General features: G+C 32.8%; 50 protein-coding genes and 1 pseudogene (1 of these 51 running past the window's edge). 21 read left to right on the top strand and 30 right to left on the bottom strand.

Going from position 1 to position 57,671, the window contains the following annotated elements; genetic code table 11:
• The 6 genes from K8B81_RS00255 to K8B81_RS00230 all read left to right on the top strand — a co-directional run.
• Positions 1-1,808 carry the end of a hybrid sensor histidine kinase/response regulator transcription factor gene (locus tag K8B81_RS00255; protein ID WP_223678099.1) on the top strand. Its footprint begins 2,350 nt before the window's first position, so only the last 1,808 of its 4,158 coding nucleotides appear in the window; its start codon lies beyond the left edge, outside the window; its stop codon occupies positions 1,806-1,808.
• Between the two features lie 433 nt (positions 1,809-2,241).
• Positions 2,242-5,346 carry a SusC/RagA family TonB-linked outer membrane protein gene (locus K8B81_RS00250; RefSeq protein WP_223678098.1) on the top strand — a complete coding sequence of 1,035 codons (3,105 nt, stop codon included), beginning with the start codon at positions 2,242-2,244 and terminating at the stop codon, positions 5,344-5,346.
• A gap of 61 nt (positions 5,347-5,407) precedes the next feature.
• Entirely contained in the window at positions 5,408-6,931 is a 1,524-nt protein-coding gene (locus K8B81_RS00245) for a RagB/SusD family nutrient uptake outer membrane protein (protein ID WP_223678097.1), read from the top strand.
• A gap of 8 nt (positions 6,932-6,939) precedes the next feature.
• Positions 6,940-8,043, top strand: coding sequence for a CIA30 family protein (locus K8B81_RS00240; protein ID WP_223678096.1), 1,104 nt, complete (start codon positions 6,940-6,942; stop codon positions 8,041-8,043).
• An 86-nt stretch (positions 8,044-8,129) separates the two neighbouring features.
• A complete protein-coding gene (locus tag K8B81_RS00235) occupies positions 8,130-9,521 on the top strand; it encodes an endo-1,4-beta-xylanase (RefSeq protein ID WP_223678095.1) in 1,392 nt (463 codons plus the stop codon).
• A gap of 45 nt (positions 9,522-9,566) precedes the next feature.
• Positions 9,567-10,487, top strand: a complete 921-nt coding sequence (locus K8B81_RS00230) for a glycoside hydrolase family 16 protein (RefSeq protein ID WP_223678094.1) — start codon at positions 9,567-9,569, stop codon at positions 10,485-10,487.
• Positions 10,488-10,601: 114 nt separating this feature from the next.
• Here the strand turns inward: K8B81_RS00230 and K8B81_RS00225 are convergent, their stop codons facing one another.
• The 3 genes from K8B81_RS00225 to K8B81_RS00215 all read right to left on the bottom strand — a co-directional run bounded on the left by K8B81_RS00225 (position 10,602) and on the right by K8B81_RS00215 (position 13,133).
• Complete coding sequence (locus tag K8B81_RS00225; protein ID WP_223678093.1) at positions 10,602-11,579, bottom strand: YheT family hydrolase; 978 nt, start codon at positions 11,577-11,579, stop codon at positions 10,602-10,604.
• Between the two features lie 173 nt (positions 11,580-11,752).
• Positions 11,753-12,442, bottom strand: a complete 690-nt coding sequence (locus tag K8B81_RS00220; protein WP_223678092.1) for an SIMPL domain-containing protein — start codon at positions 12,440-12,442, stop codon at positions 11,753-11,755.
• Positions 12,443-12,494: 52 nt separating this feature from the next.
• Complete coding sequence (locus K8B81_RS00215; RefSeq protein WP_223678091.1) at positions 12,495-13,133, bottom strand: rhomboid family intramembrane serine protease; 639 nt, start codon at positions 13,131-13,133, stop codon at positions 12,495-12,497.
• 111 nt (positions 13,134-13,244) lie between these two features.
• Between K8B81_RS00215 and K8B81_RS00210 the strand changes: the two genes are divergently transcribed.
• Positions 13,245-14,117: a lysophospholipid acyltransferase family protein gene (locus K8B81_RS00210; protein WP_223678090.1), complete on the top strand. Its 873-nt coding sequence runs from the start codon at positions 13,245-13,247 to the stop codon at positions 14,115-14,117.
• A gap of 54 nt (positions 14,118-14,171) precedes the next feature.
• Here the strand turns inward: K8B81_RS00210 and K8B81_RS00205 are convergent, their stop codons facing one another.
• Entirely contained in the window at positions 14,172-15,026 is an 855-nt protein-coding gene (locus K8B81_RS00205) for a CvfB family protein (RefSeq protein ID WP_223678089.1), read from the bottom strand.
• 150 nt (positions 15,027-15,176) lie between these two features.
• Here K8B81_RS00205 and K8B81_RS00200 point away from each other — a divergent pair, with 150 nt between their 5' ends.
• Positions 15,177-16,526 carry a M28 family metallopeptidase gene (locus K8B81_RS00200; protein ID WP_223678088.1) on the top strand — a complete coding sequence of 450 codons (1,350 nt, stop codon included), beginning with the start codon at positions 15,177-15,179 and terminating at the stop codon, positions 16,524-16,526.
• Positions 16,527-16,570: 44 nt separating this feature from the next.
• Here K8B81_RS00200 and menD read toward each other — a convergent pair whose 3' ends face one another.
• Positions 16,571-18,232, bottom strand: a complete 1,662-nt coding sequence (gene menD / locus K8B81_RS00195; RefSeq protein WP_223678087.1) for a 2-succinyl-5-enolpyruvyl-6-hydroxy-3-cyclohexene-1-carboxylic-acid synthase — start codon at positions 18,230-18,232, stop codon at positions 16,571-16,573.
• A 188-nt stretch (positions 18,233-18,420) separates the two neighbouring features.
• Between menD and K8B81_RS00190 the strand changes: the two genes are divergently transcribed.
• Together K8B81_RS00190 and K8B81_RS00185 are read left to right on the top strand one after the other, a co-directional pair.
• Entirely contained in the window at positions 18,421-18,918 is a 498-nt protein-coding gene (locus K8B81_RS00190; protein ID WP_223678086.1) for a GNAT family N-acetyltransferase, read from the top strand.
• Positions 18,919-19,021: 103 nt separating this feature from the next.
• A complete protein-coding gene (locus K8B81_RS00185; protein WP_223678085.1) occupies positions 19,022-19,969 on the top strand; it encodes a tRNA dihydrouridine synthase in 948 nt (315 codons plus the stop codon).
• Between the two features lie 50 nt (positions 19,970-20,019).
• Here the strand turns inward: K8B81_RS00185 and K8B81_RS00180 are convergent, their stop codons facing one another.
• Positions 20,020-20,604: a glutathione peroxidase gene (locus K8B81_RS00180; protein WP_223678084.1), complete on the bottom strand. Its 585-nt coding sequence runs from the start codon at positions 20,602-20,604 to the stop codon at positions 20,020-20,022.
• 753 nt (positions 20,605-21,357) lie between these two features.
• Here K8B81_RS00180 and K8B81_RS00175 point away from each other — a divergent pair.
• The 3 genes from K8B81_RS00175 to K8B81_RS00165 all read left to right on the top strand — a co-directional run bounded on the left by K8B81_RS00175 (position 21,358) and on the right by K8B81_RS00165 (position 24,397).
• A complete protein-coding gene (locus K8B81_RS00175) occupies positions 21,358-21,888 on the top strand; it encodes an RNA polymerase sigma factor (protein WP_223678083.1) in 531 nt (176 codons plus the stop codon).
• A complete protein-coding gene (locus K8B81_RS00170; RefSeq protein WP_223678082.1) occupies positions 21,888-22,676 on the top strand; it encodes an anti-sigma factor in 789 nt (262 codons plus the stop codon). Before K8B81_RS00175 ends, K8B81_RS00170 begins: the two co-directional genes overlap by 1 nt.
• Positions 22,677-23,008: 332 nt before the next feature.
• Positions 23,009-24,397, top strand: coding sequence for a pectate lyase family protein (locus K8B81_RS00165; RefSeq protein ID WP_223678081.1), 1,389 nt, complete (start codon positions 23,009-23,011; stop codon positions 24,395-24,397).
• 78 nt (positions 24,398-24,475) lie between these two features.
• On the opposite strand, the gene K8B81_RS00160 is transcribed toward K8B81_RS00165, so the two are convergent.
• From K8B81_RS00160 to K8B81_RS00095, 14 genes are all read right to left on the bottom strand, one after another.
• Positions 24,476-25,645, bottom strand: coding sequence for a hypothetical protein (locus K8B81_RS00160; RefSeq protein ID WP_223678080.1), 1,170 nt, complete (start codon positions 25,643-25,645; stop codon positions 24,476-24,478).
• Entirely contained in the window at positions 25,642-26,637 is a 996-nt protein-coding gene (locus K8B81_RS00155) for a DUF2157 domain-containing protein (RefSeq protein ID WP_223678079.1), read from the bottom strand. The genes K8B81_RS00160 and K8B81_RS00155 overlap by 4 nt, the downstream gene beginning before the upstream one ends.
• Positions 26,638-26,772: 135 nt before the next feature.
• A complete protein-coding gene (argH, locus tag K8B81_RS00150) occupies positions 26,773-28,053 on the bottom strand; it encodes an argininosuccinate lyase (protein ID WP_223678078.1) in 1,281 nt (426 codons plus the stop codon).
• Between the two features lie 180 nt (positions 28,054-28,233).
• Complete coding sequence (locus tag K8B81_RS00145; RefSeq protein ID WP_223678077.1) at positions 28,234-29,304, bottom strand: M20 family metallo-hydrolase; 1,071 nt, start codon at positions 29,302-29,304, stop codon at positions 28,234-28,236.
• Between the two features lie 78 nt (positions 29,305-29,382).
• Positions 29,383-30,159, bottom strand: coding sequence for an acetylglutamate kinase (gene argB, locus K8B81_RS00140; protein ID WP_223678076.1), 777 nt, complete (start codon positions 30,157-30,159; stop codon positions 29,383-29,385).
• Positions 30,160-30,252: 93 nt separating this feature from the next.
• A complete protein-coding gene (locus tag K8B81_RS00135; RefSeq protein WP_223678075.1) occupies positions 30,253-31,200 on the bottom strand; it encodes an N-acetylornithine carbamoyltransferase in 948 nt (315 codons plus the stop codon).
• A gap of 72 nt (positions 31,201-31,272) precedes the next feature.
• Positions 31,273-32,034, bottom strand: a complete 762-nt coding sequence (proB, locus tag K8B81_RS00130) for a glutamate 5-kinase (RefSeq protein ID WP_223678074.1) — start codon at positions 32,032-32,034, stop codon at positions 31,273-31,275.
• A 95-nt stretch (positions 32,035-32,129) separates the two neighbouring features.
• Positions 32,130-33,323 carry a glutamate-5-semialdehyde dehydrogenase gene (locus K8B81_RS00125; RefSeq protein ID WP_223678073.1) on the bottom strand — a complete coding sequence of 398 codons (1,194 nt, stop codon included), beginning with the start codon at positions 33,321-33,323 and terminating at the stop codon, positions 32,130-32,132.
• A gap of 160 nt (positions 33,324-33,483) precedes the next feature.
• Entirely contained in the window at positions 33,484-34,623 is a 1,140-nt protein-coding gene (locus K8B81_RS00120; RefSeq protein ID WP_223678072.1) for an aspartate aminotransferase family protein, read from the bottom strand.
• A gap of 151 nt (positions 34,624-34,774) precedes the next feature.
• Complete coding sequence (gene argC / locus K8B81_RS00115) at positions 34,775-35,752, bottom strand: N-acetyl-gamma-glutamyl-phosphate reductase (RefSeq protein ID WP_223678071.1); 978 nt, start codon at positions 35,750-35,752, stop codon at positions 34,775-34,777.
• A gap of 42 nt (positions 35,753-35,794) precedes the next feature.
• Positions 35,795-36,217, bottom strand: a complete 423-nt coding sequence (locus K8B81_RS00110; protein WP_223678070.1) for a hypothetical protein — start codon at positions 36,215-36,217, stop codon at positions 35,795-35,797.
• 38 nt (positions 36,218-36,255) lie between these two features.
• Entirely contained in the window at positions 36,256-37,449 is a 1,194-nt protein-coding gene (locus tag K8B81_RS00105) for an argininosuccinate synthase (protein ID WP_223678069.1), read from the bottom strand.
• Positions 37,450-37,511: 62 nt separating this feature from the next.
• Positions 37,512-38,150 carry a GNAT family N-acetyltransferase gene (locus K8B81_RS00100; protein WP_223678068.1) on the bottom strand — a complete coding sequence of 213 codons (639 nt, stop codon included), beginning with the start codon at positions 38,148-38,150 and terminating at the stop codon, positions 37,512-37,514.
• Between the two features lie 468 nt (positions 38,151-38,618).
• Positions 38,619-40,889 carry a M1 family metallopeptidase gene (locus tag K8B81_RS00095; protein ID WP_223678067.1) on the bottom strand — a complete coding sequence of 757 codons (2,271 nt, stop codon included), beginning with the start codon at positions 40,887-40,889 and terminating at the stop codon, positions 38,619-38,621.
• 185 nt (positions 40,890-41,074) lie between these two features.
• On the opposite strand from K8B81_RS00095, the gene K8B81_RS00090 reads away from it, so the two are divergent.
• The gene (locus K8B81_RS00090; RefSeq protein WP_223678066.1) at positions 41,075-41,926 is read left to right on the top strand and encodes an aldose 1-epimerase family protein; all 852 of its coding nucleotides are present in this window, start codon (positions 41,075-41,077) and stop codon (positions 41,924-41,926) included.
• A gap of 70 nt (positions 41,927-41,996) precedes the next feature.
• Here K8B81_RS00090 and K8B81_RS00085 read toward each other — a convergent pair whose 3' ends face one another.
• The 5 genes from K8B81_RS00085 to K8B81_RS00065 form a co-directional block, all read right to left on the bottom strand.
• Positions 41,997-42,839, bottom strand: a complete 843-nt coding sequence (locus K8B81_RS00085; RefSeq protein WP_223678065.1) for a DUF2911 domain-containing protein — start codon at positions 42,837-42,839, stop codon at positions 41,997-41,999.
• Between the two features lie 71 nt (positions 42,840-42,910).
• Entirely contained in the window at positions 42,911-43,573 is a 663-nt protein-coding gene (locus K8B81_RS00080; RefSeq protein ID WP_223678064.1) for an HAD family hydrolase, read from the bottom strand.
• Between the two features lie 75 nt (positions 43,574-43,648).
• Positions 43,649-44,365 (bottom strand): tRNA threonylcarbamoyladenosine dehydratase, encoded by a 717-nt coding sequence (locus K8B81_RS00075; RefSeq protein ID WP_223678063.1) that lies wholly within the window; start codon positions 44,363-44,365, stop codon positions 43,649-43,651.
• 26 nt (positions 44,366-44,391) lie between these two features.
• Positions 44,392-45,060 (bottom strand): TatD family hydrolase, encoded by a 669-nt coding sequence (locus K8B81_RS00070; protein WP_223678062.1) that lies wholly within the window; start codon positions 45,058-45,060, stop codon positions 44,392-44,394.
• Positions 45,060-45,656 carry a DUF1684 domain-containing protein gene (locus tag K8B81_RS00065; RefSeq protein ID WP_223678061.1) on the bottom strand — a complete coding sequence of 199 codons (597 nt, stop codon included), beginning with the start codon at positions 45,654-45,656 and terminating at the stop codon, positions 45,060-45,062. Before K8B81_RS00065 ends, K8B81_RS00070 begins: the two co-directional genes overlap by 1 nt.
• A gap of 98 nt (positions 45,657-45,754) precedes the next feature.
• Between K8B81_RS00065 and K8B81_RS00060 the strand changes: the two genes are divergently transcribed.
• The 6 genes from K8B81_RS00060 to K8B81_RS00035 all read left to right on the top strand — a co-directional run bounded on the left by K8B81_RS00060 (position 45,755) and on the right by K8B81_RS00035 (position 51,657).
• The gene (locus tag K8B81_RS00060; protein ID WP_223678060.1) at positions 45,755-46,972 is read left to right on the top strand and encodes an MDR family MFS transporter; all 1,218 of its coding nucleotides are present in this window, start codon (positions 45,755-45,757) and stop codon (positions 46,970-46,972) included.
• A gap of 159 nt (positions 46,973-47,131) precedes the next feature.
• Positions 47,132-47,500, top strand: a complete 369-nt coding sequence (locus K8B81_RS00055; protein ID WP_223678059.1) for a BlaI/MecI/CopY family transcriptional regulator — start codon at positions 47,132-47,134, stop codon at positions 47,498-47,500.
• Between the two features lie 6 nt (positions 47,501-47,506).
• A complete protein-coding gene (locus K8B81_RS00050; RefSeq protein WP_223678058.1) occupies positions 47,507-49,303 on the top strand; it encodes a M56 family metallopeptidase in 1,797 nt (598 codons plus the stop codon).
• Positions 49,304-49,334: 31 nt separating this feature from the next.
• Positions 49,335-49,706, top strand: a complete 372-nt coding sequence (locus K8B81_RS00045) for a BlaI/MecI/CopY family transcriptional regulator (protein WP_223678057.1) — start codon at positions 49,335-49,337, stop codon at positions 49,704-49,706.
• Between the two features lie 6 nt (positions 49,707-49,712).
• Positions 49,713-51,437 (top strand): M56 family metallopeptidase, encoded by a 1,725-nt coding sequence (locus K8B81_RS00040; protein ID WP_223678056.1) that lies wholly within the window; start codon positions 49,713-49,715, stop codon positions 51,435-51,437.
• Positions 51,438-51,516: 79 nt separating this feature from the next.
• Positions 51,517-51,657: an SsrA-binding protein gene (locus tag K8B81_RS00035; protein WP_223678055.1), complete on the top strand. Its 141-nt coding sequence runs from the start codon at positions 51,517-51,519 to the stop codon at positions 51,655-51,657.
• Here the strand turns inward: K8B81_RS00035 and K8B81_RS00030 are convergent, their stop codons facing one another.
• The 4 genes from K8B81_RS00030 to K8B81_RS00015 form a co-directional block, all read right to left on the bottom strand.
• A complete protein-coding gene (locus K8B81_RS00030; RefSeq protein WP_223678054.1) occupies positions 51,658-52,173 on the bottom strand; it encodes a DinB family protein in 516 nt (171 codons plus the stop codon).
• A 12-nt stretch (positions 52,174-52,185) separates the two neighbouring features.
• Positions 52,186-54,771 (bottom strand): phosphoenolpyruvate carboxylase, encoded by a 2,586-nt coding sequence (locus K8B81_RS00025; RefSeq protein WP_223678053.1) that lies wholly within the window; start codon positions 54,769-54,771, stop codon positions 52,186-52,188.
• Positions 54,772-54,864: 93 nt separating this feature from the next.
• Positions 54,865-55,344, bottom strand: a complete 480-nt coding sequence (locus K8B81_RS00020) for an Lrp/AsnC family transcriptional regulator (protein WP_007805990.1) — start codon at positions 55,342-55,344, stop codon at positions 54,865-54,867.
• Between the two features lie 77 nt (positions 55,345-55,421).
• The gene (locus tag K8B81_RS00015) at positions 55,422-56,576 is read right to left on the bottom strand and encodes a M14 family metallopeptidase (protein ID WP_223678052.1); all 1,155 of its coding nucleotides are present in this window, start codon (positions 56,574-56,576) and stop codon (positions 55,422-55,424) included.
• A 291-nt stretch (positions 56,577-56,867) separates the two neighbouring features.
• Between K8B81_RS00015 and K8B81_RS00010 the strand changes: the two genes are divergently transcribed.
• On the top strand, positions 56,868-57,311 hold the full coding sequence (locus K8B81_RS00010; protein WP_223678051.1) for a helix-turn-helix domain-containing protein: 444 nt from the start codon (positions 56,868-56,870) through the stop codon (positions 57,309-57,311).
• 239 nt (positions 57,312-57,550) lie between these two features.
• On the opposite strand, the pseudogene K8B81_RS00005 reads toward K8B81_RS00010, so the two are convergent.
• Positions 57,551-57,671: pseudogene (locus tag K8B81_RS00005) on the bottom strand (IS1595 family transposase); the annotation flags it as partial.

The raw sequence follows: 57,671 nt of genomic DNA, 5'->3' as shown, positions 1-57,671 counted from the left end.
ATGATCAATTAGAACTGAAAATAAAAATTTTACCACCCTGGTGGAAAACAATTTGGGCTTATTTTATATACATATCAATTTTAGTTTCCTTAATTATATATTTCAATAAAATTTATCAAAATCGTTTTAAAGCAAAACAAGCTATAATTTTAGAAAGAGAAAAAACGATTCAGTTAGAGAAATTAAACAATAAGAAACTTCAGTTTTTTACCAATATTTCACATGAGTTCAGGACCCCGCTTACACTGATCATTAATCCTTTGGAGGATATTTTGAGAAGCAGGAGTTTGTCCCGTGAAATACATAATAAATTAAAAATCGTACACAAAAGTTCAGACAGGCTTTCACGGCTAATCAATGAACTGATGGATTTTAACAAATTAGAGTTCAACAAAGTTTTCCTTCAGGTGAAGAAAGTCGAAGTAGTCGCCTTTACCGAAGGCATTATCAGCTATTTTGATGAAGAAGCCGCTGTTCGAAATATTAAAATTGATTTTGAATCCTCAGCTGATGAACTCGAAGACTGGCTGGATCCTAAAATGCTGGAAAAAATACTGTTTAATATTATTTCAAATGCCTTTAAATTCACACCGGATAATGGCTCGATAAAGATTTTCATCACAGAATCAAATCATGATACCATGCTGTTGATAGATGGAAATAAAGTTCCCTCTTTTTCGATAACAATCACAGATACAGGTTCCGGAATTCGAAGCGAAGATTTGAAAAGAATTTTTGACAGATTTTATCAGGTTAATAACCTAAATAAGGATTATTACGGCAGCACAGGCATCGGACTGGAAGTTGTAAAAGAATTTGTTGAACTGCATAAAGGAAAAATTGACGTTGAAAGCAAACTGGGAGAAGGCACAAAATTTACGGTTACATTTCCTTTAGGAAAATCTTTTTATAAAGAAAATGAAATAATTGACGAAGTTTTTGAAATAGAAAAAATTAAAAATAAATTTTTATTTGAATATAAAAATCAAACCGAAGAAGACGAAATTGATGATCAGTTTACCAAAAAAAATGCAGTAGATACTGCAAAAGCATACACTGTTTTAATTGTAGAAGATAATCTCGAATTAAGAAATTATCTCAAACAGGAACTGAGCAAATTATACAAAGTTATTACAGCCGAAAACGGTAAAAAAGGCTACGAACTTGCCGTTCAGAAATTACCGGATATCATAATTACAGATGTCATTATGCCAGTAATGGACGGTTTGGAAATGTGTAAAAATATCAAAGGAGACTTAAAAACCAGTCACATTCCTTTATTGATGCTTTCTGCCAAAGCAATGGTCAATGACAGACTGGAGGGTATCGACTCTGGTGCTGATATGTATCTGAGCAAGCCATTTGAATTGGATATTTTAAAATCCAGTCTCGCTCAGCTTATTACCAGCCGCCAAATAATGTTTAAGAAATTTTACACCGGAATCACAAAACAAGGGAAAGAAAAAACCACATCATTGGATAACGATTTCATTCAGAAAATCCTTCATTATATTAATGAAAACATTAGCGAATCTGAATTGAGTGTCGAATTACTCTCTTCAAAGGTGTTCCTGAGCCGAAGTCAATTGTACCGAAAAATTAAAACATTAACAGGTGTTTCAGTAAATGAGTTTATTAGAAATGTCAGGTTAGAAAAAGCAAAACAGTTACTCGAACAGGGAAATAAAGAAGTCAATATTAATGAAATCAGTTATAAAGTAGGATTTCCGTCTCCCTCCTATTTTGCCAAATGTTATAAAATTAAATATGGCTACCTGCCTACTCAGGAAAAAGGTACAAATGAATAAAAAATAATCTTCATCTCTGTTAAAAAGCTTCGATATTCAATCGGAGCTTTTTTTATAATGATACTTACTAAGATATTTTGACTTTACTTCTTTCATATTTATGCTTTTAATAAAATACTCCCGTTTTTTTATTAATGGATTTTTTTTAGCATATTTTTTTTAGCAATACTTCAGGAATACTTTTTTTGATGATTCGGTCATTTTTAAGCAATTACAGTACCTCATCACTTTATTTTACATCATTTGATGCACGATTTGCTTCATACGTTTTACACTTTCATTGCCTTAGATTTTACTTTCGTTAAGAAATATTTAAGAAATGATTTTCATTTTCACACTTTAAGTGATGTTAATGTAAAAAGATCAAAAACGTAAATATTCACTAATAAAAAATAAACTAATTATTTAATCCAAACTCAAACAACCAAATTGTATGCAGAAGAGAACATTAAAAAAACTATTGTATTTAATAGTATGTCTGTGGGGAAATTTTTTCTTTGCCCAAACTGTTAAAGGTAAAGTAACATCAGGGGGAGTTAGTCTGCCCGGAGTTAGTGTAGTAGTACAAGGTACAAAAAACGGAACCGTAACCGATTTTGACGGCAGTTTTACATTAAACAATGTAGAGCCAAAAGCGATGCTTGTTTTTAGTTATATAGGTTATAAAAATGTAACTATACCCGCAGATATAAAATCAGAGATGAAGGTAGTCATGGTAGATGAACTGGAAAAACTAAATGAAGTAGTCGTTATCGGATATGGAACCTCAAAAAGAAAAGATATAAACGGTGCTGTTTCTTCTATTAAAGCTTCTGAAATTCAGGACAAGCCCTTTACTTCTATCGATCAGGCCCTTGTAGGTAAAGCGGCAGGTGTAAATGTTACACAGAATTCAGGAACTCCAGGAGGAGGAATCTCTGTTCAAATTAGAGGAATCACTTCTATCAATGGTAACGAACCATTATATGTTATTGACGGAACGCCTGTTTTTGCAGATAAAAACAACGATACATTTTCTTTCAGTGCATTGGGTGGCGGAAACGGACAAACAAAAAGTTCTGCTTTATCTGGCCTGAATATTTCAGATATTGAAAGTATTGATATTTTAAAAGATGCTTCAGCAACTGCAATCTATGGTGCAAATGGTGCAAACGGTGTTGTTTTGATTACAACCAAAAAAGGAAAAAAAGGAAAATCTAAATTTACCTACGAAACCTATTTAGCGAATCAGGAAGTAACAAATAAAGTAGATGTTTTAAACTTACCTGAATATGCGAGATACCAGTCAAAAATTTTCACTTTAAGCGGTGAACCGGTCCCTTTTCAATACCAAAAACCTGATTTATTAGGAAATGGAACAAACTGGCAGAACGAACTTTTCAGATCGGCTGCGATGTACAGCCATCAGCTTTCATTTTCTGGCGAAAAAGAAGGAACACGTTATTACACCTCCCTAAATTATTTTGACCAGGAAGGAATTGTTTTAAACTCAGATTTTAACAGATTATCGATGCGACTAAACGTAGATTCTAATGTTAAATCCTGGCTAAAAATAGGTAACAACTTATCTGTAAGTAAGTCGTCGCAGAAAGTAGTAAGAAACGATGACAGAGGTGGTCTGGTAATGAATACATTAAGACAATCACCGGAATTACCGGTTAGGGATGCCAGTGGAGCATTTGCAGGACCAACAAGCGGTTTAGGATCTTCTGCAAACGAAGCAACCAATCCGATTGCTTTGGCAGAATACAACAATTCGACTACAGAAAGATTCAAAATTAATGGTAATTTATTCGCTGATTTCACCCTTATCAAAGGATTGGTTTTCAGAACCGAATTAGGATACGATCTTAACTTTGCTAAAAGTGGCACTTTTGTACCTAAATATACTTTAGGAAATGTATCTGAACTTTTAAACAAGTCATTTAAACAGCAGGATCAGAGTTATTATTGGAATATCAAAAATTATCTGACATATAACAAGACGATAAACGACAAACATAACTTTACTTTCCTACTAGGCCAGGAAGCACAGGAGAGCAAATATGAATATTTAAGTGGTTATAGAACGGGGGCATTTTTAAATAAAGATTTTACAAACTTAAATATAGGTGATATCGATACTGCACTTAACGGAAATGGTTCAGGAAGATGGTCTATGACATCTTATATTTCAAGATTAAATTATAGTTTTTCTGACAGATACTCCTTCTCTGCTTCATTAAGAGCGGATGCTTCATCCAACTTCGGTCCTAATAACAAATGGGGGTATTTCCCTTCGTTTTCGGGAGGATGGACAGTTAGTAACGAAAAATTCTTTGAACCTTTATCAAATAGCATCGATTATTTGAAATTTAGAGCGGGTTACGGTGCCGTAGGAAATCAAAATATACCGGCAAACAGGTACCAGACTATCCTGTCGCTACTTGCATCTCCTTTTGGAGGCGTATCGCCTACTATTGATAATTTAGGTAATCCTAATATCAAATGGGAGTCACTTAAATCTCTTAACGCTGGTTTTGAATTGGCGACGCTTAATAACAGAGTAAAATTAGATTTTGATTACTATGTTAAAAACTCATCTGATTTCCTTACAAAACAAATCAATGATGAGTCAAATCAAAGTGCACTTAATTATTATCTGAATACAGGTGAAATTGTAACTAAAGGAATTGATCTTACGTTGAATACCAGAAATATAGTTACAGATGATTTTTCATGGGACAGCACTGTTATTTTCTCAAAATACACTAACAAACTAACCAGTTTTCAAGGTCAGGGCAAATCTTTATTAGGAAAGGTACAATTTGATTTATACAACGTTACCAGAACTACAGAAGGACAACCTGTAGGGCAATTTTACGGATACGTAACAGATGGCTTATTTAAAAATGCTGCCGAATTAGCTGCGGGACCAACTCAGGAAACTGGAACCGGAATTGGAGATATTCGTTTTAAAGATCTTAATAATGACGGAAAAATTGACAGTAAAGACCAAACCGCTATTGGAGATGCAATTCCTGATTTTACCTATTCATTTACAAACAACTTTAAATACAAAAACCTTAGTTTATCAGTTGTATTAACAGGAAGTCAGGGTAATCAGATCTACAACTTTACACGTCATTATATTGACGGAATCTATCCGGGATTTGGAGACCGATTTGGAAATGTAAGCACTCAGGCTTTAAATGCCTTTGAACCAGGTACAAACGAAAATACAGATGTACCAAGAATTACACTGAATGATCCAAATGGTAATGGCAGAATTTCTAACAGATTTGTTGAAGATGGTTCTTATTTAAGAATTCAGAATGTTTCTTTGAGTTATGATTTACCAGACAGAATGTTCGAAAATACTATTTTGACTAAAGTAAGATTGTATGTGAACGTTCAAAACTTATACACTTTTACAAAATATTCCGGTTTTGATCCAGCTCTTGGAAACTTAGACCAAAATATAACACTAAGTGGTATTGATTTAGGCCGTTACCCTGTACCAAGAGTTACATCTGCAGGAGTGAACATTGAATTCTAGAACTTATAAAAAAACACATTTAACTTAATGATATACAATAGTTAAAATAAAAAAAATAGTTATGAAAAAACTTTTTAAACTTTTTATGATGGGAATGCTGATACCATTACTGTCTTTATTCTCCTGTTCAGATGAATTTCTGGATGCACCATCTGAAAATCAGCTAACACCTGCCGACTTACCTGAAGGTGTTACAGCATTTGACGGAATTGCTGAGAGTTTGTACTTTAAGCCGTGGTTTACTTTTAATGATAAATTTCTGATTGCTGTTGGCGATATGTATGCCGGAAATGCATTTACATTTGATGGTGCATATTCGCAATTTAAAGATGCCCAGGTAACCTCACAAAATCCAATTTTAACTGAGGGATATGTTTCTCTATTTTCGGTAGTTGATCAGTCTAATAATTTAATGAGCCTTGTCGAAGAAAGAAAAAGTGAACTGCCGGAAGCATCTTATAAAAATGCTATTGCAATATCAAGATTCATGAGAGCAAATGCTTACTTCTATCTGGTAAGAGCTTTTGGGGCTGTACCGATCATCAGTAAAGCAGGATCTGCTCCACAGCCAAAAAGAAATATTGTTTCGGATGTATATAAATTCATAAAAATGGATTTAGAATATGCTGTCGAAAATTTACCTGAAAGAGGAGCCAAAAAAGGTTATGTTACCAAATATGCTGCTATGGGTATATTGGCAAAAGTACACCTAACGCTAAATGAATATGCTGAATGCGCTGCTTTAACCCAAAAAATTATCGGTAACCAGTATACTTTAATTCAGGAATACGGCAACTTGTTTAGCAGTCCGGAGAACAATAACAGTGCAGAAAGTATGTTTGCCCTACAATGGAAAGCTATTGCTACAGAATGGGGGACACAAAATACAAATCAGGCGTATATTGTTCCGGCAGAAACAGGAATAACGGGCGGCGGTGATGGCTGGGGAGTTTACCTTCCTTCTATTTCACTTCAAAATGGATTTGAACCAAAGGATATCAGAAAGAAAAGTACTATTATGACAGATGGTGACTTTTATCCTGAATTATTAAAAGATAAGGGAGGTTTTACATATAAAAAAATCCTTTCTGCGACTGGCGCTAATTTCAGAAAGTACATTGTAGGTTCTGCTGCCGAACGAAATGATGTGTTTTTTATGAGAACTTCTCAAAATACAATCATTTTAAGATATTCTGATATATTGTTAATGAATTCTGAAGCGATTTTAGCCGGAGGAACTTCCACTACTTCTGAATCTGCACTAAGTTCTTTTAATGAAGTAAGAAAAAGAGCGGGATTACCGGCTAAAACCATACTTACAAGAGATGAATTGTTTAATGAAAGAAGAGTTGAATTTGCCCTTGAAGGACAATATTTCTTCGATTTGAAACGCCGTGGACTCGCCGAAGCGACAGCAATTATTTCACAGCAGGAAGTAGGTTTTTACTCTGACAATGCCAGAACCGATTTGGTTTCCAGAAAAATAACGCCTGGAAGCAACTATTTTGAACTCCCATTACCTCAGTCTGCTATTGATACCAACCCATCCCTATTAGAGCCACCGGTTCCTTTTAACTTTAACTAACATTCACTATGATCAAGAAAATAAAATATAGAATTTTAATTTTTTTCGCTTTGGCTTCTTTTACCGCCTGCCAAAATGATGATGCACCTGCCACAAATATAGATGCAATGATTGCAGAACCCGGAGATTTGTTAAATCAGGCCTTTCCAACAAATAAAGTCAGAGTTGAAGGCGAAGGTCTAACAGGATTAAAAAAAATTACCCTGGATGATAAAATTAATATCAGTTTTAATCCTAATTACAATTCAGATAAAGCGTTTATTTTCACTATTCCCTTTGATGAAAAACTAGGAAGCAGGTTTGGAGTACAGCCTATTACATTTATTACTGCAAATGGCTCAGTTACGAAAAACATTGAGATTTTACAGCCTGTTCCAACCATTACAAAAACAATTCCGGCGGTTGCCACACCAGGATTTCCATTAGAAATTGAAGGGACCTGGTTTTATAATGTTTCCTCTGTAACCTTAGGAGGAGTAGCAATTAGTTATACTGCAAAATCATCCTCATCGATTATTATAGGCTTACCTGCCAATGCCGCTTCAGGATCTGAGCTGGCAATTACCACTCCAGGAGGTACAGTAAAAAAAATAATAGATTTTGTTACTGTCGTTCTTGTATCAGATTTTGACGGTAATGGCGCAAGAAAAGATTGGTTTTCTTATGGCGATGTTGCTTCTTTTAATGCCAATACTGCCGGTGGTCCATCAGGCAATTATGCAACCTTTACCTGGTCTGGTTCGACTTCAAATGGCTACAACGGAAGCAGTGCCGGAGGAGGAACAAGTTTCTTAAGCGCAACAAATACAGATGCTAAAAAAGCATATATCGATATTGATATAAGCGCCAATGTTACAGGAGCACAATTTGCCATTCAGTTAAACACTATTGATAATGCCAACTTCGCTTATAATTTTAAAGTTACGGATGTAAACTGGACGACTAAAACAATTTCGATAGCTGATTTTAAAGACAATTATGGTTTTGGCTCAAATACAGCAGCTACTTTAGATGTTTCTAAAATAAATGAAATCAAAATTGGCGTTATTCAGGATGACACCCCTAATCCAAGTATAATAAAATATGATAATATTAAAATTCGCTACCAATAATTGACTGCCTATTTTAAAATTCAGGAGGCTGTGATTAAAAACAGCCTCTTCATAAATTACAAAACAAAAAAATATAAATAAAAAGTATGAAAATTAAATTTTTAGTAATGCTGACGAGCTTTGTCGTTTTTTTAAATGCCTGCTCTAAAGATGACAGCGAAAGCCCTGATGTTTTAGAAACGCCAATTGCTATTGCACCAAAAGATGTAAACGACAATGGTTTTAAAGCAAAATGGTATTACGTTTCACACTCAAAAAGCTATTTGCTAGATGTTTCGACCAGCGAAAATTTTGACTCTTTTCTGCCAAATTATAATTCAAAAGAAGTTACAGATTTGAACGACGTTGTGTCAGGCTTAACCGGAGGAACACAATATTATTACCGTGTAAGAGCCAAAAATGAAACACAGATTTCAGATTATTCTAATGTCATTAGCGTCGTAACTACTGGTTCTAGCGGTATTCCGGAAGACCCAACTTTTTTAAAGGTAAAAGCAAATAAATTAGCCAATCCGTTTTTTGTTGGTATGGCCGTAAAAGCATTTCAACTGACTAATGGAAGTCAGTATGATATCATTTTAAAAAATGAATTCAGCAGTATTTCTGCCGAATATGAAATGAAAATGGATCAGATTTCTACGGCAAGCGGTGTTTACAACTGGGCTGTAGCTGATAAAATTGTAGCTTACGGAAATGCTAATAACATCAATGTACATGGTCATGCTTTAGTGTGGCATAATTCGGTACCGGAATGGTTAAAAAATTATGCAGGTACTGATGCAGAATTTGTATTAGAAGTAAAAAAATACATTACAGATGTTGTTACTCATTATGCTGGTAAAGTAAAATCCTGGGACGTTGTAAATGAAGCAGCCGATGATAATAACGGTGCTATGAGAAATACTATTTTTCTTCAGCGAATGGGGCCAAATTATATTAAAGATTGTTTTCAGTGGGCCAGAAATGCAGCAAATGCAGCGGGTGATACAAATTTATTATTGTTTTATAATGATTATGCCACATCTACTAATATTCCAAAGCAAAATAGAGTTTTCAGCATCGTAGATGATTTAAAAGCCAGTAATCTAATTAATGGACTGGGTTATCAGATGCATAATACTTATCTAAGCCCAACAAAGGCTCAAATTGAAACTGATCTTAATAAAGCTGTCGCTAAAGGTTTAAAAATCCATGTATCTGAATTAGATATTCAGGTAAACCAATTTAATGATATTTCGACTTTTACCAACGAAAGAAGACTGGCACAAAAAGCAAAATATAAAGAAATGGTCCAAATTTACAATGCACTTCCTGCGGCCAATAAATATGCTTTAACAATTTGGGGCATGAAAGATAATGAATCCTGGATTCCATACAGCACGGAACTGAACCATGTAGGTAATGACTGGCCTCTGTTATATGATGCAAATTTTACTATTAAAAGTGCTCATACGGGATTCCTGGAAGGCTTAGATTAAGTTTTAAAGCATACACTTTACTATAATTAACCAAAAAAAGAAATCATGAAAAAGTTAAGTTTATTATCCCTGGCAATGACATACCTAATAGGATTTGCATCCTGTTCAGACAATTCCGCTCCTTTATCAGAAAGCCAGTTAGCAAATGTAAATGCAAATAAAAGCACAGGTAAAGTCGCTTCGGCGCCGTGGGTGAAACAATTTGAAGATACTTTTAATGTAGGCTCAAATCTGTCACAATGGACGAAAGAACAACGTACTGATTATAATTCGCCTTATTGTGATTATCATAGTTCGGTACCTACAACTCAATGGAGAGACGGAAAACAGTGTTTAGAAATCAAAACTACTAAATTGAGTGCCAACAAGTATCGATCTGGCTTTATTAGCTCTAATTATCAGTATAAGCCTGAAAACAATACAGAGTATATGCTTTCTGCTAATATTAAATTGGTGGCAATGGATGGCGGAACTTACAAATCTTTCACAGAAACTTATGGTGCCTGGCCTGCTTTCTGGACTGTACAAGGGAACGGATGGCCAACCAAAGGTGAAATCGATATTATGGAAGGCTATTCTTTTGCACCAAATACCAGTCGTTTTGCTTCAAATCTTTTTTATGGAACAGCTGTCGGAACAAATTTATTAGGAAATTCAGCTGAAAGAAATTATCCCGGTAGTTTTAATATTAATGCAAACAATGGATGGCACTTATATGAATCCTTTTGGAAAATGAAAGACAATGTTGTAACAGTAACTATAAAGGTTGACAACATTACAGTTGCCACATATACCAACAGTGGTACAGCTAAACTCAATTTGAATAATTTTGGGACACATTCGATTGTTTTTAATATGAATGTAGGATCAAAAGATTCCAGCTTCATTGATCCGAATAAAATTAACTTATTTTCGACTGTAATGATGTGGGTAGATGATGTAACCGTTTACAAAAGACCAATCTAAAAATGTTAGTTTATCAATAACAAATAATTCTTTATTATGGCCGAAAGCAATTTCGGCCATTTTGCCTTTATATTAAACTAATTGAAAGCTTCCGTTCAAACCCAAACTTTAATATCAGGCTTGAAAAATTTGAAGGCTTAAAGATTCGAAAAACTCATACGCTCTTTTCTCCGCATAAGAATAGGTTGAATTTCGCATAGGAAAAGCGCAGTGACCACCATATTTTGGGGTTTCAAGATAAACATATTTACTATTTTGGGCTATAGCCCTTGGATAACATCTTTCGCCTAAAAAAGGATCATCAAGCGAATTAATGATTAAAACCGGAGTGGTAATGTCTTTTAGGGAAAATTCAGGCGAAACGCGCTCATAATACTCATCACGGCTTGCAAATCCGTGTAGTGGCGCTGTAAAATACTGGTCAACTTCATCAAAAGAAGAAATTTTATCAATCTGATCGCTGTTTATAAAATCAGGAAACTGGGCAGCTTTATATTTAAGCTTTCTTTTAATATCTATTGTAAAATTCTTTAAATAAACCCGGTTAAAACCCTGTTTAAGAACAGCTGCACTTGTCGATATATGAGTGGGTACCGAAATCGAAACAGCCGCTTTTATGCGTTCATCAATTTTTGTCCAGCCCAAATAATTCAAAAGCTGAACTCCTCCCATAGAATAGCCAATCAGATAAACCTCTTCGAATCCTTTTTTTAAAACAAACTGAACCACTGCATCAAGGTCATCAACTGCTCCATGATGATAAAGTCTGGGAAGACGGTTCATTTCTCCTCCGCAAGTACGGTTATTCCAGGCGAAAACTGAAAATCCTTTTTGCTGAAAATAAGCTGAACAGCTGTTATTGTATGTCCTGCGAGAATCACCTTCTAAACCATGACATAAAATAACTGCTTTTTTAGCATTATTGATAACAAAATCGATATTGATAAAATCGCCGTCATTCAGTTCATGTTTTTCCCTTGTATATGCGGGAACTTCAAACTTTTTGAACAAAGCGGCATAGATAGTAGAAATGTGTCTGTTGCGATGGACAACAGGAGGAAAATTGTATTCTGATTGTTCAATTATTGGCATGATACAACTTTTTATAATGCTTCATACAAATCTAAGGAATCAATCAATATTGTAGTTAAAAACTGCCTTTTATTTCACTTCTTAAAATCAGTATTAAAATGAATTGTCAAAAAAAATCCAAACACCAGTATGATTTGGTATTTGGATTTTATAATAAGCCTGGATGTAAAAATTTAATCCAGAATAAAACTAACACTTACATTGGCTGTGATTTCAATTTCTCCAATTGCCAAGGTCTCATTTGATGGAACTGAATCTGCAGATTCCTTCATTCTCATGGAAGCGTACATAGGCTGTGGCTGATATATTTGTGAATTATCAGATATAACAAAAGCCTTCCCTACTTTTTGTCCTAAAACTGAAACATAATCTTCTGCTTTTGCTTTAGCATCTTTCATAGCTATTTTTCTTGCTTCTGATTGATGTTGTGCTAATTTAGACGACTCAAAAGAAACTTTATCAATACGATTAATGCCCTGCTGAACTAAACCTTCCATTAATTCATCGTATTTAGACAAATCTTTCAACAGAATTTCTACTGTCTGAACCGCGTTGTAACTTGTTTTCTTTTTTTCGTAATCGTACTGTGGATTGAGTGCAACCTGTTTTGTTCTGAAATCAGCCGTTGGAATATTCATTTTTTTGATGAATTTTAAAACAGCATCCATTTTTTCGTCATTTTGTTTTTTGACATCTTTAGCATTATTTCCTTTGGTTTCAACTGTTGCAGAGATCGAAACCTGATCCGGAGCAATTTTTACTTTTCCTTCTCCGTTAACATTGATTTGGGGAATTTGTTTTGTTTCCTGGCCGTAAGACATTGTCATAAACGTTATTGTTAAAAATAAGACTAGTTTTTTCATTTTTGTTATATTTAAAATTATTGATAAGGGCATTTCAAAAGTTGTGCCAGCATTACAATTTCCCAAATTTCGCCATAACAAAAAGTATCAAAATAGGAATTGCGAGCAAGATTGTCATCAAACTATGATCTGCCATTAATGACGGCTCTTTTATCAGCGTAATCAAATAACCTCCTACAGCACCTCCAAAATGTGCTGTGTGCCCAATATTATCATTCTTAGCCCTCATTCCGTAAATCGAATACAATAAGTATAAAATTCCAAAAAGGTAGGCTGGAATCGGAATTACAAAAAAGATTCCCAGCATCATATCAGGCTGCAACAAAATAGCCGAATACAAAACTCCCGTTACAGCCCCGGATGCTCCTACTGCTCTGTAGCTATAATCATTTTTATGAAAGATCATCGTAAGGAGACTCCCAAAAATTAAACTTCCAAAATAAACTAAAACAAAAGAAAAGGTACCAAGCCAGTTTAAAACTACTGGTGCAAAAAACCAAAGTGTCAGCATATTAAAAGCCAAATGCATCATATCGGCATGCAAAAAACCTGATGAAATCATCCTGATTTGTTCGCCCGATCTGATGCTTCCTACATGAAATTCGTACTTTCTAAAAAAATAAAGATCATTGAAACCTTTGTAACTAATTAAAACATTGGCAATGATAATTCCTATCAAAATGGTATTCATAAATAATAATTATTGTGAATTGTAAATATAAACATTCTCAGGAAAGGTTAGAGATTTACTAAATTTTAAGTCCGATTTTTTTTTTTATTTTATCTTTGCAAAAAAAATTAGATGCAGTTTCTCATTTATATCTTAGCCTATCCATTACTGTGGCTTATTTCCATACTTCCATTTAGAATATTTTACTGGTTTTCTGATTGTGTTTATTTTCTGGTGTATTATATTATTGGTTATCGTAAAAAAGTTGTCCGCGAGAACCTGTCACTTGCATTGCCTCATTTGAATGATGCTGAAAGAAAAAAAATCGAAAAGAAATTTTATCAGCATATGTGCGACATGTTTTTAGAAATGATCAAAACTATGAGTATTTCGCCTGAAGAAATGGAAAAGAGATTTCATGTCACTAACATAGATCTTATATTAGATTATGCAAAAAAAGGAAAAAGTATCATATTAGTAGCCTCACATTATGCAAGTTACGAATGGCTTTTGACCATTAATCCTAAACTTGGATTTCAGGGAGTTGCTGTATATAAAAAACTCGCTAATCCATATTTTGATAAATTGATTCGAAAAATTCGTACAAAATATAATTGCGAAATGATTCCAACCAAAAATGCAATTCCACTTATGGCACAAAACCAGCGTGAAGGAAAACTAAGCTTATATGGTTTAGCCAGTGATCAGTCACCTAAATTAGACCGTATTTTTCATTCGAACGATTTTATGGGAATTGAAGTTCCAGTACATACCGGTGCTGAAATGCTTGCAAAAAAATACGACTTAAGCGTTATAATGGTAAAAGTTAAAAAGGTAAAAAGAGGCTATTATGAAGCTACTTTCCTTACTCTTGCAGATAATCCAAAAGATTATGAAGATTTCAAAATTACAGAAATGTATATAAAGGAATTGGAAAAACAAATTTACGAAGCGCCTGAATATTATTTGTGGACACACAAAAGATGGAAACACCGAAAAAATTAAAAAAAGCTCAAAAGTTAATAACTTTTGAGCTTTTTTTTCCGAATAGAATCGAATTTATTCTTTTACAAGATAAATACCGTCCTCTTTTATTTCGATGAGTTTTTCTTTATACAAAGCTCCTATTGCCTTTTTGAACGTTTTTTTACTCATTTTTAAAACGGTCTTAATATCTTCAGGATGTGAATTGTCATTTAAACGGAGAAAGCCGCGATTAGCTCTTAATTCATCTAAAATTTTTTCTGCGTTAGGTTCAATACTTTGATAACCCTGAATTTGCAATGCTACATCTATTTTGTTATCCGGACGAATATTTTTGATGTAGCCCCGCATTCTGTCACCTGTTCTTATTGAATCGTCGTATACTTCGTCTTTATAAAGCAATCCTTTATGCTGTTCGTTAATAATAACGTTAATACCGATTTCTGTAATATGCGAAACGATTAAATCAACCTCTTCCCCTTTTTCAACCGTTAAATTGTCATTACTCAGGAACTGATTGGTTTTACTTGATGCTACTAAACGTTTTGTCTTCTCATCCATATAAAGGTAAACAAGATAACGTTTCCCTTTTTCCATCGGACGCGCCTGCTCCTTAAACGGAACGAGAATATCTTTCTCCATTCCCCAATCCATAAATGCACCAACCTGATTGATATAATTCACTCGTAGGAGTGCGAATTCATTCAGCAAAATATAAGGTTCAAGTGTCGTAGCAACCGGGCGCTGTTCATGATCCAAATAAACAAAAACAACAAGCTCTTCGCCTATTTCAAATTCATTAGGGACATATTTATTTGGTAGTAATATATCATGAACTCCTTCCGGGTCTTTTTCAGGATTTCCTAAAAACAAACCCACCTTTGTATCACGTAATATGGTAAGTGTATTGTATTTTCCTATTTCAATCATATTCTGAAGTTCTAAGCTGACTCAGCTAAGTTTTAAAATGCAAATGTACGAAGTTTGAAAGTGAGTACAGCGAAAAATATTTTTATAAAAAATGAGCGAGCCTCTTTTATTATAATTAAATTTGAGAACCTTAAATAATTCTCCCGTCAAATGAAAAAAAACATCTTTTATTTCGTTTTTATCTTTTTGTCTTTTTATCAAATAGCTATTTCTCAGGTTGCTGAAGATCCGGAGATAAAACAAATGATTTCTGAAGTTAAGACTCAAAATTTGGAAGCAACTGTTCGAAAATTAATCACTTTTGGAACCCGACATACTTTAAGCGATACTAAAAGCAAAGCAAAAGGAATTGGCGCTGCACAACAATGGGTAAAATCTGAGTTTAATAAATATGCCTTAGAATCTGGTGGAAGACTTACTTCGACAATAGACTATTTTACGGTTAAAGCAGATGGAAAACGAATTAAAGCTGACTGTCAGCTAGGGAATGTAATGGCAACTTTAAAAGGTTCAGATCCTAATGATAATCGAGTACTTATTATTAGCGGACATCTTGATTCGCGTGTTTCTGATGTAATGAATGTAACATCTGATGCGCCAGGTGCAAACGATGACGGTTCAGGAGTTGCTGCTGTAATGGAACTCGCAAAAATAATGAGTAAAAGATCTTTTTCTTCTACCATTATTTTTGTAGCTGTAACAGGTGAAGAACAAGGATTGTATGGATCCAGACATTTAGCGGAGTTAGCAAAAGCATCTAATTGGAATATTATTGCTATGCTAAATAACGATATGATCGGCAACAGTTTATCTAGTGGAACTAATTTAAGAGACAATACACAAGTCAGGGTTTTTAGTGAAGCCATTCCGTTTTTAGAAACTGAAGAAGAAGCTAAAATGCGTAAAGCAACTAATCGCGATAATGACAGTCCTTCAAGATTGTTAGCCCGTTATATTAAGACAGTAACAGAACAATATGTCGATCAGCTTTCTGTAAAATTAGTGTATAGAAATGATCGTTTTTTGCGTGGTGGTGATCATACTCCATTTAGTCAAAATGGTTTTACTGCAGTTCGTTTTTGCGAAATGAACGAAAATTTTGATCATCAGCATCAGGATTTAAGGACAGAAAACAATACTAAATTTGGTGATCTCCCTGAATTTATGGATTTCGATTATTTGAGAAAAAACACATGTGCAAACCTAGCTGTTTTGGCTAATCTGGCCTGGTCTCCAAAAGCTCCTGTAAATGTTGGAATTGAAGTTAAAAATCTTTCTAATTCATCTACTTTACTTTGGAATGCTCCAGAAAATAAACCACAATTCGGATACCAGATTTTGATGCGTGAAACTTCATCACCTCATTGGGAAAAGACTTTTTTTGTAAAAGATACTAAAGCTGAAATTCCATACTCTAAAGACAACTATTTCTTTGCTGTACAAACAGTTGATGCCTTAGGTCATTCAAGCCTCCCTGTTTTCCCTATTCCGATTAGATAAAAATACTGTCAATAAAAAAGCGCCAAATTTTGGCGCTTTTCTTTTTAAATTAACTCTTTAAAATATTGTTTCAAAACAACATCATTTTCAGCAGTAGGCGTAAATATTTCTAAAATAGCAGGAGCGTCATTGGTGTCATAAAAAGATTTGATGTTTTTTTCTAATGAATCTGTATCAGTTACTGTATAATAATTCAGTTGATACATTTTTGCCAGATGCTCTGCTGTTAAATGGTGTGAAGTTTCAAAATAAGTATTAAAAACAGGTTTTTCTTGATGACCCGGCAAAATCCTGAAAATTCCTCCTCCTCCATTATTAATCAAAATGATTTTGAAATTTTTAGGAATATAAGCATTCCACAAAGCGTTGCTGTCGTATAAAAAGCTAATATCGCCGGTAATAAAAACGGTTTGTTTTTGACTCGCGACAGCAGCGCCAATTGCTGTGGAGGTACTTCCATCGATGCCACTCGTGCCTCTGTTGCAAAAAACCTCGATAGAAGAATCAATATCAATTAATTGTGCATATCGAATAGCCGAACTGTTACTAATCTGTAACTGACTGTTTTTTGGCAAAGATTCGATTATTTCTTTGAATACTTTAAAATCTGAAAATGGTATTTTTTCTAAATACTTTTCCCTTTTAATTTTTCGCAGCTGATAGACCTGATTAATTTGCTCAAAATATTCACTTTCTGTAAAAATAGTTTTAGCCAATAAATCATTAAAAAAATCATTTGGCTGCATTACAAAATGTTTAGTCAGTGCATTGAATGTGTCATAGGCACGCAGCGTATCAATGTGCCAGTGATGCTGTGGTTTGTATTTTCTTAGAAAGCCTTTAATACGCTTGGAAACCACCATTCCTCCAAAGGTTATTAAAATTTCAGGTTCAAATTCCTTAAAGTCTGCATCATCAAAAGGTGTGATTAAGGTGTCTATACTATTAATAAAATTGGGATGATGCAAATTAGAAGTAGTTTCAGTCAGCACAACAACTGATGGGTTGTTAGCCAGGTTTTCAATTGTTTTTGGGGCAATTGAATCTCCTTCATTTACACCAACTAAAACCAGTTTTCGCTTAGCTGAATTCCAAATTGAAACAAAATCTGCTACATTTTCAATTGCTTTTTTTCCAATGATTTCATCAGCAGGTGTGATTTTTGGTTCAACTGAAAGTGTGTCTGTGGTTTCATAAAGAGGCTCTTCAAAAGGTGCATTAATGTGAACAGGTCCTTTTTGAATAATGGCAGTTTCTATAGCTTTATTTATTTTCAGGTCATTTTCTTCCGAAGCTTCTTCAGTTAAATTAGCATTGAAAACCGAATGATTCCGGAAAACATTTTGCTGACGAATCGTTTGACCATCACCAATATCAATTTTATTCTGAGGACGATCTGCCGAAATTACAATCAACGGAATCTGGCTGTAAAATGCTTCGGCTACAGCGGGATAATAATTTAATAATGCCGACCCAGATGTACAGACAACAGCCGTTGGATTTTTTGTTTGCTGGGCAATTCCCAAAGCAAAAAATGCAGCACAACGCTCATCTGCAATACTGTAACACTTAAAATTAGGGTTTTGGGCGAAACCAATCGTTAAAGGGGCATTTCTTGATCCCGGAGAAATTATAATGTTGTGAATTCCTTTTGCCGAGCAAATTTCGATAATGCTTTGAGCAAGTGGTATTTTGGGGTAAATCATTCTAATAGTGTATTATTTTAAAGAAATTTAAAAATGAAAATTTCTTTTTGACAACACAAAGTTACAAACTTCACTCCTGATTTAACTTAAAAACAGAAAGATATTAAATGTGTTTTTTAGAAAAAGGAAATACATTTGTAAAACTGATTTTCATAAGAATGAAGATCTCTATTTTTATCTTAATTATTATGAACTTAACACTTAGGCCCGCGACATCAAACGATTTAGACAAAATCCTGAACATCGTTAATCATTCTATCTTGCATACTACAGCAAATTATAGTTATGAAATTCAAAATTTAGAAGTTCAGACGAAATGGTTTGAAGATAAGACAGCTAAAAATCTTCCGGTAGTGGTGGCTGATTTAGATGGTGAAGTTGTTGGTTTTGGAAGTTATGGACAATTCCGTGAAAAAATTGGCTATCAATATACCGTTGAACATTCAGTGTATGTTGTAGATAATGTAATCGGAAAAGGTGTTGGTTCAAAATTATTAACTGAGTTGATTCGGTTAGCAAAAGCTCAGGGATATCACGTTATGATTGGAGCGATTGATGCTGATAATACTGGAAGTATTGCTTTTCATGAAAAATTTGGATTTGTTTCTATTGGAACAATTCGTGAAGTTGGTTACAAATTTGATCATTGGCTTGATCTTGTATTCATGCAGTTGATTTTGGAATAATATAGTTGAAGCAAATACATTAAAAATTGAAAAAAATTAGAAGATAAAAATCATATCCAAAAATCCGGTTTACATATAGTATCTTTGCCACTTTGCAAATATTATGGATTTTACCCTGCTCTCATCACCTTTACAAGGATTTACCGATTTTCGTTTTAGAAATGCCCAAAACAAAATTTTTGGCGGAATTGATACATTTTATTCTCCTTACATTCGTCTTAATGGAAAATTGGTTATAAAATCATCTTATGAACGAGATTTACTTCCTGAAAACAATACAGGTTTAGAGGTAATTCCGCAGGTAATAACAAATGATGCAGATGAATTTTTATTTGTGGCTAAGTATGTCAGGGAATTGGGTTATAAAGAATTAAACTGGAATCTAGGCTGTCCGTATCCAATGGTTACCAAATCCGGAATGGGCTCGGGTTTGATTAAAAACACGGACCAAATCAATCATATCCTGGACAGGGCACATACTGAAACCGATATTATCGTCTCAATGAAAATGCGCCTGGGATATGACACTACCGATGAAATTCTGGATGTTTTGCCAATTTTAGATACCTACCCTATTAAAAATATTGCGATTCATGCCCGTATTGGTAAACAATTATACAAAGGCGGTGTTCACCTGGATGCGTTTCAGCAATGTATTGACAATACAAAACATAAATTGTATTATAACGGTGATATTACTTCGGTAGCAAAATTTCACGAAATGCAGGATCGTTTTCCAACCATAGACCATTGGATGATCGGACGAGGATTAATCGCTGATCCTTTTTTGCCTTCGATGATAAAAAATAACAGCCCGGAATACCCTGCAAACCGAATGGAATTATTCAGTGAGTTTCACGATACTTTATATGCTATTTACAGTGAATCGTTATCCGGACAAACACATATTTTACTGAAAATGTATCATTTATGGGAATATTTTGCAGAAACATTTTCAAATCCGCATAAAGTATTAAAACTGATAAAAAAAGCAAAAAGCTTTCGAAATTATGAAGCAGCGGTTGCCTCTATTTTCAAAAACGAAAAATGAGATTTTCAGTTTCCTAAAAATCTCATTTTCAATTGTTTTACCTTTAAATATTATCCTTTTATCCAATTCACAATTTCTGGATCTGTAGGCAATGTCCTTGGTTTTATAACTTTTACCAGTTCGCCTTTTTCGTTAATTAAATATTTCTGAAAATTCCACTCTACTTCAGAATCCTGGAGACCATTTTTGGATTTTTGAGTAAGAAATTTATAAACCTCACACATATCATCCCCTTTTACAGAAACTTTGTCCATCATTGGAAAAGTTACACCATAATTTTGCTGGCAAAAAGCAGCAATTTCTTTATTTGTTCCGGGTTCCTGAGAAGCAAAATTATTTGCCGGAAATCCGACAATTACAAATCCTTTAGATCCATATTCTTTATACAAAGCTTCTAATTCTTTATACTGAGGCGTTAATCCACATTTTGAAGCTGTGTTTACAATCATGATTTTTTTCCCTTTCAGAGAAGAAAAATCAAAAGTATCACCCGATAAATCCTGTACTTTAAATTGATAAATGGTTTGTTTTCCCATAATTTTTTCTGTGTTCGATTTTTTGATACTTGTCTGAGCCTGAACTTGTGCTGCTATTAAAAAGACTGCACTAAAAACTAAAAATGCTATTTTATTCATCGCTTTATTTTTTTATAAAATTACTTAATTCTGTATAAAATTAAGGATATCAAAAGTTTATTTTTTTAAGTAAAAGTTAAATAAAAAAGTGAAGCCTAACGTTAATCAGGCGTTAGGCTTCTACTCACAAACAAATCAAACCATGAAATTTAATTTATAAATACTCAATATTCTTAATTACGGAAGACTAAACAGCTCAGATCTGCTCGTAAAACTGAACTGTTCTGCTTCCGTCCCCCAAAATTTATTGTTCAAAATTTTCTTTTATATAGTTGATGTTTCGGATGTTAAAAGTCATCATAATAAGGCATTATAATCAGGCGATTTACATAAGTGGTATTTGGTAAATATCTAATTATTGACTCATGCCTTATTGTCATTATCATAATCTTTTCATTGGAAGCCCGAAAACATCAACTAAGTATAATTAATTTTTAATTTATTTGAATCTTAAATGTTCAAATCGAATCATTTTCTATTAACTAATTCATTTTCCACACTTAATTTCTATGCATCAATTAGCCAAACTGCTATTAAACTGATTAATTTTTATGTTATAATAGCATTTACGTAAAAAGTTAGTTTCTGGTTTTAAAAAAGAGGAAAAAAAATGCACATTTTTTTTAAGCTCTATATTTTACAAGGGTTTTAAGCGATAAAAAAAATAAAAAATAACAGGAAAAATAAATTATCTTTATAATGAACCAGTGAAAAAGTAAATTAAACTTTGTTAAAACTTTAAATCTAAAATTTATGAGTCAGGAAGAATTATTAGCTTTAATCTACAAGAAAGATGAAAGAGCTTTCACCCACTTGTATGACATGTATTCAAAAAGCTTGTTTTCAGTCATCAACGTTTTAATAAAAAACAGGGAGGAAGCCGAAGATGTTTTACAGGAAGTTTTCGTAAAAATCTGGAAAAACATAGATTCTTATAATGAAGGAAAAGGACGTTTTTATACCTGGGTCCTTAACATTGCAAGAAATACATCTATTGATAAACTCAGGTCTAAAAATTTTAATAATAGCCAAAAAAACCTTTCCTCTGATAATTTCGTACATCTGTTAGACGACAATAACAAACTCGTAAACAAAATTGATACAATTGGAATTCAGGAATTTGTGAAAAAATTAAAACCTAAATGTATTGAGATTATCGATTTGTTATTCTTTAAAGGATATACCCAGCAAGAAGCTTCAGAAGAATTGGCAATACCGCTGGGAACTGTCAAAACACAAAACAGAAACTGTATTAATGATTTACGTAATTATCTAAAAATATAATGGAAGCACAAGAATATATAGAATCAGGAATTCTGGAACTTTATGTTTATGGTTTATTGACTGAAACTGAAAATCTGGAAATAGCCGAAATGGCAAAAAATAATCCTGAAGTTGAGAACGAAATTATTTCAATAGAAAAAGCTATAGTTGCCTTATCATCGAGTTTTTCTCCTTTTCATTCGGTAGAAAATTTTGAAAAAATAAAGGCCAGATTAGAACTGAAACATGGCAAAGTAGTCGAAATGAAACCTGCATCAAACCGAACTCAATATATTGGCTGGGCTGCAGCAGTATTATTATTGTTAGGTTTGGGTTATCAGACTTTAGAACTGACAAAAACAAAAGATGTTATTACCACTGTGGGTAACGAAAAAAACAAAATTGAAAGAGATTTTACTTATTTAGACAAACAAAATAAAGAAATAGAAAAAAGTTTAACCATTGTAAGGGATATTAAAAACACTGGCGTAACATTAGGAGGTCAGGCTGTTTCTCCAACCTCTTTTGCAAAAGTATACTGGAATAAAGATACCAAAACAACTTATATTGATGCTGCTGGTCTTCCAAAACCACCAAAAGGAAAAGTATATCAGGTTTGGGCACTTAAGCTAAGTCCGGTTCTAACGCCAACAAGTATTGGTTTATTAAGTGATTTTGACACTAATAATCAAAAAATATTTGCTGTAGATCAGACTGTTTACGCAGAAGCTTTCGGTATTACGCTGGAACCTGAAGGAGGTAGTCCGTCTCCAACAATGGAACAGTTATATACTTTAGGAAAAGTCTAATTCAACAAAATAAATTTAAATCTTTCCATCCCTAAATTTTATTGATTTAGGGATTTTTTATCTATCAGCTAAAGAAAATAAATAACAGTTCTTTACAGTAATTCTTCTAAAGAAATCCACTACACTATTATAGTTTTAAGAAAAAAAGTCATTTAAAAATAGCCTATTCTTATAAATAGCGATATTAAGCCTATATTCACTTAAAAATCTATTCAGATATTATAATTATTTTATAAAAATATTTGTTTTAAATTTTAATCAATTAAATTTGTGCAATCGATTACATTGACCACTTGTAATAAATTTTAAAACAACTAAAATTAATTTTTAAAATGAAAAAAACATTACCCCTTCTCTTTTTCCTGCTAGGTTTATCCACTATGTTTGGACAAAACTATTATATGTCTGCTCCTGAAGGTTTTGGTGCTGCAGCTACAGGAGGTGGAACCCCAACTGTTTCTAATACTGTGACGGTTACAACTTATGAACAATTAGAAACTGCTCTTAATTCTAAGACAGTCGCAAATTCAGTGATATTAGTATCAGGAACTATAAATTGTCAGTATACTAGTGTGTCACTAACAAACAAAACAATTATCGGTTTGCCTGGAGCCAGACTTATCAATACCCAATTAGCAGAAAATGTTGATCCTGACGTTAAACCGACAAGATGGGATCTTTCCGGAATTCTTTATATAAAATCAGGATCCAATAACGTTATCATCAGAAACTTAGTTTTTGAAGGTCCCGGTGCTTATGATGTAGATGGCAGAGATCTCTTAACCAGTGAAGGAAATAATATTTGGGTAGATCATTGTGAGTTTCAGGATGGAATGGATGGAAATTTTGACATTAAAGGTAAGGCAGATAATACAACCGTTTCCTGGTGTAAATTTACCTATACTAAACCTGCAATTCAAGGTGGTTTTGGAGGATCTCAAAATCATAGTTTCACAAACTTAGTTGGTTCAGGTGTTGCTGATGCTCCAACAACTGACGGAAGGTTTAGTGTTACTTTTAAAAACTGCTATTGGGCTGATGGCTGTAAAGAAAGAATGCCCAGAGCCAGAAATGCCGAATTGCATATATTGAATTGTTATTATAAAACTAGTACGGCAAGTGCAAAGGCTATTGGTCTTGGTGCTGGTAATAACGGTTCTACTTGTTATGTAGAAAATTCTAACTTTGAACAAATAGCAAATATTTCTAGTCCAGTTACGGAAGGAACTGGAACAGCAGCATTATTTTTTGATAATTGCATTAAAGGATCAACTTCTACAGCAGTAACAGGTTTAAATTACGGAACTACCCCTTCAAAGCCATCATACGTATATACTACGCTTTCTACAGCTGATGTAGCGAAATATGTAGCAAACACTAGTTGCGGCGCAGGAGCCACATTACAAGTCACTGCTGATGGTGTGATTTCTACAGGTTGCCCTAATACATTAGGTCTAAATGATAATGTGGCTAACTTAGAAATTAAATATTATCCAACCGTAATTGACAATGTTTTAAACATTGAATTTTCAAGTATTGAAAGTGGTAAAGCAATTATAGAGATTTATTCTCCTAATGGCTCAAAAGTTTATACTACTTCTAAAAATATTTCAGGCAATGAAAAATTAGAATTGAACATTGCAAATATTACCAGAGGTGTTTATATCTGTAAAGTACAAATTGAAAACAGGGTTAAAACTTTTAAGATTTTAAAAGGATAATTATACATATTACATAATTTAAAAACAGCGGTAAACTTATGCTACCGCTGTTTTTTTTATTCGTAATAAGAAACATTACTAAAAAGTTCCTTCTGATCCTCCTCCACTAAAACCACCACCGCCAAATTCCATTGGAGATTCAGATGGTTTAGCCTCTGGCTTCATTCCAAAAGATGAGGCGATTATTAAAGCTTCTGCATGTAAAAATGCATTTGAATTTGAGATTCTGTCTGGTTTGAACGTTAGTCCGCTTTCTTTTGTTTTAAGTTTTCTTATAAAATAGAAAGCAACTGAAAACATCATTATTCCGCCAAGCGTCAATGCAACTTCAATAGGCAAAACCGAATGATAAAACCGAAAACTGTAAAATGAAAAAGCTATCGCAAGAAAGCTTATCCAAAGCATAATTCTGTCTTTGCTTGTTAATGAATAAAAAAGATATAAAACCGGAACAATAAAAGTGAAAACCCAAAAGAAAAACGCAAACGGAATTTCGGGACTTATCTCATAATAACCTCCCGTTAAACTTGCTGACAATTCCCTAACTATTAAATAATTACCTGATAAATAAAACAGTATCAAACTGATGCTTTTTATTAAAAGAATTCCATTGTAATAATAAGGTTTTGTTAGACCTGTAATCAATTTTCTGCATGAAAAATAAGTAGCAGCACCAAAGAACATCATGAAAAAAGGTAAAATTGCCTGGCCTGCTTCCAAATATTCAAATATTGAATATCCTAATGATAAGGTCAATGCCAAATAAAAAACCAGTGCTGATAATAAATGAATGTAACGCAAAAATAGTATTAATGAAATAATAGCCACAATAAACGAAACCATAAAAACATTTTCCAACTTTGTAATAAATGTGACTGCACAGCCGAAAGACAATATTGTCCCTAAAATAAAGGCATCATCTAATCCATGATTGTAATAATCTTTTTTAGCCAAAAATTCTGACCCAACAATACCGATTATACCAAATAAAAAGGGAAAAATTTCCCAATAATGATCTAATCCTGAAATTCCCAGAAGTGACACAGCACTGCATATTGAAGAATACAAGAATGATCCTAACAAAAAGAAACCTATTCTAACCAGAATATTTTTATGACTATTAAGTGTCGGAAGTTCTTTTTTTATAAAATCCAGTTGTTCTTTGCCGATAAAACCACCATTTTTTAACGAATCTGCTTCTTCAATCAAAACAGAATTTTCTAACTTATTTTTATCGAATACTATCATGCTGCTGTTTCTTTGTTAAATTTTTTAATCAATTTTATAAACAAGACTATTGAACCAATAAAATAGGCTGGAATAGCTAAAACAAACAGCATCCAAATATCCTGAAAATCTATATTCTCAAAAATTCTGAAGAGAAAAATATTGATTCCGATGTAAGCATAAATAATCATAAAAACATATAAGGAAATAGCCTTCTGCGCATAACTCGCTTTATAAAAGTAATAAGACGAACCTGCCATAACAGCAGAAAAAAGGATCCATAAACCATCGTACTCATTGACCATATTACTAATTGAAGCAATACTAATCATGTGCAATGCAAATGTTAAATAAATTAAATTAAAATGCATTTTAAGAGAAATCCCTGAGCTGTAAATTGTCCATAAAATCAATAAACCACCGAGAATTATGGCAGAATAACTTAGCTCCTGATGAGAATAGAAATCATTATGAAATAAATCCTGAGGCGTCACAGAAAAGCCTACATAAGCAGCCAAACCCGTAATGGCAATAGTCAACACGCTTTTGTTATCAAAATAATACGCACAAATAAAACTGACAATTGTTGGAACTAATGTCGCCAAGCCATAATGTGTCCCGAAAGGTTTATATTGAAATTGTAAATAGCCAATAAAAATACAAGTAAGAATATTTGCCAAAAGAACCAAATATTCCAGAACTGGACTTTCGAATGTGGTTTCTGATTTTTGGAATCCCTTTGAATTTTTAAAACAGAAGTAAAAGCAAACAATCGTTACGATTAATAGTAAAGATAAAATTGCAATGTGTCCAATTGTATCTATGTTTTCATAAATTAAAATTCCGATTCCGGATGTAAAAAGCAAAACGGATAAATACAAAAACATTTTTAATTCAGCGTTAAGCGAAAAAATGCCCAAACTGCGATAACTTTTAATCTGAGTTAATTGGTCTTCGGTAATAAAATTCCTCTCAAATAGTTTTTGAGTATGCTCTTCTTCAAATTCTCTCATATTTCAAATTAGTTTAAACTGATTCTCAAATATATATATTTAGGTCGAAATTTCTTAAATTAAAATAGATATAATCAAATAAAAAACCGATTTGCAAATGATACAAATCGGTTCCCAAGTTTCAAAAATGAAAAATTAATAAGCTGCTTTCATTTTATCTTTTATATTCTCTAAGCACAAATTATTAATACTTCCTTCGTGGGTGTGTTTGGTCTCTTTTGGAGATTTATACGTTCCTGCTTCCAACTGTTCTGCAACGGCTTTGTAAGCATCTCTAAACGGCATTCCTGCAACCACCATTTCGTTTAAAGTATCAACTGTAAACAAATAATCGTATTTTTTATCTTCTAAAATATGGTCTTTTACTGTGATATCTTTTATTGAGAAAATCGCAATATCCAAACAGGCTTTTAAGTTTTGAATTGCCGGAAACAAACCTTCTTTTAAAAGCTGTAAATCTCTGTGATAACCGCTTGGAAGATTATTGGTGATCAAAGTGATTTCGTAAGGAAGAGCCTGAATCTTGTTGCATTTTCCTCTGATCAATTCAAATACATCCGGGTTTTTCTTATGAGGCATAATACTCGAACCCGTTGTAAGATGGGCAGGCAGACCAATAAAATCAAAATTTTGGCTCATATACAAACAAACGTCCATAGCAAATTTTGATAAAGTACCTGCAACACTTGTCATGGCAAAAGCAACTGTTTTTTCTGCTTTTCCACGGCTCATTTGTGCTGCAACGGCATTGAATTTTAAAGTTTCGAAACCTAATTCCTGAGTGGTAAAAGTTCTGTTGATTGGGAATGAACTTCCGTACCCCGCCGCAGAACCTAACGGATTCTGATCTACAATTTTTGAAGCAGCGTTCAGCATCGTAATATCGTCAATCAGACTTTCAGCATAAGCCGAAAACCACATTCCGAATGAAGATGGCATTGCGATTTGTAAATGCGTATAACCCGGTAATAATATATTTTGATGTTTTTCTGCTGATTCCATCAACAAATCAAAAAGTGTTTTTACCTGCTCTTTTATTACTTTTAATTCGTCTTTTAAATACAAATGAACATCTACTAAAACCTGATCGTTACGGGAACGCGCTGTGTGGATTTTTTTTCCAGCGTCTCCTAATTTTACTGTTAGTAAATATTCGATTTTAGAATGTACATCTTCAAAACTATCTTCGATTTCGAAATTTCCTACTACGATATCCGCAATGATTTCGTTTAAAGCATCAACCAAAGAAGTTGTTTCTTCTTCAGTCAACAAACCAATCTGACCCAACATTTTGGCGTGTGCGATTGAACCTAAAGCATCGTATTTTGCTAAAACCAAATCCAGTTCACGGTCGTTCCCTACTGTAAATTGTTCGATTTGTTTATCGGTTGGTATTCCTTTTTCCCAAAGTTTCATAGGTTATATTTTTTTTGTTTCACCGAGATACACAAAGTATCTCAGAGATTCACAAAGTTTTCTACTTTTTCTTTATTAGTTTCTGAAGGTCTTAGCCCCGATAGTAGTGAAAATCCTTTTGTTTTTTTCTTTAAAAAATAAAAGATTGCAGCGGATAGCGGGATTAGCTCCTAATTAATCTTATAATTTAAAGAAATCGGTTAGTATTTTGATATACAACTCGACTCCTTCTTCTATTTCATTTACAAAAATAAATTCGTCTGCTGAATGTGAACGCAAAGTTTCTCCTGGTCCTAATTTTAAGGACTGACAGCTTAAAACCGACTGATCAGAAAGGGTTGGAGATCCGTAAGTTGTTCTTCCTAAAGCAATTCCTGCTTGTACTAAACCATGTTCAACTGGAATAGACGAAGCATTTAAATGCATTGATCTTGGTGTAACTTCTGCATTTACATTTGCTTTTACTACTTCTAAAATTTCAGCATTTGTGTAGCAATCTGTTACCCGAATATCGACAACCAAATCACATTCTGACGGTACTACATTGTGCTGTTTTCCTGCATTAATCTGCGTTACGGTCATTTTTACCGGACCTAAAACATCTGAGATTTTGTCGAATTTATAGTTTTTAAACCATTCCATTACCGGAATTGATTTGTATAAAGCGTTATCATCGTTTTGATGCGCGGCATGGCTTGCAGTTCCTTTTACTTTTACATCTAAAACTAAAAGACCTTTTTCTGCAACGGCTAATTGCATCAAAGTCGGCTCACCCACAATGGCGCAATCCAGCTCCGGCAAATGTTTTAGGACACTGTTTAAACCGTTTTTTCCGCTGCTTTCTTCTTCTGCAGAAGCTACAATTACCAAGTTATGTGATAAATTTTGATTTTCGTAAAAATGTACAAACGTTGCTAATAACGAAACAAGACATCCTCCTGCATCGTTGCTCCCTAAACCGAATAATTTACCATCTTTTTCGATAGCTTTAAACGGATCATTGGTGTAAGCCTGATTAGGCCTTACCGTATCATGGTGTGAATTCAGTAAAAGCGTTGGTTTATTTTCGTCGAAATATTTATTGAAAGCCCACACATTGTTGTTTTCTCTTTTGAAAGGAATATCGTTTTGATTGAACCAATTTTCTATTAATAGCGCTGTCTGATCTTCTTCGCTTGAAAATGAAGGGGTTTCAATCAGGTTTCTTAATAATTCAATTGCTTCCCGGGTAAGCGTTTCTATATTTTTCATTTTAATCTAGGTACTTAGATGCTAAAATTCTAAGACTGCAAAAGTCTAGGTTTATTTGAAACTTAGCAACTTTTTCTTTTATAAAGTAATAGTCGTATGTGGAACATCAGAATTTTGAAGCATTCTATGATGCCCAATTTTGATTTTCTGAACACCGCGTGACAAACTATTAAAGCAATTGTCCAATTTCGGAATCATTCCGGAATGAATTACTTTTTCTTCTTTTAGTTTATTGTATAATTTTTCATTTATTTCTGTAATTACAGAAGAATCGTCTTCTGAATCCATCAAAACTCCTTGTTTTTCAAAACAATACGTAAGTGTTACATCAAAAACTTCAGATAACGCAATTGACAATTCACTTGCAATGGTATCTGCATTTGTGTTTAATAACTGACCTTTTTTGTCGTGTGTAATCGCACAAAACACAGGTACAATTCCAGCTTCTAATAAAGTTGCCAGTAATTTGGTATTCACTTGTTTTACATCACCTACAAATCCATAATTAATAGTTGGATGATTTCTTTTTGTTGACTGAATCAAATTTCCGTCAGCTCCGGAAAAACCAATTGCATTATTGCCTTTTGCCTGTAATTGTGCTATAATATGTTTGTTGATCTGGCCTGCGTAAATCATGACCACAACGTCGAGCATTGGAGCATCTGTGATTCGGCGCCCGTCAATCATCTGCGGAACCAAGCCAATACTCTGCGCCATTTTCGTAGCCGATTTTCCACCGCCGTGAACTAAAACTTTGTATCCTTCTATTTTAGAAAAATCAGTTAAAAATTGTTCTAATTCGGCAGGATTATCGATGATATTTCCTCCTATTTTTATTACGGTAACTTTATTCATGAGGTTCAAAGGTTCAGAGGAACAAAGGGACAAAGTTTAAGTTCGGAAGAAACCTCTGAACCTTTGTAACTTTGAACCTTTGCACCTATAAAATTATAATTTTTTAAGAATCTTTTGTAGAACTAATTGCGCAGAATACGTTCTATTGTTTGCCTGTTCAATTACGATAGAATTTTCACTGTCAATTACTTCATCGCTTACAATTACGTTACGACGTACCGGAAGACAGTGCATGAATTTTCCGTTGTTGGTTAAAGCCATTTTTTCGGCAGTAACTGTCCAGTTTGGATCTGAGTTTGTTACTTTTCCGTAATCATTGAAATTACTCCAGTTTTTTACGTAAACGAAATCGGCATTTTCAAAAGCTTTATTTTGATCGTATTCAATTTTAGAATCTTTTATAATTTCCGGACTTAATTCATAACCTTCAGGATGTGTGATTACAAAATCCATATCTTTTTGCATCTGCATCATTTCTACGAAAGAATTCGCAACTGCCTGTGGCAAAGCTCTTGGATGTGGAGCCCACGAAAGAACAACTTTTGGTTTGTGCTTCGTTTTGAATTCTTCCATCGTAATTGCGTCTGCCAAAGACTGCAATGGATGACGAACAGCACTTTCCATGTTTACGATTGGTACTGTAGCATGTTTTAAAAATCCTGAAATAACAGTTTCAGCATAATCTTTTTCTTTATCAACTAAACCTGCAAAAGCACGGATTGCAATGATATCACCATATTGAGAAACTACTTCTGCTGCTTCTTTAATGTGTTCTGAAGCACCTGAATTCATTACAGCTCCGTCTTCAAATTCCAATGTCCAGCCTTCACTGCCAAAGTTCATCACCATTACATTCATTCCTAGATTCATGGCTGCTTTTTGTGTACTTAAGCGAGTTCTGAGACTAGAATTGAAAAACAGCATTATTAAAGTTTTATTCTTTCCTAGTTTCTTATTCTTTAGCGGATTATTTTTTATTTTAATCGCTTGTTTTACCCACTTTGATAATGAGTCGATATCTTTTATTGAAATATAGTTCATGTTTTTTTAAAATTAATTAGTAAATGTGATAATTTGATAATTAGATAATTGTGACATTTTCTAATTGACTCATTATATTATTTTAGTAAATGGAATTTCGTCTTTTAATGCCCTCAGAATAAAATTATCATTTAGTCCATTGACTATCCAGGTTTCAATATTGGCCGCTTTAGCAATTCCTGCAGCTTCTATTTTAGACTGCATTCCTCCTGTTCCATGCGATGATTTTGAATCTCCGATTTCTTTTTCAAGTGATTTTAAATCATCTACCAATGTAATCGTTTCTGGAATTTCATTGTGAATAGTTTCTTTAGTGTAAATTCCGTTTGTATTGGTTGCAATTATTAGAATATCAACATTTAGCAGCACTGCTGTTAATGCCGCTAATTTGTCGTTATCCCCAAACCGAATCTCATCTGTCGCAACCGTATCATTTTCATTGATGATTGGAATATAATTGTTTTTTACTAATACATTAATAGTGTTTACAATGTTCTTTTTGGTCTGTTCTTTTTCGAAATCAGAATAAGAAAGTAAACACTGTGAAGTATTTAGTCCTAAATCCTTAAAATTCTCATTGTAAATCCGCATTAAATGAGGCTGTCCGATTGAAGCTAAAGCCTGTTTTACAAAAACATCTTTATCCTGATTATCCAGCTTTACAAATTGCTTTGCCGCCGCAATTGCTCCCGAACTTACGATGATAAATTCATATTCGTCGTTTAAAGCCGCAATCTGTACTCCGAGGTCTTCAATCTTTCCCCGCGAAATATGGTTGGTTTCTTTGGTTAAAGTATTACTTCCTATTTTTAATAAAATCCGTTTTTTAGCCATTTTTTCTAAAAGATGCTAAGGTTCTAAGACGCTGAGATTCTAATTTTTCAGAATTTTCAAATTATCTAATTACCTCAATTTTCACATTATCTCACTTACCTAATCTGCCCTTCTCCGTAAACGTACCATTTATTAGTTACCAAATGCTGCAACCCAATCGGACCTCTTTGATGCAGTTTATCAGTACTAATTGCTAATTCTCCGCCAAGGCCGAATTGTCCTCCGTCTGTGAATCTTGTTGATGCATTTTGATAAACTGCAGCGGCATCTATCGATTCCATAAACTGTTGCGCAACTTCGTCATCTCTTGTAATAATTGCTGCAGAATGTCCTCCGCAGTATTTATTAATCATATCAATGGCATTTTCCTGAGAATCGATGGTTCCGATTACAATTTTATAATCTAAAAACTCCTCGTACCAAATATCTTCGTTTTGAATGGTTTTCGTATTCTCGAAATTCTCTAACGACTTGTCGACAATAACTTCCACTTTTGATTCGATTAAAGCTTCAATTAACATCGCTGTAAAACCTTCAAAATTGGGAAGTTTAGAACTGATCAAAACTTTATCTAATGCATTACAAGCCGAAATTTTAGCCGTTTTAGCATTTAAAATTACTTTTAAAGCCAAATCTGTATCAGCATCTTCATGAACGTAAACAAAATTATTACCGCGTCCGCTTACAATTACTGGGCAAGTCGCATGTGCTTTTACAAACTCAATTAATTTTTCTCCTCCTCTCGGAACAATTAAATCTACTTTTTGAGTTGGTTTTTCTAAAAATGCCTGCGTTTCGGTTCTGTTGTAATTCAGATATTCTACCCAGTCTTTAGAAACCCCATTCTCTTCTAAAGCTTTATGCCAAAGACTTACAATCTTTAAATTTGATTTTAAAGATTCTTTTCCGCCTTTTAATAAAATCTTATTTCCGGATTTAAAAGCAATTCCGCCAGCTTCAATCGTAACATCTGGACGAGATTCGTAGATAATTAAAATGGTTCCGAAAGCTGCGGTTTTATTCACAACTTTAATTCCATTATCATGAGTAAAATGAAAACGCTCAATACCGATGGGATCTTCCTGGGATGCTAACTGATTCAATGACAAAATCATTTCATCAACTTTTTTATCATCTACTTTCAGGCGTTCTTCCATCGCTAAGTCTGAACCGTCATAATCACTAAGATCTTCCTGATTGGTCAAAATAATCTGAGTCCGCTCTTGTTCGACCAGCTTTGCCATAGTCCGCAAAACCGTATTGCGTATTTCAATTGATAATGGTTTCATTTTTTTATAGTTGGTTGTTTTTTGGTTGTTTCTTTTTTATCGAAACTTTTTTATCCTAACAGGTTTAAAAAAACCTGTTAGGTTTGTTACTTGAAGATAATTTCCAAGTCTAACTTTTATACCTAACAGGTTTTGGAAACCTGTTAGGATAGTTATCTGTTTAGTTTTTTAATTCTTCTAAACTTTCTTTTAAAGCTTTTACAAACGTATCGATATCTGCTTTTTTCACAGTTAAAGGCGGTAAAATTCTCAATAGATTTTTATTGTTTGCGCTTCCTGTAAAAATGTGTTTTTCGATAATTAATTTCTTTCTCAAAGCTGCTACATCAAAATCAAACTCTACTCCAAGCATTAAGCCTTTTCCTTTTACTTGTTTGATTCCTTCAACATCTTTGATTTTCTCTAAGAAATATTCGTAAACTTCATTTACATTCTTTTGTAAATCAAGCTTTTCAATTACATCTAAAACTGCGATTCCTGCTGCGCAAGACAAGTGGCTTCCGCCGAAAGTAGTTCCTAATAATCCGAAACTTGCTTCGAATTTTGGAGAAATCAAAATTGCTCCAACTGGAAAACCGTTCCCCATTCCTTTTGCAACTGAAATAATATCAGCATTGATTCCGTGGTGTTGGAAAGCGAAGAATTTACCGCTTCTTCCGTATCCTGATTGTACTTCGTCTAAAATCAAAACCACATCGTGTTTTTTACATGCTTTTTCTAAAGCCTGAAAAAACTCCGTTGTTCCTTGGTCTAAACCTCCAACTCCTTGGATTCCTTCAATAATTACAGAAGAAACATCTCCTTTTGCTAATTCCGCTTCAACCAATTCGATCTGGTTTAAAGGTAAAAATGTTACTTCTTGCTGTGCATTTATTGGTGCCACAATCTTTTTATTATCTGTAACGGCAACGGCTGCAGAAGTTCTTCCGTGGAAAGAATTATGAAAAGCTACAACTCTAGATTTTCCGTTATGGAAAGAAGCTAATTTTAAAGCATTTTCGTTTGCTTCAGCACCAGAACTGCATAAAAATAATTCATAATCTTCTAATCCTGAAAGTTTTCCTAATTTCTGCGCCAATTCAACCTGCAAAGGATTCTGAATCGCATTTGAATAAAAACCTAAATGATCTATTTGATTTTTAAGTTTTGCAACATAATCCGGCTGCGTGTGTCCGATAGAAATCACACCATGTCCGCTGTATAAATCTAAATATTCTACTCCTTTGTCGTCGATAATGGTACAATCAATTGCTTTTACTGGAGTAATGTCATATAATGGGTAAACGTTGAATAAGTTCATTTTTTGAAAAAGTTAAATGTTATTTGTTAAAAGTTAGAAGTTCAATGCAATACGGTTACATTTGGGCTTAGAACTTTAACTTAAAAATTATTGTAAAGTTTAGAAGTTGAGTTCAGACGTTTAACATCTAACTTTTAACCTCTAACTTCCACTAAAATCCGCTTGGTTTCAAATGTAAACCTGTGGTTTCTTCTAGTCCGAACATTAAATTCATATTTTGAATGGCTTGTCCTGAAGCACCTTTGGTTAAGTTATCTATTATTGATGTTATAAGAACCCGGTTTCCTTTTTTCAATAAACTAATGATACATTTGTTCGTTTGTACAACCTGCTTCATATTGATGTTAGTTGTTGTAACGATTACGAAAGGCTCATTTTTATAGAACTCCTGGTATTTTTCAACCAATTGTTCCAAACTATCATCGCATAATGTGTAAAGCGTTGCAAAAATTCCTCTTGGAAAATCTCCTCTATTCGGAATAAAAAGCAATTCACTGTCAAAATCATCTTGCAGCTGAACCAAACTTTCGGAAATTTCACCTAAATGCTGGTGTTCAAAAGCTTTGTAATGCGACATATTATTGTTCCTCCAGCTAAAATGAGAAGTTTCCGAAAGACTTACTCCCGCTCCTGTACTTCCTGTTGTCGCATTAATATGAACATCATTATTCAGCAGATTGTGTTTTGCCAAAGGCAGTAAAGCCAACTGAATAGCAGTTGCAAAACAACCTGGATTGGCGATGTAATTTGCTTTTTTGATTTCAGATTTATTGATTTCTGGCAGTCCGTAAATGAAATCTTTTCCTTCGAAATGCGCATCTTTATTCAATCTGAAATCATTTCCTAAATCAATAATTTTCGTGTGACTTGCAAACTGATTTTCTTTCAAAAATGAAATTGATTTTCCGTGACCTAAACACAAGAAAACAACATTCACATTCGGATTGATTTCGGCTGTGAAATTCATTTCAATATCGCCCATCAAATCATGGTGCGCCACAGAAAGTGGTTTTCCTGCGTTTGTTGTGCTGTAAACAAAATCTAATTTGGCGTTTGGGTGATACATCAGGATTCTAATTAATTCTCCTGCTGTATAACCTGAACCACCTATTATTCCGATATTAATCATAATTTTATTTTTTAAGATTCTATAAAGAAATCTTTTGTTTTATTATTCTGCAACAATAAATTTAGCAGATACAAACTTTACATAAAATGCCTTTATCTGTTCAGGACTCAGTAAATTTGTCTCATGAGGAGAAACAACATCATATACTTCTGTATAACTAGAGTTAGCACCAATATGAATATAGGAGTCTTCATCAATAATTTTTTTTATAGGTGTCAATACTACTCCGTTATAATCCAATGTTATAGAAGTTGTTCCTTTAATTGCTAGCTTGTTTGGATTGTTGAATTTTATATTATATCTTAAACGAGAAGAACCATTACCTGTGTCAGCAATAAATTCAAATAAAACAACTTCATAGGTGATTTCTTTTAAAGTCTCATTATCAGATGATTTTACATCATCACTTTCACAAGCTAAAAACAATAAAAGAATTGGAAATAAAAAAAATACTTTTGCCTTCATAAATTAAGTATATATATCTAAAAATAACAAACAACTAATTATTCAAATTTTTCATTATTTACAGATGAAAATATATTTTGAGCATTTCCTAAAATCTTAATAAATCCTTTTGCATCGTCTGATGTCCAGGCATTGTTCATTTCCCCATATTGACCGAAACCTGTATTCATCAAATCATTTTTAGATTCGATTCCGTCAAGCGAAAAATGATATGGTTTTAATGAAACAGTTACTGTTCCGTTTACTGTTTTTTGAGTGTCTTGCAGGAAAGTTTCGATGTTTCTCATAACAGGATCTAAAAACTGACCTTCATGAAACAACATCCCATACCAGTTTCCTAGTTGTTCTTTCCAGTATTGCTGCCATTTTCCCAGAGTATGTTTCTCTAATAAATGATGCGCTTTGATGATAATTAATGGAGCAGCAGCTTCAAAACCAACCCTTCCTTTAATTCCGATAATAGTATCTCCAACGTGAATATCTCTACCAATTGCATAAGCATTTGCTAGTTTTTCAAGTTTTACAATATTTTTTTCAGGAACATCTTTTTTACCATTCAATGCAACTAATTCTCCTTGTTCAAAATGAAGTGTTACCTTTTCTTCACCTTCTTTTTGCAATTGTGAAGGATAAGCTTCACTTGGTAATGGTTGTCCTGAAGTTAAAGTTTCTTTTCCTCCAACACTTGTTCCCCAAAGTCCTTTATTGATAGAATATTGCGCTTTTTCCCAAGAATAGCTTACTCCATTTTTTTGAAGGTACTCTACTTCTTCTTGTCTAGAAAGTTTTAGATCTCTAATTGGTGTAATGATTTCGATTTCTGGAGCGATCGTTTGGAAAATCAAATCAAAACGAATTTGGTCGTTTCCTGCACCTGTACTTCCGTGTGCGATGGCACTTGCTCCAACTTTTTTAGCATATTTAATGGCTTCAATAGCTTGAAAAACACGCTCTGCACTTACTGATAACGGATATGTATTGTTTTTTAATACGTTTCCGAAAATCAAATATTTTATAGCTTTATCATAATATTTGTCTACGATTGTAAGGTTTGCGTGTTGTGCACTTCCTAATTCGTAAGCTCTTTTTTCAATTGCTGATAATTCTTCTGCGTCGAATCCTCCTGTGTCAACAAGAACAGTGTGAACTTCGTATCCTTTTTCATTTTTTAAATATTTCAAACAATACGAGGTATCTAATCCTCCGCTATAAGCTAATACTACTTTTTTCATTTTTTATAATTTAGGCTAATACTTTCGTATGTAGCAGTTTGAGATTTCTTTTAATTAGTCTTTTAGGTAAATAAAACAGATAAAATTTTATTTAAAAATAAAGCTTGTTTTATTTTTTTTAATCTTTTCAAAACAGCCTCGTTAAAAGGATGTCTTGGCGGATCTTTTGGCTTATCTTTTGGATCATATAACATTCCGGTACACAAGCACATTTTATTTTCTTTACTTTGAAGAATCGGAAAGTTGGTACATGTTTTACAGCCAGCCCAAAAACTTGGATCTGTTGTTAATTCTGAGAAAGGAACTGGTTTATAACCTAATTCAGAGTTAATTTTCATAACCGCCAAACCAGTTGTAATACCAAATATTTTAGCGTTTGGATATTTTTTCAGGGAATAATCAAAAACTTTTGATTTTATTTTTTTAGCCAAACCTAAGTTTCTGTAATCCGGATGCACGATTAAACCGGAGTGTGCCACGAATTTTCCGTGCTCCCAACTTTCGATATAACAAAAACCTGCGAATTTTTCGTCTACAAGAGCAATCATCGCATCTCCGTTAGACATTTTTTTCTGAATGTATTCAGGAGTCCTTTTAGCAATCCCTGTACCTCTTAACAAGGCAGATGATTCTATAGTATCGCAAATTTCCTGTGCGAATTTGAAGTGTTCTTCCTGAGTAACAACAATAGATATCTTCATTTCAGTAATTGAAGTTTAGCGTTAAATATTAAAACGTATTGTTTGGTTTGAAATTCGAAAAACAAACTAATAAAATCAGACACAACAGAAGTAACACCTTCAAGATCAAAAAGTTGATTGAGGTCTTTTTTAAAAAAATAAATACTTTTGGTATGTGTTTGTCCGATGGACAACTTAAGTGATTTCAAAATAAAAATGAATATAAATAAATACGCGACGAAAAACTCTTTGAATACTATATAGATAGCATCCGTACTTCGGGAGAAGTACCAGGTGAGATTGTCCGTGACAAAGAAGTTGTATGTAAACTTATTTTATTCATCGGTGCAAAAGTACACTATTTTTTTATTTACAAAACCATTTTTTAAAATTCTAACATTTTTTTAATGGAATGTTATTTTATGAAACAAAAAAAAGTCCGATAGATTAGCATAAACCTATCGGACTGAATTATTTAGAAATTTTATTTTAATTTTTAGTAAATGGAATTACTTGCCCATTACCTAAAATAGTCATATCAAAAGCTGTTTTTGCTTCATTAAATTTAAATTTTAAACCCGCTGCATTAGATATAAAAGTATCCTTTTCACCTGCTACAGGTTCAACCGTAAACTTAGGGAAATTGGTAATTTCAACATTTAAAACACTATTCTTTTCAGTTAATTCGATTTTTAAAGGAGCATTTTTTGTAGAATAAAGCCCCAAATAACCATCCAGGATAATATCTTTTTCAACTTTTCCTTTTCCAGCCGTCCAAACATTATTACTTACGTTATTATCCGGAAAAACATGATCAGGATCTAAAGTTATACTTTCTATTTCCTCTGTAAAATTATGTTTGAAAGACCAGTCATTATTACGCTGCCAAATTTCTACAGGTAATTTAACTCTTGCCACTTTCCCGCTTTTTGTTTTTACATCCAGAACAATTGGCATTGGCATTTTGTCTAAGTTCGAAACATTTATGATAACTCCTTTTGCAGGATCATTTTTTATATATTTAATCCAGTTAATTGCCTGATCAAAACGCCAGTTATTTACATACCAGCTTCTCCAGAACCAGCTTAAATCTTCACCAGCCACATTTTCCATAGATCTGAAAAAATCATCAGGCTGAGGATGTTTGTAAGCCCATCGCTGGATATAAGTTCTAAATGCAGTATCAAAACGCTCTTTTCCTAAAATCTGTTCTCTCAAAATAATTAAACCTGCACTTGGTTTAAAATAACACAGCATCCCAATATTGGCTTCCTTCATATTGTCAGGAGTACTCATAATTGTTTCTAAGTCTGGTCTTGTAAAGGGCTCTGCCATTTCGTGTAAATCGGCAGGCTTTTCTTTATATTCACCATTATTAAATGCTTCAGTACTCAATGAATTTATAAAAGTATTGAAACCTTCATCCATCCATCCGAATAATCTTTCGTTTGAACCCACAATCATTGGAAACCAGATATGGCCAAACTCATGATCTGTAACTCCCCATAAATCCTGACCTTTTGATTTCCATCCACAGAAAACAATTCCGGGATATTCCATTCCGCCCTCATTTCCTGCAACATTTGTAGCTGCCGGATAAGGGTATTCAAACCACTGTTTTGAATAATGTTCAATTGATGCTTTTACATATTCTGTAGAACGTTCCCAGGCATTGTTGCCTTTACTTTCAACCGGATAAGCCGATAGTGCCAACGCTTTTTTACCACTTGGGAGATTAATTTTTGCACCGTCTAAAATAAAGGCCGGGGATGAAGCCCACGAGAAATCCCGGGCATTCTTAATCTGATAATGCCAGGTCTTTTCAGTATTTGCGTTGGTGGCGTTTGCTCCGGCTGCTACTTCTTCTGCTGAACGGATAACAACCGTTTTATCACTTTGAGAAGCTTCTTTATAGCGCTTAAACTGCTCCGCCGGCAATACTTCTGCTCCATTTAACAATTCACCTGATCCAACAACATAATGATTAGCCGGAACTGTAAGTTTGACATCAAAGTCACCATATTCCAGATAAAACTCAGAAGCCCCCAAATATGGTGCTGTATTCCAACCTCTTACATCATCATACACACACATACGCGGATACCATTGTGCTATTGTGAATATTTTTCCGTTTTTGGTTTCCAATACTCCCATCCTGTCAGACCCTTCAAACGGGGCAATAAATGAGAATTCAATTTTTATTTTTACAGAACCTCCCTTTGATGCTAATTCCTGTGGAAGAAAAATCTGCATTCTGGTATCTGTAATTATATATTTCGCTTCAGCCTCTGTTTTTTTCTTATCTCCTAAAGTTACTTTGACTGATTTTATTTTATTTCCTCCGTCAAAAATTTGCCCCTGTGCTCCATTACGACTTCCTGTTAAAGGCACAACTGCATTTCCACGTGAGTCATTTTTGAATAAATTCTGATCTAAATTAAGCCATACGGAAGAAAGTTTATCCGGACTATTATTTGTGTATGTAATTTCATCTGTACCGACTATTTCATTTGTAGTAGCGTTTAATTTTGCCGTAATCTGATAATCTGCCCTGTTTTGCCAGTATTCAATACCTGGCTGCCCGCTTGCTGAACGGGTTGGGGTACCATTTTTTGTGTAAAAATGGGGAGCGAATGCATCATGATAATTGTAATTATTAACTGGATTTCCTGCTGTTACCGGTGCCTGCTGAGCAGTAACAGAATAAATTCCTACAAACAAAGCCGTTATCAATAAGGCTTTAGCGAATTTTCTTTTCATATTTTATACCTGTTTATATAGCAAATTAATGAAAAAAAATACTATTCACAGAGAAAACTCAAAGCTTATATTCAATTTTAGCAAAATATTATTAAAAAAGTAATTTAAATAATTTGTCTGTAAAATAAAATTTATAAGAATTATATTTACATTATAAAGGTTTAATCTCACTTAAAAATATCATTTTGGATACAACAATCTCAAATAAAGCACTAAAAGCTTCTATAAAACATGCTGGAGCTGAATTATTTTCATTAACAAACAATCAAAATAAAGAATACATGTGGAATGGAGACCCTAATTATTGGCCAAAACATTCTCCTATACTTTTTCCAATTGTGGGAAGCTTAAAAAACGAAACTTATACATTTAATAAAAAAGACTATCGCTTACCAAGACATGGTTTTGCCCGTGATATGGAATTTCAATTAATTGAAAAAACAGAATCATCTGCCACATTTTCTTTATCCTATGATGAAGAAACACTTGAGAAATACCCTTTTAAGTTTGAATTGCAGATTGTTTACAAACTTGAAGGAAACAAACTGAATATTGCATATAAAGTAATCAATAACGAATCAACACAAATTCCTTTTTCTATTGGAGCCCATCCTGCCTTTGCTTTACCTGAAAATTTTTCAAACTACAGCATTCAATTTGAAAAAGAAGAAAAACTGGAATATTCACTTCTTGAAGATGGATTAATTTCTAATACTAATGAGATTTTAGAAATTTCAAATAATACAGTTCCATTACATTATAAATTATTTGAAAATGATGCTTTGGTTTTTAAAACCCTAGAATCAAATTCTTTAACTATACTTGAAAACTCAAAACCATATATTAAAGTTGATTTTAAGGATTTTCCAAGTTTAGGAATATGGACTAAAGAAAACGCTCCATTTATTTGTATTGAACCTTGGTTTGGTTATTCTGATACACTTGAAAAATCAGGAGATTTATTTAAAAAAGAGGGAATACTGATTCTTGAAGCGAATCAAAGTTTTAATACTTCATTCGATATAGAAATCTTTTAATTAATAACAATAAAAAACCCATTTTGAGATGAAACAAAATGGGTTTGTACTTTATTATATGTATTGCGGATTATCTACTCCATTCTGAAATACTATCCTTGTTCATTTTTACATAATCCTGATTATTAGCCGCTTCTGCAGATGCTAAAGAAATTTTGGCTGTTTCAACTGCTCCCGCTTTATCACCTTGTCTAGCCTGAATTAATGATTTTAATCTTGTAAGATAATAAGGTTTATCAGTACTCAATTCTAATGCTTTATCTACATATTCTCTTGCAAGAATCATATTGCCATTTGACTGGAATAAATATTGGGATGCAGCATAATAATCATTCCATGTTGGGCCGGCCAAAGTTTTTTGAATACTTGCTGTAGCTAATTTAGCAGTAGGAACTTCAAATTTCAAAGCTACATGAGAGTTTTCCCAGGCTATTTCCAAATATCCTGAATTTTGATCCAGATTATTAATTCCTATAGTAAAAGTTTCAACAGGAGTTGGCAATGCATCTTCTTTAACTGTTGTTCTTAGTGCAACATAAGCATCGCTCCAATTTTCAGGCAATCCCCAGTTGTCTGTAGAAAGGTAAAAAATTATTTCCCAGCTTTCTATTTTTGGGATAGTATAAATTGCATATTTTCCTTTTTTTAATGTTTTACCATCAATAACAACATCATCTCCAAAATTGATTATTGTATTTTCATTTGCTCCTGTTCTCCATAATTTTCCAAACGGAACCAGATTACCAAAAACCGCCCTGCCTCTGGCACCTGGTCTTGAATAGGTAACTTCAACATCGGTTAATCCAACGGTTTGCTTAATATACCCTTTTGGACTAGCCTGAGGTGTTCTTATTTGTGCTTCTGTGGCAAGAGGCGCTAAAATAACGGCTAAAGCAATAAGTAGTTTTTTCATTTTCTATAAGTCAATTTGTTTTTTTCAAAATTACGAATTCAAAAAAGGACAAAAGTTAAATTTTACTTAATTCAAACACTTAACTGTGATATTTTGAAAGCATCTAACTCATTAAAGTGATTAATAATCATATTAGCTTCAGATAAATCCTGTCCTTCTGAATTTTCACTTCTGTATCCTACACAAAAAATTCCTGCTCCTTTTGCGGCTTTTATACCATTTGTACTGTCTTCTATAATGATACAATTTTCTTTCGGAGCAATTGACAAAGAAGCAGCATGAAGAAAAATGGCAGGATTTGGTTTAGATTGCGGAAAATCTTCACCACTCACAATAGCAGAAAAATACTGATGCAGATTAAATCGGGTAAAAACACGGTCAATAGTTACCTTTGAAGCTGATGAAGCTAAAATTAACTCTATTCCGTTAGCATATAAATCTTTTATTAAATCCTCAACACCTTCTAATAAATACAGATCTTCTTTGGTATCAAAAGCATCATTAAAAATATTTCTTTTTCTTTGGATCAAATCCTCAACACTATGTTGCAGTGCCGGGAAATATGTTTTTAAAGTCTGAAACGTATTTCGTGTTGAAAATCCTGTGAAGGAAGTGTACATTTCTTCGGAAACTTCAATATTTAATTCTGAAAATTGTTTGTAATAAGCATAACGATGAACGGGTTCTGTATCGACAATTACACCGTCCATATCAAAAATTACTGTTTTAACCATTTTATTGAGTTACTAAGGTTTTGAGATTCCAAGTATTTTATTTTTTATCATCAACTTAAAATCTGAAGCATTAAACTATTCTTTTTTAAGCAAGTGACGTATTACAGTTTCTGCGGCGTGCAAGCCAAATAAAGCAGGGATATAACTATTGGTTCCGTAAAATGATTTTTTAAAGTTTTTACCATCTGTCATTCTCAAACTCTTTTTATCAGGAATCTCAGGAGAAAAAACAACTTTTAACTTATAAATTTTTTCTGCTTTTAACCGGCGTCTAATTGTTTTTGCAAATGGACAATAACAGGTTTTTGAAATGTCCCCCACTTTTACTTTTGAAGCCAGCATTTTCCCACCGGCTCCCATACTGCTTATAATTTTTACTTTTTTACGTTTGGCAGCTAAAATTAAATTTAGCTTCGGTGTCACACTATCAATACAGTCCAAAACATAATCAAATTCTGGGGAAACGATTTCAAAAGCGCGTTCCGGTGATAAAAATTCCTGTACGCGTGTTAACTTTAGTTTAGGATTAATATCCATCAGTCGGTCACTTACAATTTTAATTTTTGGTTCCCCAACAGTTGAATGCAAAGCAGGCAATTGTCTGTTTATATTGGTGATATCTACAACATCTCCGTCAACGATAGTCATATTGCCTACTCCTGCTCTAGCCAAAAATTCAGCTGCAAACGATCCTACTCCTCCTAAACCCACAACCAAAACATTGGCATTCTGCAAGTTATCTAATCCTTCTTTTGTAAATAAAAGCTCGGCTCTTTCTGTCCACTCTGCCATATACTTCTTTTGTTATTTTAATTTGTTTACTTCTTCGTTTCAGAATGATTGATTCTGAACACATCTTTATAATTATGTGAGATTACTGCTTGTAATTCTTCATTTTTTAATTCTTTATAATTTGAAGCTAATTCATAAACCTGTTGAATATTCTCTTCAATCATGTCTGTTTCCAAAAAAAAGCGATCATTTGGTATATTTTGAAAAACTGTTTTTAAATCCGGATTTCGTAATAAAAATTTTCCAAACGAAAGATAAAAGCCTTCCTTAATAAGCTGATTCGCAATCTGATTATTCTTTGAAAAACCATGAATAATCATCGGAACCGAAATATTCAACTTCTTTTTCATTGAAATCACTTCCTGATATGCTGCAACAGAATGAATAACTACTGGTTTTTTATATTTTTCTGCTAAAAACAACTGCTTTTCAAAAACACTAACCTGCTGCTCAAACGGAATTTCAATTCGTTTATCCAGACCGCACTCACCAATAGCCAGACAATTATATTCTTTTAATTTTTCTTCAATAATTTTTAATTCTGCATCAATTCTGCCTTCAACAATGTACCATGGATGAATTCCAATAGAATAAAACGGAACGGAAGCATCAAAATCCTGCGGATATTGATTCACCAATTCTAAAACATCAGGATTATTGGTAAACTGATGTGTATGAAGATTGAAAAATTTCATTAATGAAACGTTTTTACACCAGCCTTAATGGCTATATTTAAATCATTTTCTAATGGAACAATTGGACATGAATATTTATGATTATAAGCACAATAAGGATTATAAGATTGATTAAAGTCGATTTCGATCGTATTTCCTTTTGGAACTTCCAGGTCAATATATCTTCCTCCAATGTAACTCTCTTTTCCACACGTTAAATCTGAAAAGGGTAAAAACAAATGATTTTTATACTTATCTGATTTAGAGAGTTCCACATCCTGATAAACATTCAATTGTAATGCAACTCCATCAATTGTAAAGAAAACCGTTCCATATTTAATGTATTTCGGCTTTCTTGAAGTTGATGTTTTCATTTCAAATGCTTTTTCATTATTAGCTTTTACCAATTTTGCATTCACAAAATATTTACTGCTTATAGGATAAAAGTCAAGTGATTTAAACGCTTTCAAATCATTAGCCATTAATGGGCTGGTTTTCGCATCTGCATATTCCGCATTAATAGTCTTCTGAAATTTTTCAGCATTATTTTTATTGAATTTACCCTGACTATAAGTCCAATTAAATATCAATAATAAAATAAGTACACTATTTTTCATTATAGAAATTTTGCACAAAAATAGTTTAAAACAAACAAAGCAGCAACCGCTTCACGTTACAAAGTTTCCTAACTTTGTTGAAAACAACTTCTTTTATAATGTTAAAAAACGCTTTTCACCATTACATCAACAATTTCAGAGGATTTAGAAGAGAAATATGGATACTTGCTATTATTACTTTTATTAATCGTGCAGGCACAATGGTATTGCCTTTTTTATCAAAATATTTAAAAGAAGACCTTCATTTTACTTATAATCAGGTTGGTTGGATTATGGTCGCATTCGGATTAGGATCAATGCTCGGATCCTGGTTAGGAGGAAAACTATCCGACAAAATAGGATTTTATAAAATCATGATTTTTAGCTTGTTTACTACTGGAATTTCCATGTTCTTGATTCAATATATCACTACTTTTTTTGGACTTTGCATAGGAATGTTTTGTTTAATGGCTATTGCAGATATGTTTAGACCTGCCATGTTTGTTTCACTTGGTGCATATGCGAAGCCTGAAAACAGAACCCGAGCCTTAACATTAGTACGTCTGGCAGTAAATTTAGGTTTTGCTTCGGGTCCTGCCTTAGGTGGCCTGATTATTATGGGAATAGGATATCAGGGGCTTTTTTGGGTTGACGGACTTTCCTGTATCATTTCGATTTCAATCTTTGCCTTACTTGTAAAAGAAAAGAAAAAGGTGAGATATGAAGATAAAGTTGAAAATTCGGCAGAAACAAAATCCGTTTTTAAAGACAGGATATTTTGGGTTTTCTTATTTGTGAGTTTTGTGACCGCTATGATCTTTTTCCAGCTTTTTACTACCTTACCATTATATCACAATGAGAAATTTGGTCTGACAGAATTTCAGACTGGTCTTTTAATGACCTTAAATGGCTTGCTGATTTTTGCATTAGAAATGCCTACTGTCGGATTTTTAGAAAGAAAAGCTTCACCAAAAATAAAAATCATTATCTGGGGGTCTTTTATTATGTCACTAAGTTTTTTTCTATTATTGATTAACATTTGGGCTGGAATTCTCGTGATTAGTATGATTTGTATTTCGATAGGAGAAATTCTTGCTTTTCCTTTTTCTAATGCCTTCGCATTAAGTCGTGCTCCCAAAGGTCAGGAAGGACAATATATGGCACTATACACGATGAGTTTTAGTTTAGCTCATATTATAAGTTCAAAAGTTGGTTTTGAAATTATTACACGATTTGGATATCAGGTTAACTGGTTTTTCATGGCCAGCATTGGTGTCGTCGCCACATTTTGCTGCTTATGGATTAAGAGTGCTCTTATTTTAGAAAAAGCCTCATAAACAAACACTTCCAAAACACTTTATTTCAAGTTATTACATTAAATTTGAAATAGTTTTTCTTCTTTTAAACCAAAACAAACTTCTTTTTTAGTTAATTAACTATTTTTATAGTTGCGTAACTAAAAAAATAGTTGTAGGTTTGATTTAAAATTAAAGCACATGCAAAAATTAACCAACAAGGAAGAAGAAATTATGCATATTTTATGGAAGCTGAAAAAAGCATTCGTAAAAGAAGTTCAGGCAGAAATCACTGTTGAACAGCCACACTACAATACTCTTTCGACAATTATTCGTAATCTGGAAGAAAAAGGTTTTGTTTCACATAATGCTTTTGGAAATACTTATCAATATTATCCGGTAATAAGTTTAGAAGCTTACAGCAAAAAATATATGAAAACTGCTATAGATAATTATTTCAACAGTTCCTATAAAAATATGGTTTCGTTTTTTGCTAAAGAAGAAAAAATATCTGCAGCCGAATTACGTGAGATCTTAGCTATGATAGAATCAACAACAGAAAAAAAATAATCAATTATGGAAGCACTTTTTATTTATATCGCAAAATCATCAGGCTTAGTTATATTGTTTTATTGTGCTTACCATTTTTTGTTACGTAAAGAAACTTTTTTCAATAGCAACCGCTGGTTTTTATTAGTCGGATTAATCACTTCAATAGTACTGCCTTTTTTTGTTTACACCAAAATTATATGGGTAGACCCTGCTCCAATTACTAATTTAAACCTGTCTCAGCTCAATATCCTTCAAACACCTGAAAAAGAATCTTTTGAAATAAACAGGAATTATATTATTCTGCTTATCTACAGTATTGGTTTTATCGCTTTCCTTCTAAAATTTGCAATAGATTTTTACAGCTTGCATGCCATTTTAAAAGGAAAAAAAATACAGCAACAGGCAGATTATAAATTTATCGATGTCAACGATAACATTTCTCCTTTTTCTTATTTCCGGAATATCGTATACAACTCATCAATGTACACGGTATCAGAATTAGAAAATATTCTTGAACATGAAAAAGTGCATAGCGATCAAAATCACACTATTGACGTATTAATTTCCAGATTTTTCTGCATGGTATTCTGGTTTAATCCAATAATATGGTTTTATAAAAAAGCGATTGTTCAAAATCTTGAATTCATTGCCGACAAGGAAGCTGCTAAAAAAATTTCAGACAAGAGATCCTATCAATACACTCTGTTAAAAATAACAACACATGAAAACTGTGTTGCAATCACCAATCATTTTTATCAATCATTAATCAAAAAACGAATCGTCATGTTAAACAAAAATCAATCAAAAAAAAGGAATTCATGGAAGTATTATGCAATTCTTCCAGCACTTGTAGCTTTTGTAGTTTTATTTCAGATTGAAACTATCGCACAAGAAAAAGCCTCTAATATTATCGAGAAAATAAATCCGGATGAAGTTCAATCAGTAAATGTACTTACGATAGATAAAAATACTACAGATGCTGAAATTGACCAAAGAGTAAAAACATTAAAAGAAAAATTTAATATCTCTGCCGTTGTTTCTAAATTAAAAAGAAACTCCAACAATGAAATTACTTCTGTCAATATTGATCTGAAGGATGAAAAAGGAGCTAAGAAATTTAAAAAATCGGCAACATCAACAGGAATTGAAAAAATTGGAATCATTATTATTAAAGACAAAAAAGGAGCTATTTCATTTAATTTTGCTGATAAACAGCCAACTGTAATTGACGATAAAATAGAAGCTAAAGGCGTTTTAATAAAAATAAAGGATACTCAAATTTCTAATACGAATAATGATGCTAAAACTAATTCTGATACTGATACAAACATTAATACAAATGTTAATACAAATACTGTTGTAGATACAGATAAAAACATAATAAAAATCGTATCTGCTGCTGAAAAACCAATAATTATAGTTAATGGTGTCCAAACAAATTCAGAAATGAATATTAATGACATCCCAAATAACGAAATAGCAAGCATTAATGTACTAAAAGGAAAACCTGCCGAAGAAAAATATGGAACAACAGGAAAAAATGGTATCATAGAAATCACTACAAAACACTCAACAGAAAATAATAAGCAATCTTCAAACGTGATTATACAGACAAGAGCAGATAGTTCATCTGATAAAATAAACATCAGAAGCTCCGAAAAACCATTAATCATAATAGATGGAAAAATCACAAACAAGAGTACTGATGATTTAGATCAACAAGATATCCAACAAATAGACGTATTGAAAGACCAGGCAGCTACAAGTAAATATGGGGATAAAGGAAAAAATGGTGTAATTTTAATCACTACCAAAAAATAATTTCGAATAAAATAAAATTAATAATCAGATCATGCAAAAACTAACAAACAAGGAAGAAGAAATAATGCATATTTTATGGAAGCTGAAAAAAGCTTTCGTAAAAGAAGTGCAGGCAGAAATCACTGAAGACCAGCCTCATTATAATACGCTTTCAACAATTATTCGAAACCTCGAAGAAAAAGGATTTGTCGGACATAACGCTTTTGGGAATACACATCAATATTACCCTGTGATAAGCCTTGAGACCTACAGTAAAAAATATATGAAAACTGCAATTGATAATTATTTCAACAGTTCTTATAAAAATATGGTTTCGTTTTTTGCCAAAGAAGAAAAAATTTCTGCAGCCGAATTACGTGAAATCTTAGCTATGATTGAAAATCCAAAAGAAGAACAAAAATAATTATTTATGGAAGCTCTTTTCATTTATATCGCAAAATCATCGGGGTTACTTGTATTGTTTTATTGTGCCTATTATTTTTTATTACGCAAAGAAACTTTTTTTAACAGCAACAGATGGTTTTTACTGACAGGTTTAGCAACATCACTAATTCTTCCTTTACTGGTTTATACAAAAATTGTTTGGATTGATCCTGTTCCGGTTTCAACTGTTAGTTATCCACAAAGTTTTATACCTCAAGCTGTTGAGCAGGAATCATACGAAATCAACTGGAATTACATAGTACTTGCCATTTATTGCATTGGATTTGTTGCACTTATAACAAAATTTGCTACTGATTTCTATAGTTTAAATTCCGTTTTGAAAGGAAAAAAAATACAACAGCAGGCTGATTTTAAATTTATTGATGTATCTGAAAATATTGCTCCGTTCTCTTATTTTGATTACATCGTATACAACTCATCAATGTATACAGATGCAGAATTAGAAAATATAATTGAGCATGAAAAAGTACACAGCAATCAAAATCACACAATTGATGTATTAGTTTCACGAGTATTTTGTGTATTGTTTTGGTTCAACCCTGTCATTTGGTTATACAAAAAAGCCATTTTACAAAACCTCGAATTTATTGCAGATAACGAAGCTGCTAAAAAAATATCAGACAAAAAAGCCTATCAATACACGCTTTTAAAAATAACAACACACGAAAGCTGTGTTGCCATCACCAATCATTTTTATCAATCATTAATCAAAAAACGAATTGTCATGTTAAACAAAAATCAATCAAAAAAAAGGAACTCATGGAAGTATTATGCAATTCTTCCCGCACTTGTAGCTTTTGTATTTTTATTCCAAATTAAAACCATTGCACAAGAAAAAAAGGAAACCAAGGAAATTTCTAAAAAGCCAAATCCTATCGATATTTATAAAATTAAAAAAAACACAACCGATCAGGAATTAAAAGAATTTACTGAAAAACTGAAACAAAATCATGATGTAGATGTTGTGATATCTGATGTTAAAAGGAATACAAAAAATGAATTAACTGCTATTAAAGTTGATATTCAAAAAGGAACTGGTGAAGATCAAACCATTCAGATTGAAGGCAATGAACCAATTAAAAGCTGTGGAATTGTTGTTACAACAGAAAAAGGCTCTAAAAAAATCAATGTCATTACGGATGGCGGTATGGACAAACCAATAGTTGTTGGTGACAATCTTATCCTGAATGAAAAAAGAAGTGCCAAAATAAGTACAATAACAACCATAACACCTCCTGTGCCGCCTACTCCGCCCTCATTTCCAACTGGACCAATGCCACAAGCACCGGCACCAGATATGTCAAAAATGCCAAAACCTCCTGTTCCACCTACAAATCCAAAGGACAAAGTAGCTATGAGTAAATTTGAAAAGGAAATGTCTGAATTTGAGAAAAAAATGGAATCTTTTGAGCCGGACATGTCTGCCTATGAAAAACAGGTTGAAGAAATTATGTCTAAACGTGAAGCCATTTTTGAAAAAGAAATGGAAAAATATGAGATAGCAATGGAAAAATTCAATGCTGACATGGAGAAATTTACTGAAGATATTCAAATAAAATATGGTAAAGATTCGAAGGAGTACGAAATAAATATGAAGCAATTTGAGAATGACATGAAGGTATTCGAGAAAAACATGAAACTTCATGAAAAAGAAATGAAAAAAATGGAGAAAGAAAATCAAAAATCATAAACCAATTTAACTAAAAACACAAAAAAGACTTTGTTAAATAGCAAAGTCTTTTTTATATCTTTGAAAAAATTAAATAATTATGTTTAAAATATTAGCCAAAATAAACAAACTTCTTCTGCCTAGTTTTACCAAACAAGGTTTAGATTTGGCCAAAGCCAAAAAATGGCAATTAGCAATTATCGGTTATCGCGCATACGTTACAAAACGTGCTTTAAATTAGTTACAGATACCTTTCTGAAATCACTCTTAAATGATGATTCTGATGACCTGTAATAATAAAACCAATTGCTCTTACAGAAATTGCCGTATTTGAAGCCGTACCCATAAATAAAAGCTGATCTTCATTTACACTTTCAAAAAAACTAATTGTTGCTTTTCTTGCATTTTCATATTCAGCCAATAAACTTTCTATTGAACGGGAATTAGCAAACGCAAATGGAACATAATCATTTTCTTCAAAACCCGGCAAAGGAGTTTTATCCCCTCTGCTGATTCTTAAAGCCCGATAAGCAAAAATACGCTCTGTATCAATCATATGAAGAACAATATCCTTTATTGTCCATTTTCCTTCCGCATAGCGATATTCTAATTTATCAGCCGGAATATTTTTTATAAAGTTAACCAGCTGTGGCAGCCCTTCTCTTAAACCATCTAATAATGTTTTATCATTAGCAGCTTTTATATAAGTTGCATTAAAAACAGAATATTCATTTGTTGATAAACCTGAAGCTAACATACATCAATTAATTTAAGCCGAATTTCTACTTGCATTTGTATTTCCAAAAAGAGAGCGTGTTACGATTTTCTCATATACTTTTATCAAATCGTGATTGATCGTATTTTCTTTATTCAATTCATTAATTCTTAATAAAGCATATTGCTGTATTGTCAGCAATGGCAATACAATACGCTCTCTTATTTGAATTGACGCTTTGCCGTCTGGATAATTTTCCATAAGTGTTTTATGACCCGCTATTTTAAGTAAAAGACGTTCTGTTTCTTTGAACTCATCATAAATAATCTGCCAGAATTCGCCGAATTCGGGGTCTTTTTTCATATATGCAGTCAATGGTAAAAATGATTTTGCCAATGACATCATACTATTCTCCAAAAGTGTTTTAAAGAATAATGAATTATGATACAAATCACTTACCTTATCCCACTGGTTAGTGTCTTCAAAATGTTTTAAAGCAGTACCTACTCCAAAGAAACCAGGCACATTTTGCTTCAATTGACTCCAAGAACCTACAAATGGAATTGCTCTTAAATCAGCAAAATCCAATTGTTCCGACTTACTTCTTTTGGATGGACGGCTTCCAATATTAGTTTTAGAATAGTATTTTAACGTACTCATCTTTTCTAAATATGGAATAAATTTAGGGTGATTTTTAAAACTCAAATATTTTTCATATCCTAAACCAGCCAATTGAGTCAAAATTGCAGTTTCCTCAGCACTCAGTTCATTTTTGTCTTTACCAAAAACCTGATTTGTTACTCCGGCACTTAATAAATTTTCGATATTGTAACGGCAGGAATCTAAAGTTCCAAAATTAGAACTAATCGTTTGTCCCTGAACCGTAATCTGAATTTCGTTGTTCTCGATTTTAGGCCCTAGCGATGCATAGAATTTATGTGTTTTACCACCTCCACGTGCAGGCGGTCCTCCACGTCCATCAAAGAAAATAGCCTGAATGCCGTATTGTCTGGATATTTGTGTAAGTTCGATTTTTGCCTGATAAATACTCCAGTTTGCCATTAAATAGCCACCATCCTTTGTTCCGTCTGAAAAACCAAGCATAATAGTCTGCTTATTGCCACGGGATTTTAAATGCGCCGCATATTCCGGATTTGTATACAACTGCTCCATTATTGAATGTGCATTTTGTAAATCATCAACCGATTCAAAAAGCGGAATAATATCAACAGTTGGATTTTCCCAGTTGTTTAAACGAATCATAGCAAAAGTTTCCATCACATTTAATGCACTTTCATTATTACTTATGATGTAACGATTTGCACCAAATTCACCATTGTTCTCCTGAATCGTTTTGATAGCCTGAACAGATTCTAAAGTTAGTCTGGTAATATCGTTTTCAAAATCAGCCGGATTTAGATCTCCTTTTACTTTTGATAAGACAATTAATTTTTCATCTTCAGACAAGTCGAAATAATTTTCCGGGAATATTTTTGAATCTGAATTTAAGTAATAATTTACGACATCATGAAAAACAGCATTGTGAATTTTACTGTTCTGACGAATATCCAAAGTCGCAAAATGAAAACCAAATAAATTAATTTTAACCAATAAAGCCTCTAATTCATCTAAATATAAAGACTGATGTTTTTCGATAATTATGGCTCTGATTTTATTTAACTGAGTAAGCAACTCTTCTAAAGTGATATAAATTTCACCTTTAGAATAAAAAACTGATCTATAAAGTTTATATTCAAGTTCCGCAACCAAAGTATCTACACCTGAAAAAGTTAACTTTCTTTTTAAATTACGCATTTCAACATAGTAACATTTCAAAATTGAAGTACGCAGACGCTCAGCAACTTTCAATGTGATATCGGTGGTCACGAATGGATTACCATCACGATCGCCTCCTGGCCAGAAACCAAGTTTTATTAATTGATTTTGAATAGCACCTCCCTGAAGAATATTTTTTTGCAGATAATGCACTATTTCTCCTGCTGTCTCATAGAATACATTTTCCAAATACCAAATCAAACTTACTGCTTCATCATACGGATTTGGTTTTTCATTTTGAATAAAAGGAGTCTTTCCTAACTGCGCCAACAGTTGTTTGATTTTTAATAAATCGTTTTGTCTGATCGCTTCAGTCAAATCATTTATAATCCCAAGAACCGGTCCCGGATAAAATTGTGTTGGATGCGCTGTTAAAACAGTTCTTACATTGAAATTTTCAAGAAAATCGATTAATTCATCATCTTTTTCCTTTGCGTCTGACTTTTCTTTAATATCACGAAGAGAACCCCGTCCTTCCATATTATTTACAACAGGAAAAGCAGCGTCTTCAATAGCATCAAACAATACGATTTGACGTTCGATATACTGAATAAAACGAAACATTAAATCAATCTTTTCTGTCTCAGAAGCGTTATTCAAAAATTTATTTGAGAAAAAATCAAAAATTTCTTTCGGAGTTTCCTGCTTTTTAAAACCTGTTTCGCATGTTTCTGTAAACAACGGAAGCAAAACTCCGGTATTATCAATCGAATCGAAGGGTAATGTTATAAAAACACTATTATAAATGTGATATTTAGAAAGAACATCCTGATTGAAACGTTCAATTTTTGGTAACGTGTACATAATCCTTATTATAGTTGTTGGTTATTTAGTCATAAAAAAACCCCAAGAAAAACTTGAGGTTATATTTATTAATATAGCATTCAAGAAAAAATATTACATATTTTTAAAAATAGTATGCATCAAACGCTTCTTGTCATTAATACTTTCTTCTAATGAAATCATGGTTTCAGTTCTGTAAACTCCTTCGATATCATCAATCATGAAAATAACTTCTTTAGCATGCTTAGTATCCTTAGCTCTGATTTTACAGAAGATATTGAATTTTCCTGTAGTTACAGAAGCTACAGTCACAAATGGAATTTGATTAATTCGCTCTAATACAAATTTTGTTTGAGATGTATTGTTAAGAAACACACCTACATAAGCAATAAATGAATACCCTAGTTTATCATAATCTAAGGCTAATGAAGATCCCATTATAATTCCGGCATCTTCCATCTTTTTTACTCTGACATGTACAGTTCCTGCCGAAATCAACAATTTTTTTGCAATGTCAGTAAACGGAACCCTCGTGTTGTCTATTAACATATCTAAAATCTGGTGATCTACTTCATCTAAACGAAATTTACTCATAATTCTTTAATTAATATTACTAATTTGTATTACAAAGTATAAAAATATATATAAAAAACAACAAATTCACATAAAATTTAACTTTTTATCAGTCCGTTAACAAATTTAACGTTTTTATTTAAATAAAAGTCTGCTTTTTGATCTGGTTTCGGAAAATTGGTAAAATCATCTGAATATGCAGCGCCTTTTGCATCATAGACAAAATGTCCAAAGAAATTTTCTAACTCCCCCACTTCAACTATATAAGCATTAAACTGAATATTGCTGTCAATCAATTCTTCTTTGTATTGTGCGACAAAATTCGTAATAATTTCGATACCATCATAATTTATTTTGACATTTTTATACATAAAATCATAAAAAACCACATTATTTTGTGAAATATTCAAATAATCATTAATCCTATTATTAACTATATCGTTTTCGAAAAGCACTTTAAAACTGGTAATAAGTGAAAAGAATATATACTTTCTGGTAATCTCACGTGAGTAATCATTTTGAAAATGACCTGCTTCGAATAAAATTGTTGGAACTCCCAAATACTGAAATGTATCTCCTATACAATTTAAATTGAACGAATCATCAAAACGCCCTACCTGTCCAGGTATGTGTTTTTGCAGCTCATCATTAATTGCTGCGATTAAGTTAATTGCCTTTAATCTATTTTCGTTTATTTCTCTTTCTTCATTATAAGAAGGAGCTAAAAATGATACGGTAGCAGGTTTTCCAGTTGTACCAGCCCCAAAAATAGTTCGCTGATCATGAAGATTGAAACAAAAATGAGGATTAAAATCTTCAAAAACCCCTCTCAAAACCCTGCTTTCGGGCTGAGTTAAATTTTGCGAATCTCTGTTTAAGTCAATTTCATTAGCATTGACACGAGTATACAATTCTGCTCCGTCCGGATTTAATATTGGTATACAGCAAAAAGTAAAAGCTGAGAGTATATTTTGCGCAAACTCTGAACCATTATTCAAAACATTAATAAAGTCAAACAATGCTTTAGTGGTGGTGCTTTCATTTCCATGCATTTGAGACCAAAGATAAATTCTTGTTTTTCCTGTACCAATTTGATAAGCATATATAGGTTTACCTAAAACTGATTTACCAACAACCTTAACCTGATTGTTTGTATTGATTCTTTCTAATATTGGCTGAATATGTTCTAATGTCAAATAACGACCTTCGATCGACGCTTCTTTGTTTTGATTAAATAATTCTTCTAAATCCATGGTATTTGTTAATTAGTTTACAAAAGTAAATATCTTTATTTTAACAATAGCAATTCGATTAATATTTTAATATTTCAACATTGTAAACTTTTCTCTAAAACAGTAACAAATTAATCCCTGTTCAAAAAAAAAACTTTATAAAACACTATAAATCAATATTATAACATAGAAAATATAAAGTTACAATTTAACAAAATAGATTATTTAACATCGTTTATAATTCTAAAATTATGACAAAGACTCTTTTTTGTTTACATTTGTAAAAACCGAATTTCAAAACAATAGTTTACAATGTTAAACATAGATGGATTTGTAAAAAGACTAGAAACAGTACTGGATTATTATAGTTTAAACGCATCAGCTTTTGCAGATAAAATTGGCGTTCAGCGTTCAAGTATGTCTCATCTCCTATCAGGACGAAACAAACCTAGTTTAGATTTTATAATGAAAATTTTAGAAGTTTTCCCCCAAATAGATTTGTATTGGATTTTGACAGGAAAAGGAAATTTTCCAAAAAACAATAATGAAGTTTCTGCAACATTTACACAGTCATCTGAGTCTGTTTCTTCAAATAAAGATTCGCTCTCTGAAATTGAAATTAATTCTAAAGAAAAAAAAGAAACTGGAAGCTTTTTAGAAATTCAAAACCTGAATCTAAATTTTGAAGACAAGGAAATTGAAAAAATTGTGCTTTTCTATAAAAACGGAACATTTAAAACTTATTCAGCTAATTAAAAAAGTAAAGGTATTTACTTAATTCTTCTACAGCAATTGATAATAAAATCTCGTTCGGTGAATAGAATAAAATAGCTTCATTAAAGGATTAAATCTAATTTGATCTGCGAAAATCCTTTAAAATCTGTGTAAAAATACTTTTGCATATTAATTTTTCATGCAGATTTACACAGATTAAAGCAGATTTAAACAGATTTATATCTAAGCTGATGCGACAGAATTGAAAAAAAAATATTGAGTTATACACTTACTATCTGTTTTATTTCTTTTTGATATATGGGTTTGGTATTTACCATTCTTTCTATCGATTTATGAAAAATACTTGTTTTAAATTGAGAACGGTTTATTCTAAAACAAAAC

It is taken from the genome of Flavobacterium hibisci, from assembly GCF_020026925.1.
Classification (GTDB): domain Bacteria; phylum Bacteroidota; class Bacteroidia; order Flavobacteriales; family Flavobacteriaceae; genus Flavobacterium; species Flavobacterium hibisci.
This window is presented reverse-complemented; position numbering and strand designations above follow the sequence as displayed.

Coding starts and splice junctions, on each gene's coding strand:
- K8B81_RS00070 (WP_223678062.1), bottom strand. CDS start 45,060: ATGAAATTTTTCAATCTTCATACACATCAGTTTACCAATAATCCTGAT.
- K8B81_RS00165 (WP_223678081.1), top strand. CDS start 23,009: ATGAAAAAAACATTACCCCTTCTCTTTTTCCTGCTAGGTTTATCCACT.
- K8B81_RS00055 (WP_223678059.1), top strand. CDS start 47,132: ATGCAAAAATTAACCAACAAGGAAGAAGAAATTATGCATATTTTATGG.
- K8B81_RS00085 (WP_223678065.1), bottom strand. CDS start 42,839: ATGAAAAAACTACTTATTGCTTTAGCCGTTATTTTAGCGCCTCTTGCC.
- proB (WP_223678074.1), bottom strand. CDS start 32,034: ATGGCTAAAAAACGGATTTTATTAAAAATAGGAAGTAATACTTTAACC.
- K8B81_RS00185 (WP_223678085.1), top strand. CDS start 19,022: ATGGATTTTACCCTGCTCTCATCACCTTTACAAGGATTTACCGATTTT.
- K8B81_RS00015 (WP_223678052.1), bottom strand. CDS start 56,576: ATGGATTTAGAAGAATTATTTAATCAAAACAAAGAAGCGTCGATCGAA.
- K8B81_RS00045 (WP_223678057.1), top strand. CDS start 49,335: ATGCAAAAACTAACAAACAAGGAAGAAGAAATAATGCATATTTTATGG.
- argH (WP_223678078.1), bottom strand. CDS start 28,053: ATGAAACTTTGGGAAAAAGGAATACCAACCGATAAACAAATCGAACAA.
- K8B81_RS00160 (WP_223678080.1), bottom strand. CDS start 25,645: ATGATAGTATTCGATAAAAATAAGTTAGAAAATTCTGTTTTGATTGAA.
- argC (WP_223678071.1), bottom strand. CDS start 35,752: ATGATTAATATCGGAATAATAGGTGGTTCAGGTTATACAGCAGGAGAA.
- menD (WP_223678087.1), bottom strand. CDS start 18,232: ATGATTTACCCCAAAATACCACTTGCTCAAAGCATTATCGAAATTTGC.
- K8B81_RS00020 (WP_007805990.1), bottom strand. CDS start 55,344: ATGAGTAAATTTCGTTTAGATGAAGTAGATCACCAGATTTTAGATATG.
- K8B81_RS00170 (WP_223678082.1), top strand. CDS start 21,888: ATGGAAGCACAAGAATATATAGAATCAGGAATTCTGGAACTTTATGTT.
- K8B81_RS00110 (WP_223678070.1), bottom strand. CDS start 36,217: ATGAAGGCAAAAGTATTTTTTTTATTTCCAATTCTTTTATTGTTTTTA.
- K8B81_RS00235 (WP_223678095.1), top strand. CDS start 8,130: ATGAAAATTAAATTTTTAGTAATGCTGACGAGCTTTGTCGTTTTTTTA.
- K8B81_RS00250 (WP_223678098.1), top strand. CDS start 2,242: ATGCAGAAGAGAACATTAAAAAAACTATTGTATTTAATAGTATGTCTG.
- K8B81_RS00125 (WP_223678073.1), bottom strand. CDS start 33,323: ATGAAACCATTATCAATTGAAATACGCAATACGGTTTTGCGGACTATG.
- K8B81_RS00120 (WP_223678072.1), bottom strand. CDS start 34,623: ATGAACTTATTCAACGTTTACCCATTATATGACATTACTCCAGTAAAA.
- K8B81_RS00200 (WP_223678088.1), top strand. CDS start 15,177: ATGAAAAAAAACATCTTTTATTTCGTTTTTATCTTTTTGTCTTTTTAT.
- K8B81_RS00065 (WP_223678061.1), bottom strand. CDS start 45,656: ATGAAAAATAGTGTACTTATTTTATTATTGATATTTAATTGGACTTAT.
- K8B81_RS00145 (WP_223678077.1), bottom strand. CDS start 29,304: ATGAAAAATATAGAAACGCTTACCCGGGAAGCAATTGAATTATTAAGA.
- K8B81_RS00205 (WP_223678089.1), bottom strand. CDS start 15,026: ATGATTGAAATAGGAAAATACAATACACTTACCATATTACGTGATACA.
- K8B81_RS00220 (WP_223678092.1), bottom strand. CDS start 12,442: ATGAAAAAACTAGTCTTATTTTTAACAATAACGTTTATGACAATGTCT.
- K8B81_RS00175 (WP_223678083.1), top strand. CDS start 21,358: ATGAGTCAGGAAGAATTATTAGCTTTAATCTACAAGAAAGATGAAAGA.
- K8B81_RS00050 (WP_223678058.1), top strand. CDS start 47,507: ATGGAAGCACTTTTTATTTATATCGCAAAATCATCAGGCTTAGTTATA.
- K8B81_RS00210 (WP_223678090.1), top strand. CDS start 13,245: ATGCAGTTTCTCATTTATATCTTAGCCTATCCATTACTGTGGCTTATT.
- argB (WP_223678076.1), bottom strand. CDS start 30,159: ATGAATAAAGTTACCGTAATAAAAATAGGAGGAAATATCATCGATAAT.
- K8B81_RS00035 (WP_223678055.1), top strand. CDS start 51,517: ATGTTTAAAATATTAGCCAAAATAAACAAACTTCTTCTGCCTAGTTTT.
- K8B81_RS00095 (WP_223678067.1), bottom strand. CDS start 40,889: ATGAAAAGAAAATTCGCTAAAGCCTTATTGATAACGGCTTTGTTTGTA.
- K8B81_RS00240 (WP_223678096.1), top strand. CDS start 6,940: ATGATCAAGAAAATAAAATATAGAATTTTAATTTTTTTCGCTTTGGCT.
- K8B81_RS00190 (WP_223678086.1), top strand. CDS start 18,421: ATGAACTTAACACTTAGGCCCGCGACATCAAACGATTTAGACAAAATC.
- K8B81_RS00155 (WP_223678079.1), bottom strand. CDS start 26,637: ATGAGAGAATTTGAAGAAGAGCATACTCAAAAACTATTTGAGAGGAAT.
- K8B81_RS00080 (WP_223678064.1), bottom strand. CDS start 43,573: ATGGTTAAAACAGTAATTTTTGATATGGACGGTGTAATTGTCGATACA.
- K8B81_RS00075 (WP_223678063.1), bottom strand. CDS start 44,365: ATGGCAGAGTGGACAGAAAGAGCCGAGCTTTTATTTACAAAAGAAGGA.
- K8B81_RS00180 (WP_223678084.1), bottom strand. CDS start 20,604: ATGAATAAAATAGCATTTTTAGTTTTTAGTGCAGTCTTTTTAATAGCA.
- K8B81_RS00135 (WP_223678075.1), bottom strand. CDS start 31,200: ATGAACTATATTTCAATAAAAGATATCGACTCATTATCAAAGTGGGTA.
- K8B81_RS00010 (WP_223678051.1), top strand. CDS start 56,868: ATGTTAAACATAGATGGATTTGTAAAAAGACTAGAAACAGTACTGGAT.
- K8B81_RS00105 (WP_223678069.1), bottom strand. CDS start 37,449: ATGAAAAAAGTAGTATTAGCTTATAGCGGAGGATTAGATACCTCGTAT.
- K8B81_RS00225 (WP_223678093.1), bottom strand. CDS start 11,579: ATGCCAATAATTGAACAATCAGAATACAATTTTCCTCCTGTTGTCCAT.
- K8B81_RS00215 (WP_223678091.1), bottom strand. CDS start 13,133: ATGAATACCATTTTGATAGGAATTATCATTGCCAATGTTTTAATTAGT.
- K8B81_RS00230 (WP_223678094.1), top strand. CDS start 9,567: ATGAAAAAGTTAAGTTTATTATCCCTGGCAATGACATACCTAATAGGA.
- K8B81_RS00060 (WP_223678060.1), top strand. CDS start 45,755: ATGTTAAAAAACGCTTTTCACCATTACATCAACAATTTCAGAGGATTT.
- K8B81_RS00030 (WP_223678054.1), bottom strand. CDS start 52,173: ATGTTAGCTTCAGGTTTATCAACAAATGAATATTCTGTTTTTAATGCA.
- K8B81_RS00245 (WP_223678097.1), top strand. CDS start 5,408: ATGAAAAAACTTTTTAAACTTTTTATGATGGGAATGCTGATACCATTA.
- K8B81_RS00040 (WP_223678056.1), top strand. CDS start 49,713: ATGGAAGCTCTTTTCATTTATATCGCAAAATCATCGGGGTTACTTGTA.
- K8B81_RS00025 (WP_223678053.1), bottom strand. CDS start 54,771: ATGTACACGTTACCAAAAATTGAACGTTTCAATCAGGATGTTCTTTCT.
- K8B81_RS00100 (WP_223678068.1), bottom strand. CDS start 38,150: ATGAAGATATCTATTGTTGTTACTCAGGAAGAACACTTCAAATTCGCA.